Origin of the sequence: Streptomyces sp. SID14515 (assembly GCF_010548505.1) — a bacterium.
In the GTDB taxonomy this organism is placed as follows: domain Bacteria; phylum Actinomycetota; class Actinomycetes; order Streptomycetales; family Streptomycetaceae; genus Streptomyces; species Streptomyces caviscabies.
Window position 1 is genome coordinate 1 of sequence record NZ_JAAGMH010000139.1, and the last position, 54,093, is coordinate 54,093.

At 71.1% G+C, this 54,093-nt stretch carries 60 protein-coding genes and 2 pseudogenes (1 of these 62 only partly in view); 30 read left to right on the forward strand and 32 right to left on the reverse strand.

Annotated elements, in window-relative coordinates; all coding sequences use genetic code 11:
- Positions 1-1,079 (reverse strand): serine/threonine-protein kinase (locus tag G3I54_RS33555; RefSeq protein WP_164620362.1); only part of this gene is annotated, 1,079 nt, incomplete at its 3' end.
- A 113-nt stretch (positions 1,080-1,192) separates the two neighbouring features.
- The gene (locus G3I54_RS33560; protein WP_164620364.1) at positions 1,193-1,993 is read right to left on the reverse strand and encodes an SDR family oxidoreductase; all 801 of its coding nucleotides are present in this window, start codon (positions 1,991-1,993) and stop codon (positions 1,193-1,195) included.
- A gap of 215 nt (positions 1,994-2,208) precedes the next feature.
- Here G3I54_RS33560 and G3I54_RS33565 point away from each other — a divergent pair, with 215 nt between their 5' ends.
- The 3 genes from G3I54_RS33565 (at position 2,209) to G3I54_RS33575 (ending at position 4,326) form a co-directional block, all read left to right on the forward strand.
- Entirely contained in the window at positions 2,209-2,964 is a 756-nt protein-coding gene (locus G3I54_RS33565; protein ID WP_164620366.1) for an SDR family oxidoreductase, read from the forward strand.
- Between the two features lie 37 nt (positions 2,965-3,001).
- Entirely contained in the window at positions 3,002-3,895 is an 894-nt protein-coding gene (locus tag G3I54_RS33570) for a LysR family transcriptional regulator (protein ID WP_164620368.1), read from the forward strand.
- A gap of 101 nt (positions 3,896-3,996) precedes the next feature.
- On the forward strand, positions 3,997-4,326 hold the full coding sequence (locus G3I54_RS33575) for a hypothetical protein (protein WP_030087430.1): 330 nt from the start codon (positions 3,997-3,999) through the stop codon (positions 4,324-4,326).
- Positions 4,327-4,340: 14 nt separating this feature from the next.
- Here the strand turns inward: G3I54_RS33575 and G3I54_RS33580 are convergent, their stop codons facing one another.
- The 3 genes from G3I54_RS33580 to G3I54_RS33590 all read right to left on the reverse strand — a co-directional run bounded on the left by G3I54_RS33580 (position 4,341) and on the right by G3I54_RS33590 (position 7,639).
- Positions 4,341-5,915, reverse strand: a complete 1,575-nt coding sequence (locus G3I54_RS33580) for a helix-turn-helix domain-containing protein (RefSeq protein WP_164620370.1) — start codon at positions 5,913-5,915, stop codon at positions 4,341-4,343.
- Between the two features lie 73 nt (positions 5,916-5,988).
- Positions 5,989-6,795 (reverse strand): SAM-dependent methyltransferase, encoded by an 807-nt coding sequence (locus G3I54_RS33585; RefSeq protein ID WP_164620372.1) that lies wholly within the window; start codon positions 6,793-6,795, stop codon positions 5,989-5,991.
- Entirely contained in the window at positions 6,770-7,639 is an 870-nt protein-coding gene (locus tag G3I54_RS33590; RefSeq protein WP_164620374.1) for a helix-turn-helix transcriptional regulator, read from the reverse strand. The genes G3I54_RS33585 and G3I54_RS33590 overlap by 26 nt, the downstream gene beginning before the upstream one ends.
- A 270-nt stretch (positions 7,640-7,909) precedes the next feature.
- Between G3I54_RS33590 and G3I54_RS33595 the strand changes: the two genes are divergently transcribed.
- From G3I54_RS33595 to G3I54_RS33610, 4 genes are all read left to right on the forward strand, one after another.
- Positions 7,910-8,305: a hypothetical protein gene (locus G3I54_RS33595; protein ID WP_164620377.1), complete on the forward strand. Its 396-nt coding sequence runs from the start codon at positions 7,910-7,912 to the stop codon at positions 8,303-8,305.
- 117 nt (positions 8,306-8,422) lie between these two features.
- Positions 8,423-8,668 carry a hypothetical protein gene (locus tag G3I54_RS33600; protein ID WP_343240494.1) on the forward strand — a complete coding sequence of 82 codons (246 nt, stop codon included), beginning with the start codon at positions 8,423-8,425 and terminating at the stop codon, positions 8,666-8,668.
- Between the two features lie 77 nt (positions 8,669-8,745).
- Positions 8,746-9,621: a class I SAM-dependent methyltransferase gene (locus G3I54_RS33605; protein WP_164620381.1), complete on the forward strand. Its 876-nt coding sequence runs from the start codon at positions 8,746-8,748 to the stop codon at positions 9,619-9,621.
- Positions 9,622-9,774: 153 nt separating this feature from the next.
- Positions 9,775-10,293 carry a proline dehydrogenase gene (locus tag G3I54_RS33610; protein WP_164620383.1) on the forward strand — a complete coding sequence of 173 codons (519 nt, stop codon included), beginning with the start codon at positions 9,775-9,777 and terminating at the stop codon, positions 10,291-10,293.
- Here the strand turns inward: G3I54_RS33610 and G3I54_RS33615 are convergent.
- Positions 10,281-10,979, reverse strand: a complete 699-nt coding sequence (locus G3I54_RS33615; RefSeq protein WP_164620385.1) for a class I SAM-dependent methyltransferase — start codon at positions 10,977-10,979, stop codon at positions 10,281-10,283. The two genes, G3I54_RS33610 and G3I54_RS33615, sit on opposite strands and share 13 nt — an antisense overlap.
- A gap of 75 nt (positions 10,980-11,054) precedes the next feature.
- Positions 11,055-11,555 (reverse strand): hypothetical protein, encoded by a 501-nt coding sequence (locus G3I54_RS33620; RefSeq protein ID WP_164620387.1) that lies wholly within the window; start codon positions 11,553-11,555, stop codon positions 11,055-11,057.
- A gap of 221 nt (positions 11,556-11,776) precedes the next feature.
- Between G3I54_RS33620 and G3I54_RS33625 the strand changes: the two genes are divergently transcribed.
- From G3I54_RS33625 to G3I54_RS33635, 4 genes are all read left to right on the forward strand, one after another.
- A complete protein-coding gene (locus G3I54_RS33625; protein ID WP_164620389.1) occupies positions 11,777-12,538 on the forward strand; it encodes a DUF6879 family protein in 762 nt (253 codons plus the stop codon).
- Positions 12,539-12,554: 16 nt separating this feature from the next.
- Positions 12,555-13,406 carry a helix-turn-helix transcriptional regulator gene (locus tag G3I54_RS33630; RefSeq protein WP_164620391.1) on the forward strand — a complete coding sequence of 284 codons (852 nt, stop codon included), beginning with the start codon at positions 12,555-12,557 and terminating at the stop codon, positions 13,404-13,406.
- A gap of 141 nt (positions 13,407-13,547) precedes the next feature.
- The gene (locus tag G3I54_RS39860) at positions 13,548-14,006 is read left to right on the forward strand and encodes a hypothetical protein (protein ID WP_239144707.1); all 459 of its coding nucleotides are present in this window, start codon (positions 13,548-13,550) and stop codon (positions 14,004-14,006) included.
- Positions 14,003-14,614, forward strand: coding sequence for a DUF1707 domain-containing protein (locus G3I54_RS33635; protein ID WP_164620393.1), 612 nt, complete (start codon positions 14,003-14,005; stop codon positions 14,612-14,614). Before G3I54_RS39860 ends, G3I54_RS33635 begins: the two co-directional genes overlap by 4 nt.
- A 57-nt stretch (positions 14,615-14,671) precedes the next feature.
- On the opposite strand, the gene G3I54_RS33640 is transcribed toward G3I54_RS33635, so the two are convergent.
- Positions 14,672-15,079: a DUF6336 family protein gene (locus tag G3I54_RS33640; RefSeq protein WP_164620395.1), complete on the reverse strand. Its 408-nt coding sequence runs from the start codon at positions 15,077-15,079 to the stop codon at positions 14,672-14,674.
- Positions 15,080-15,130: 51 nt separating this feature from the next.
- Positions 15,131-15,304 carry a DUF397 domain-containing protein gene (locus G3I54_RS33645; protein ID WP_164620519.1) on the reverse strand — a complete coding sequence of 58 codons (174 nt, stop codon included), beginning with the start codon at positions 15,302-15,304 and terminating at the stop codon, positions 15,131-15,133.
- Between G3I54_RS33645 and G3I54_RS33650 the strand changes: the two genes are divergently transcribed.
- Positions 15,286-15,561 (forward strand): hypothetical protein, encoded by a 276-nt coding sequence (locus tag G3I54_RS33650; protein ID WP_164620397.1) that lies wholly within the window; start codon positions 15,286-15,288, stop codon positions 15,559-15,561. The genes G3I54_RS33645 and G3I54_RS33650 overlap by 19 nt on opposite strands.
- A gap of 59 nt (positions 15,562-15,620) precedes the next feature.
- Complete coding sequence (locus G3I54_RS33655) at positions 15,621-16,379, forward strand: phosphotransferase (protein ID WP_164620399.1); 759 nt, start codon at positions 15,621-15,623, stop codon at positions 16,377-16,379.
- A gap of 100 nt (positions 16,380-16,479) precedes the next feature.
- On the opposite strand, the gene G3I54_RS33660 is transcribed toward G3I54_RS33655, so the two are convergent.
- Together G3I54_RS33660 and G3I54_RS33665 are read right to left on the reverse strand one after the other, a co-directional pair.
- A complete protein-coding gene (locus tag G3I54_RS33660) occupies positions 16,480-16,641 on the reverse strand; it encodes a hypothetical protein (RefSeq protein WP_239144708.1) in 162 nt (53 codons plus the stop codon).
- A gap of 241 nt (positions 16,642-16,882) precedes the next feature.
- Positions 16,883-17,338 (reverse strand): VOC family protein, encoded by a 456-nt coding sequence (locus G3I54_RS33665; protein WP_164620401.1) that lies wholly within the window; start codon positions 17,336-17,338, stop codon positions 16,883-16,885.
- Between the two features lie 233 nt (positions 17,339-17,571).
- Here G3I54_RS33665 and lysM point away from each other — a divergent pair, with 233 nt between their 5' ends.
- The gene (gene lysM, locus G3I54_RS33670) at positions 17,572-18,012 is read left to right on the forward strand and encodes a peptidoglycan-binding protein LysM (RefSeq protein ID WP_164620403.1); all 441 of its coding nucleotides are present in this window, start codon (positions 17,572-17,574) and stop codon (positions 18,010-18,012) included.
- 166 nt (positions 18,013-18,178) lie between these two features.
- Here lysM and G3I54_RS33675 read toward each other — a convergent pair whose 3' ends face one another.
- The 3 genes from G3I54_RS33675 to G3I54_RS33685 all read right to left on the reverse strand — a co-directional run bounded on the left by G3I54_RS33675 (position 18,179) and on the right by G3I54_RS33685 (position 20,447).
- On the reverse strand, positions 18,179-18,958 hold the full coding sequence (locus G3I54_RS33675) for a hypothetical protein (RefSeq protein WP_164620405.1): 780 nt from the start codon (positions 18,956-18,958) through the stop codon (positions 18,179-18,181).
- Positions 18,959-19,108: 150 nt separating this feature from the next.
- Positions 19,109-19,339: a hypothetical protein gene (locus G3I54_RS33680; RefSeq protein WP_164620407.1), complete on the reverse strand. Its 231-nt coding sequence runs from the start codon at positions 19,337-19,339 to the stop codon at positions 19,109-19,111.
- Positions 19,340-19,457: 118 nt separating this feature from the next.
- A complete protein-coding gene (locus tag G3I54_RS33685) occupies positions 19,458-20,447 on the reverse strand; it encodes an L-histidine N(alpha)-methyltransferase (protein ID WP_164620409.1) in 990 nt (329 codons plus the stop codon).
- A 60-nt stretch (positions 20,448-20,507) separates the two neighbouring features.
- Between G3I54_RS33685 and G3I54_RS33690 the strand changes: the two genes are divergently transcribed.
- The gene (locus tag G3I54_RS33690) at positions 20,508-21,329 is read left to right on the forward strand and encodes a class I SAM-dependent methyltransferase (RefSeq protein WP_164620411.1); all 822 of its coding nucleotides are present in this window, start codon (positions 20,508-20,510) and stop codon (positions 21,327-21,329) included.
- A gap of 81 nt (positions 21,330-21,410) precedes the next feature.
- Here G3I54_RS33690 and G3I54_RS33695 read toward each other — a convergent pair whose 3' ends face one another.
- Both G3I54_RS33695 and G3I54_RS33700 read right to left on the reverse strand, forming a co-directional pair.
- The gene (locus G3I54_RS33695) at positions 21,411-21,695 is read right to left on the reverse strand and encodes a hypothetical protein (protein ID WP_164620413.1); all 285 of its coding nucleotides are present in this window, start codon (positions 21,693-21,695) and stop codon (positions 21,411-21,413) included.
- 172 nt (positions 21,696-21,867) lie between these two features.
- Positions 21,868-22,653, reverse strand: a complete 786-nt coding sequence (locus tag G3I54_RS33700; protein WP_164620415.1) for an SAM-dependent methyltransferase — start codon at positions 22,651-22,653, stop codon at positions 21,868-21,870.
- Positions 22,654-23,107: 454 nt separating this feature from the next.
- Between G3I54_RS33700 and G3I54_RS33705 the strand changes: the two genes are divergently transcribed.
- A complete protein-coding gene (locus G3I54_RS33705; RefSeq protein WP_164620417.1) occupies positions 23,108-24,010 on the forward strand; it encodes a type II CAAX endopeptidase family protein in 903 nt (300 codons plus the stop codon).
- Between the two features lie 175 nt (positions 24,011-24,185).
- Here the strand turns inward: G3I54_RS33705 and G3I54_RS33710 are convergent, their stop codons facing one another.
- From G3I54_RS33710 to G3I54_RS33725, 4 genes and pseudogenes are all read right to left on the reverse strand, one after another.
- Positions 24,186-25,424: an ABC transporter permease gene (locus G3I54_RS33710; RefSeq protein WP_164620419.1), complete on the reverse strand. Its 1,239-nt coding sequence runs from the start codon at positions 25,422-25,424 to the stop codon at positions 24,186-24,188.
- Positions 25,421-26,148: pseudogene (locus G3I54_RS33715) on the reverse strand (ABC transporter ATP-binding protein). Before G3I54_RS33715 ends, G3I54_RS33710 begins: the two are co-directional and overlap by 4 nt.
- Positions 26,145-27,224 carry a peptidoglycan-binding protein gene (locus tag G3I54_RS33720; protein WP_164620421.1) on the reverse strand — a complete coding sequence of 360 codons (1,080 nt, stop codon included), beginning with the start codon at positions 27,222-27,224 and terminating at the stop codon, positions 26,145-26,147. Before G3I54_RS33720 ends, G3I54_RS33715 begins: the two are co-directional and overlap by 4 nt.
- The gene (locus G3I54_RS33725) at positions 27,221-27,859 is read right to left on the reverse strand and encodes a hypothetical protein (protein ID WP_164620423.1); all 639 of its coding nucleotides are present in this window, start codon (positions 27,857-27,859) and stop codon (positions 27,221-27,223) included. The genes G3I54_RS33720 and G3I54_RS33725 overlap by 4 nt, the downstream gene beginning before the upstream one ends.
- 134 nt (positions 27,860-27,993) lie before the next feature.
- Between G3I54_RS33725 and G3I54_RS33730 the strand changes: the two genes are divergently transcribed.
- The 7 genes from G3I54_RS33730 to G3I54_RS33760 all read left to right on the forward strand — a co-directional run bounded on the left by G3I54_RS33730 (position 27,994) and on the right by G3I54_RS33760 (position 34,952).
- Positions 27,994-28,704, forward strand: a complete 711-nt coding sequence (locus tag G3I54_RS33730) for a response regulator transcription factor (protein ID WP_164620425.1) — start codon at positions 27,994-27,996, stop codon at positions 28,702-28,704.
- 26 nt (positions 28,705-28,730) lie between these two features.
- Positions 28,731-30,275: a HAMP domain-containing sensor histidine kinase gene (locus G3I54_RS33735; RefSeq protein WP_343240495.1), complete on the forward strand. Its 1,545-nt coding sequence runs from the start codon at positions 28,731-28,733 to the stop codon at positions 30,273-30,275.
- Positions 30,272-30,769 carry a GerMN domain-containing protein gene (locus G3I54_RS33740; protein WP_164620427.1) on the forward strand — a complete coding sequence of 166 codons (498 nt, stop codon included), beginning with the start codon at positions 30,272-30,274 and terminating at the stop codon, positions 30,767-30,769. Before G3I54_RS33735 ends, G3I54_RS33740 begins: the two co-directional genes overlap by 4 nt.
- 220 nt (positions 30,770-30,989) lie before the next feature.
- Complete coding sequence (locus tag G3I54_RS33745) at positions 30,990-31,556, forward strand: hypothetical protein (RefSeq protein ID WP_164620428.1); 567 nt, start codon at positions 30,990-30,992, stop codon at positions 31,554-31,556.
- Between the two features lie 123 nt (positions 31,557-31,679).
- The gene (locus G3I54_RS33750) at positions 31,680-33,881 is read left to right on the forward strand and encodes a glycoside hydrolase domain-containing protein (RefSeq protein WP_164620430.1); all 2,202 of its coding nucleotides are present in this window, start codon (positions 31,680-31,682) and stop codon (positions 33,879-33,881) included.
- A 14-nt stretch (positions 33,882-33,895) separates the two neighbouring features.
- The gene (locus tag G3I54_RS33755; RefSeq protein WP_164620432.1) at positions 33,896-34,234 is read left to right on the forward strand and encodes a hypothetical protein; all 339 of its coding nucleotides are present in this window, start codon (positions 33,896-33,898) and stop codon (positions 34,232-34,234) included.
- Between the two features lie 67 nt (positions 34,235-34,301).
- A complete protein-coding gene (locus G3I54_RS33760) occupies positions 34,302-34,952 on the forward strand; it encodes a hypothetical protein (RefSeq protein ID WP_164620434.1) in 651 nt (216 codons plus the stop codon).
- A gap of 140 nt (positions 34,953-35,092) precedes the next feature.
- On the opposite strand, the gene G3I54_RS33765 is transcribed toward G3I54_RS33760, so the two are convergent.
- From G3I54_RS33765 to G3I54_RS33780, 4 genes are all read right to left on the reverse strand, one after another.
- Complete coding sequence (locus G3I54_RS33765) at positions 35,093-35,782, reverse strand: hypothetical protein (protein ID WP_164620436.1); 690 nt, start codon at positions 35,780-35,782, stop codon at positions 35,093-35,095.
- Positions 35,779-36,210 carry a hypothetical protein gene (locus G3I54_RS33770; RefSeq protein WP_164620439.1) on the reverse strand — a complete coding sequence of 144 codons (432 nt, stop codon included), beginning with the start codon at positions 36,208-36,210 and terminating at the stop codon, positions 35,779-35,781. The genes G3I54_RS33765 and G3I54_RS33770 overlap by 4 nt, the downstream gene beginning before the upstream one ends.
- A 20-nt stretch (positions 36,211-36,230) precedes the next feature.
- Positions 36,231-38,567 carry a glycoside hydrolase domain-containing protein gene (locus G3I54_RS33775; RefSeq protein WP_164620446.1) on the reverse strand — a complete coding sequence of 779 codons (2,337 nt, stop codon included), beginning with the start codon at positions 38,565-38,567 and terminating at the stop codon, positions 36,231-36,233.
- Positions 38,568-39,019: 452 nt separating this feature from the next.
- Positions 39,020-39,619, reverse strand: coding sequence for a TetR/AcrR family transcriptional regulator (locus tag G3I54_RS33780; RefSeq protein WP_164620448.1), 600 nt, complete (start codon positions 39,617-39,619; stop codon positions 39,020-39,022).
- Between the two features lie 176 nt (positions 39,620-39,795).
- Between G3I54_RS33780 and G3I54_RS33785 the strand changes: the two genes are divergently transcribed.
- Positions 39,796-42,078 carry a glycoside hydrolase family 3 N-terminal domain-containing protein gene (locus G3I54_RS33785; RefSeq protein WP_164620450.1) on the forward strand — a complete coding sequence of 761 codons (2,283 nt, stop codon included), beginning with the start codon at positions 39,796-39,798 and terminating at the stop codon, positions 42,076-42,078.
- A 94-nt stretch (positions 42,079-42,172) separates the two neighbouring features.
- Here the strand turns inward: G3I54_RS33785 and G3I54_RS33790 are convergent, their stop codons facing one another.
- The 5 genes and pseudogenes from G3I54_RS33790 to G3I54_RS33810 form a co-directional block, all read right to left on the reverse strand.
- Complete coding sequence (locus G3I54_RS33790) at positions 42,173-42,895, reverse strand: hypothetical protein (protein ID WP_164620452.1); 723 nt, start codon at positions 42,893-42,895, stop codon at positions 42,173-42,175.
- A gap of 330 nt (positions 42,896-43,225) precedes the next feature.
- A pseudogene (locus tag G3I54_RS33795) lies at positions 43,226-43,582 on the reverse strand (MerR family transcriptional regulator); the annotation flags it as partial.
- 23 nt (positions 43,583-43,605) lie between these two features.
- Positions 43,606-44,643, reverse strand: coding sequence for an NADP-dependent oxidoreductase (locus G3I54_RS33800; protein WP_164620454.1), 1,038 nt, complete (start codon positions 44,641-44,643; stop codon positions 43,606-43,608).
- Between the two features lie 112 nt (positions 44,644-44,755).
- The gene (locus G3I54_RS33805) at positions 44,756-45,703 is read right to left on the reverse strand and encodes a hypothetical protein (protein WP_164620456.1); all 948 of its coding nucleotides are present in this window, start codon (positions 45,701-45,703) and stop codon (positions 44,756-44,758) included.
- Positions 45,700-46,575 carry a hypothetical protein gene (locus G3I54_RS33810; protein WP_164620458.1) on the reverse strand — a complete coding sequence of 292 codons (876 nt, stop codon included), beginning with the start codon at positions 46,573-46,575 and terminating at the stop codon, positions 45,700-45,702. The genes G3I54_RS33805 and G3I54_RS33810 overlap by 4 nt, the downstream gene beginning before the upstream one ends.
- A gap of 369 nt (positions 46,576-46,944) precedes the next feature.
- Between G3I54_RS33810 and G3I54_RS33815 the strand changes: the two genes are divergently transcribed.
- The gene (locus G3I54_RS33815; protein ID WP_164620460.1) at positions 46,945-47,589 is read left to right on the forward strand and encodes a TetR/AcrR family transcriptional regulator; all 645 of its coding nucleotides are present in this window, start codon (positions 46,945-46,947) and stop codon (positions 47,587-47,589) included.
- A 12-nt stretch (positions 47,590-47,601) separates the two neighbouring features.
- Here the strand turns inward: G3I54_RS33815 and G3I54_RS33820 are convergent, their stop codons facing one another.
- The gene (locus tag G3I54_RS33820) at positions 47,602-48,372 is read right to left on the reverse strand and encodes a GDSL-type esterase/lipase family protein (protein WP_203687557.1); all 771 of its coding nucleotides are present in this window, start codon (positions 48,370-48,372) and stop codon (positions 47,602-47,604) included.
- On the opposite strand from G3I54_RS33820, the gene G3I54_RS33825 reads away from it, so the two are divergent.
- Positions 48,371-49,420 (forward strand): esterase-like activity of phytase family protein, encoded by a 1,050-nt coding sequence (locus tag G3I54_RS33825; RefSeq protein ID WP_164620463.1) that lies wholly within the window; start codon positions 48,371-48,373, stop codon positions 49,418-49,420. The genes G3I54_RS33820 and G3I54_RS33825 overlap by 2 nt on opposite strands.
- A gap of 272 nt (positions 49,421-49,692) precedes the next feature.
- On the forward strand, positions 49,693-50,133 hold the full coding sequence (locus tag G3I54_RS33830; protein ID WP_164620465.1) for a hypothetical protein: 441 nt from the start codon (positions 49,693-49,695) through the stop codon (positions 50,131-50,133).
- Between the two features lie 217 nt (positions 50,134-50,350).
- Here the strand turns inward: G3I54_RS33830 and G3I54_RS33835 are convergent, their stop codons facing one another.
- Together G3I54_RS33835 and G3I54_RS33840 are read right to left on the reverse strand one after the other, a co-directional pair.
- The gene (locus G3I54_RS33835) at positions 50,351-50,752 is read right to left on the reverse strand and encodes a PPOX class F420-dependent oxidoreductase (protein ID WP_030628202.1); all 402 of its coding nucleotides are present in this window, start codon (positions 50,750-50,752) and stop codon (positions 50,351-50,353) included.
- 49 nt (positions 50,753-50,801) lie between these two features.
- Positions 50,802-51,704, reverse strand: coding sequence for a TetR/AcrR family transcriptional regulator C-terminal domain-containing protein (locus G3I54_RS33840; RefSeq protein WP_164620467.1), 903 nt, complete (start codon positions 51,702-51,704; stop codon positions 50,802-50,804).
- A 127-nt stretch (positions 51,705-51,831) separates the two neighbouring features.
- On the opposite strand from G3I54_RS33840, the gene G3I54_RS33845 reads away from it, so the two are divergent.
- The 3 genes from G3I54_RS33845 to G3I54_RS33855 all read left to right on the forward strand — a co-directional run.
- Complete coding sequence (locus G3I54_RS33845) at positions 51,832-52,890, forward strand: ATP-binding cassette domain-containing protein (RefSeq protein ID WP_164620477.1); 1,059 nt, start codon at positions 51,832-51,834, stop codon at positions 52,888-52,890.
- Positions 52,887-53,726, forward strand: coding sequence for an ABC transporter permease (locus tag G3I54_RS33850; RefSeq protein ID WP_164620479.1), 840 nt, complete (start codon positions 52,887-52,889; stop codon positions 53,724-53,726). The genes G3I54_RS33845 and G3I54_RS33850 overlap by 4 nt, the downstream gene beginning before the upstream one ends.
- 74 nt (positions 53,727-53,800) lie before the next feature.
- A protein-coding gene (locus tag G3I54_RS33855; RefSeq protein WP_164620481.1) for a GNAT family N-acetyltransferase crosses the window boundary here: on the forward strand, positions 53,801-54,093 show its 5' portion. Its footprint extends 238 nt past the window's final position; only the first 293 of its 531 coding nucleotides appear in the window; the start codon lies at positions 53,801-53,803; its stop codon lies beyond the right edge, outside the window.

A 54,093-nucleotide genomic window follows, 5' to 3' on the forward strand; every position in this document is an offset into this window, starting at 1 on the left:
GCCGGAGGTACGGGCGTCGGCGCGGGCGCCGGCGGAGGCGGGAGGGCCGGAGCGGGCGCGGGCGTCGAGGGGTTCGGGGTCGAGGGGGTCGGCGTGGACACCGCGGTCGGCGGGTGCGTCGCCGAGGCGGCCCGGGCCGCGTTCGGCGCGGCGGGGTCGCCGAGCACCTCGCGGAGCATCGCCTCCGCCGTGGCCGCGTCCAGCCGCTCCCGGGGGTCCGTGATCAACAGCCCCTGGACGACCGGGGCGAGGGGCCCGGCGTACCGGAGCACCGGATCGGGCGACTGCCGGATGTTCTCCTGGACCTCCCAGACCTCGTGCCCGGCGAAGGGCACCCGGCCCTCGACCATCTCGTACAGCGTGACGCCCAGCGCCCACAGGTCGGAGGCCGCAGTGGGGCCCGGGGAGGCGGGGGCGAAGAGCTCCGGCGCGAGGTACGGCGGCGTGCCGATGACACTGCCGGAACGGGTCACCTGCGCCGCGCCCTCGAAGGTGGCGATGCCGAAGTCCACCAGGATCGCGAGGCCGTCGTCGCGGACGAGGACGTTGCCCGGTTTCACGTCGCGGTGGACGACCGACGCCGCGTGGACCGCCCGCAGGCCCTGGAGGATCTGGAGGCCGATGTTCGCGGCCCTCGGCACGGCGAGGACGTGTTCGCGGGTCAACAGGTCGCCCAGGGAAGGCGCTTCGAGCAGCTTCATCACGATCCAGACCTGGTCGTCGGTCTCGACCTGGTCGTGGACCGTCACCACGTTCTGGTGCTCGATCTTCGCGATGGCCTCCGCCTCGCGCCGGGCCCGTTGCAGTGCCGCCGTCCGGTTGGCCGCGGTCATGGCGTTCCGGTCGAGCAGGCCCTTCACAGCGACGAACCGGCGCAGCCGCCGGTCGTGGGCCTTCCAGACCTCGCCCATCCCGCCGCTGCCGATCGGCTCCAGCAGCTCGTAGCGGCCGTCGATCACGGTACGGGGGGAGGGCGGGGCGCCCGGCGCCTCCTGCGGGGCCCCCGCGTCCGGCCACCGGTCGGCGGGACGCCCGTCCTGCCCGTCGCCCGCTCTGCCGGCCCTGTCTTCGTTGTGCATACGACCCCCTGTGCACTACATGGACCACGCCAGATTAGACGCTCCGTCATGCCCGGACGCCCCGGCGTGACGTGCCGGTTCGCGCTCCGGCGACCGGTGGTGCGGGGCGGGCCCTACGAAGCCGCGCCGCCGTTGCTCTTCAGCAACTGGCCGTTGACCCACTGTCCTTCGGGCGAGCAGAGGAAGTCCACCAGGTGCGCGGTGTCCCGCGGTGTGCCGAGGCGGCCGAGCGGAGTGCCGCCGGCCAGGGCCTCGCGCAGCTCGTCGGTCATCCAGCCGGTGTCCACCGGGCCGGGGTTGACGACGTTCGCCGTCACCCCGAGGTGGGCCAGCTCGTGCGCGGCGGCCAGCGTGATGCGGTCCAGGGCGCCCTTGCTCGCGCCGTAGGGGAGGTTGCCCACGGTGTGGTCGCTGGTGAGCGCGACGATCCGGCCCGTCGCGGTGCCGGGCGCGCTGCGGAAGCGCAGCCCGTACTCGCGGATCAGCAGCCAGCCGGCCCGGGCGTTCACCGCGAAGTGCCGGTCGAACGCCTCCACGGTGGTGTCCAGCAGCCCCGAGTCCACCGACTCCGCGTGCGAGAGGACGAGCGCGGTCACCGGGCCGCCGAGGCGCTGCTCCGCCTCGTCGAAGATGCGGGTCGGCGCGTCGGGGTCGGACAGGTCCGCCTCGATCGCCGCCGTACGGGCCCCGGCCTCGGCCAGCTCCTTCGCGATGGACTCGGCGGCCCCCGGCTCGGCGCCCCAGTCCATACGGCGGTCGTACGGCGTCCAGTAGGTGAAGGCGACGTCCCAGCCGGAGGCCGCCAGCCGGCGCGCGATGCCCGCACCGATGCCGATGCTGCGGCCGACGCCGGTGATCAGGGCGATGGGTCGGGCCGGGCCGGACGTGGGCGAAGGGCGTTCGGTGGTCGTCACGCGGTGATCCTTCGTGACCCGTACGCGTACGTCAATGGCCTTTCCGGTCACCCGGACGGCACCCGTGCGCCCGCGCTGACCTGCGGCGACCCATCTTCCTGGTGGTCCGACGCGATCTTTGTGTTTCCCCGTGGCGGGGGCGCGCTCCTAGCGTGGACAACAGAAACTACGACGAACGCCGCATATCGGAATGCGGCCGATGGAGAGGAACCGTCATGAGTGAGCAGCAGCTGGCCGGCAGGACCGCCGTGGTCGCCGGTGGCGCGAAGAACCTCGGGGGCCTGATCAGCCGCACGCTCGGCGAGGCCGGTGCGAACGTCGTCGTCCACTACCACAGCGAGAACACCGCGGCCGATGCCGAGAAGACGGCGGAGGCCGTACGGGGCACGGGCGCGCAGGCCGTCGTCGTCCGCGAGGACCTGACCCGCGTCGAGGGGGTGCGGAGCCTCTTCGACCAGGCGCTGGACGCCTTCGGCGGAGTGGACGTCGCCGTGAACACCACGGGCATGGTGCTGCGGAAGCCGATCGGCGAGACGACCGAGGAGGAGTACGACCGCATGTTCGCGATCAACTCCAAGGCGGCGTACTTCTTCCTCCAGGAGGCCGGTGCGCGCCTCAACGACGGCGGTCGCATCGTCAGCCTGGTCACCTCGCTGCTCGCCGCGTTCACCGACGGGTACGCCACCTACGCGGGCGCGAAGGCCCCGCTGGAGCACTTCACCCGGGCGGCGGCCAAGGAGTTCGCCCCGCGCGGCATCGCCGTGAACAATGTGGCCCCGGGGCCGATGGACACGCCGTTCTTCTACCCGCAGGAGACGCCGGAGCGCGTGGAGTTCCACAAGTCGCAGGCCATGGGCGGCCGGCTGACGGAGATCGAGGACATCGCGCCGCTGGTGAAGTTCCTCGTCACCGAGGGCGGCTGGATCACCGGCCAGACGATCTTCGCCAACGGCGGCTACACGGTCCGCTGACCGGCGACCGTCGGCCGATGGCGTCCGGGAGGACCGCGTGAGTCTGGACCTGCGCAAGCTGGAGCATCTCGTCGCCGTCGCCGAGGAGGGCGGGTTCACCCGGGCGGCCGAACGGCTGCACCTGAGCCAGCAGGCGCTGAGCACCTCCATCCGCACCCTGGAGCGGCACGTCGGCGTCCAGCTCCTGGACCGGGGCCACCAGCACGTCACCCCGACCCCGGCCGGGCAGGCCCTCATCGACGACGCCCGGGCCCTCAGCGCCCAGGCGCTCGCCGCCCTGGACCGCGCCCGCCGGATCGGGCGCGGCCGGGCCGGGCACCTGCGCATCGGCCACACCCCGGCGGTCACCGCCGAGGAGGTCGTGGACCTGCTGACCCGGGCCCGTACGGAGGAGCAGGGCATACAGGCCCACGTCCGCCAGCTCTTCCCCGACGAACTGCGCGAGCAACTCCTCACGGGCGCCTGCGATCTGGGCCTGAGCCGGGTGATGCCCGCCGACACGGGCCTGACCCGGGCCCGGATCGCCGAACACCGCCTGCGGGTCGCCGTCCCGGCCGGGCACCCGCTCGCCGCCCGGTCCGCGGTGGCCCTGGCCGATCTGCGCGGCCAGCCGCTCACGGTGTGGGGCGAGCCGGGCTCGTCCGCGTACACGGATCTCCTGATCGGCCTGTGCCGTCAGGCGGGCGTGGAGCCGGACACCCGGCGCAACCCGGTCCAGGGCACCCCGCCGATCACGGCCGTCACCGCGACCGGCCGCATCGCCTTCGTCACGACGCCCCCGGGCCCGGCGGCGGGCGGCGCGGCCCACGTGCTCGACCTGGACCCGCCCGTCCACGTCCCGGTCCACGCGCTGTGGCCCGCGCACACGACGTGCCCGGGGCGGGACCTCTTCCTCAGCCGGACCGGCGACGAACCGCATCCGGAGCGGTGAGGGACGGCATGCGGCGGTGAACCCGCCGACAGAGACTCGGGGCAAGGAAGAAGTCAAGGAAGAAACGAAGGAAGAAACGAAGGAAGAAAGGGAGCAGCACTATGACCACATCGATCAGCGACCCGGTGGTGGAGAAGTTCATCGCCACGGTGAACGCGGGCGACAAGGACGCCTTCTTCGCCGACGTCCTCACCGAGGACGCCACGATGTCCGACGACGGCAGCGAACGGGACCTGGCGGCCTGGACGGAGAAGGAGATCTTCTCCCCGAAGGCCAACGGCCGTATGCAGGTCGTGGAGGCCTCCGACGACGGCCGCACCCTCGTCGTCGACTACACGAACGACACCTGGGGCACGATGCGGACCCGCTGGGTCTTCACGGTGTCCGGCGACCGGGTCAGCCGCTTCGAGACGGGCCAGGCGCCGGCCTGAGGCACCGGAAGCCCTCACAGCCGGCGGTAGGTGCGGCCGCCGCGCCGGGGGAGGGACGCCGGGTCGTCGGGACCGTTCCGGGTGGCCCGCAGCGCGAGGTGGAGTTCGGCGCGCACGGTGGCGTCGGCGAGGTTCCGCGCGAGGTGTTCGGCGCACCGGCCGAGCCAGATGGCCAGGGTGGTGCGGTGGACGTGCAGTTCGGCCGCCGCCGGGGCGGTCTTGGCGTGGTGGCGCAGCCAGCAGGCGAGCGCGATCCGCAGATGCGGCTCCAGCCCGCCGACCAGCCCGCACGCCCAGGCCCGGACCGCGTCGGTGTCCAGGAGGCCGTCCGGCAGCGTCTCCAGCCGGGCCGTCCGGTCCGGCCCGGGCGGCCCGGGTGGCCCGGACGGCGGGGGAGCGCCCGCGTTGCCGTCGTCCGGGCAGGGCGCGCGCAGGGCGAGCAGCAGATGCGCCTGCACGGTGGCGTCCTCCAGGTCCGCGCCGAGCAGCCGGGCGAGGTCGCGTATCCGGGCCCGTACCGTGCCGGCGGACAGACCGAGCGCGGCGGCGGCGCGGGGTTTGCTGCCGGTGCGGAGCCACACCAGGAGCAGGTGCTGGTGGGCCGGGGCCAGCGGACGCAGCACGGATCCCGCCCACCGGGTGTACGGGACGGTGGGCAGCAGGGGCGCGAGCCGGGAGGTGCCGACGGCGTCGGCGGGGACGATACGGCGGTCGGGTGTGGCGCTGTGCCGGGCGGCGGCGGCTCCGCTGTGGGCGGTGGGCATCTCGGCCAGGGGCAGCGGTCCGGCCATGCCCGCGAGCAGGCGGTGCCGCTCGCTCACCCGGGAGACCAGCCGCAGGATCCTTCCGTCGTCGCCGCCGTGGTGGAGCTCGGCGACGACGAGTTCGCCGTCCAGCCGGCCCATCAGCGTGCAGGCGTCGGCGTACGGGTCGAGGGAGGGGCGGACGGCCCGCCAGAGGACCTGGTGGGCGGCGGGGATGTCGGCGCCGGTGAGCCGGTAGACCGTGACATGGGTGAGCCGGTTCCCGCCCGGGCCTTCGGTGGCGGTGGCGGTGTCTCGGCCGAGGCCCTCGGTGACGGCGGTGTCGCGGCCCAGGCTCTCGGTGGCGGCGGCGTCGCGGCCCAGGGTCTCGGTGACGACGGAGGTGTGGCCGGCCAGCAGCAGCCGGATGAGGGTGGTGTGCAGCCGCATCTGCTCGCCCCGCAGCTCCGCCGCCCGCTGCCCGCGCACCTCCAGGAGGGCCGCGGTGGTCGTGGCGACATGGCCGGTGTGCTCCGGGGGCGCGGTGGGCGCCGGGGCCAGGACGAGGACGGCTCCGGCCGCCGGGAGCTGGACGCAGTGCGGGTGTTCCTGCGGGGCGGCGGCCGCGTGCACGCCGTCGGCGGCGGCCGAGGCGGGCGTGCTGTAGACGGCCCCGGCGATCGGGTCGGCGAGGACCGCCCACCCCTGGACCAGGGCCGCGGCCTCGGCGATCAGATGCGCACCGGAGCGGGTCGCCGCCCGCAGCAGCCGGGCCGCCGTCTCCCGACCGCCCCGGGGCCCCCACGGGCCGGCGGCCTCGCGGTCGGTGGTGCCTGTGGTGCTCATGCGCAAGCCTCTGCGGGCCGTGCGCACCGCGCACGGGGAAGGCCCGTGCGCGGCGCGGCAGGTGCGGACGTCGTCAGGGGATACGGGCGACCGCGCCCCACCCGGCCCGGGCCGTGGTGGTGCCGGTGTTCGCGTCGGGCCGCCAGTTCGGCCAGGACACCATGCCCGGCTCCACCATCTCCAGCCCGTCGAAGAACGCGATCGTGGTCTCCGGCTCCCGGAAGATGTACGGGATCGCGCCGCTCGCGTTGTACTCGTCCTGCACGGCGCGGTGGGCGTCGTCGGACGCGGTGGAGTGGCTGAGCGAGAGGTAGCTGCCGGAGGGCAGACGCTCCACCAGCCGCCGCACCAGGGACAGGGCGTCGTCCCAGTCCACGATGTGCCCGAGGACGTCGCTGATCACGAGGGCGACGGGCTGCGTGAGGTCCAGGGTCTTGGCCGCCCCGGTGAGCACGGTCTCGGTGTCGCGCATGTCCGCCTCGACGTAGGCGGTCGCGCCCTCGGGGGTGCTGGTCAGCAGCGCGTGGACGTGCAGCAGCACCAGCGGGTCGTGGTCGACGTAGACGACGCGGGACTCCGGGGCTATCCGCTGGGCGACCTCGTGCGTGTTGTTCGCGGTCGGCAGCCCCGCGCCGACGTCCAGGAACTGCCGGATTCCGGCGTCGCGGGCGAGGTGGGTGACGGTCCGGCGCAGGAAGTCCCGGGACTCCTTCGCGAACGTCTCGATCAGCGGGTACTTCCCCCGGTAGGCGTCGCCCGCCGCCCGGTCCGCCGGGAAGTTGTCCTTGCCGCCGAGCCAGTAGTTCCAGACACGTGCGGAGTGCGCGACGCTCGTGTCGATCTGCGCGGGCAGTTCAGGCCCATTTCCGGTCGTACTCATGCTGCAACACCTCTTCTGTTCGGGCCGGCCGCATCGCCATCACGCACGACACGTCCAGCATTCCCTGATACGTCTGTACGGGGTGGGGGCTGTCCCACACCTCCGCGGTGCCGGGCAGGCCGCCCTCCCGCACCACATGGTCCGCGATCTCCCGGATCTCCACCCGGTAGAGCGTCAGCGCCGGAACGCCGGTCAGCGGGTGGGGCGGTGCGTACTCGTCGTGCAGTTGCATCGTCACATCACCGCGCTCCGCGATCTGTTGGAGCGTCCTGAGCTGCTCGCGCATCACCTCGTCGCTGCCGACCCGGCAGCGCAGCGCGGTGACGGGCAGCACCGCCCAGAGCCGGGTCTGCTGTTCCTGGAGCCGCTTCTGACGCTCGACCAGGAAGTCCGCCCGCCGTCGCCGCCCGGCCGCGTCCCGGTCGGGGGACATGATCTCGTCCACGGCCATCGCGTACGCCGGGGTCCGCAGCAGCAGCGGCACCAGCGCCGGATGCCAGGTGCGTACGACGCCGGCCGCGGACTCCACGCTCATCAGGTCCATCAGCCAGGGCGCCATCGCGTCCCGCCACGGATGCCACCAGCCGGGCATGTTCGCGGCGTTCAGCCGGCCCATGATGTCGTCGGCCTCCGCCGCGCCCGCCCCGTACACATCGAGGAGGGCGGACACCTGCCCCACGTCGAGCGAGGTCTGCGCCTGCTCCAGTCGTCGCAGCGTGGAGGGGTGCCAGCCCAACTGCGTGGCGGCCTGCGGGACGGACAGGCCGACGCCCTCGCGCAGGCGCCGCAGGCGGGCCACCAGGACCAGGTGCTGGGCCGTCCGCCCCGACCTCTCGCGCGCCACGCCGCCCCCTCCCCGTGTCCGGCCCTGTTCCGGCTCGATCTATCCGACATTCCGCGCAGTCTGCGCACAGTGCACACAGCGCACCTTGCGACGCTCGCACGGCGCTCTCAAGGTAAGCATGTCCGACCCCGCCGTACGTCAACTAGGTAAGACCGGGCCGATCTTGCCCCTTCCCTTCTTTGTAGCCGCCCCTGTCCCCGCCCCAGCCGTTCCGTGCACTGCCGTTCCACGCACCGTCGTTCCGGCGGCCCGTTCTCTGGAGCCCACCCCATGAACCACGTGACCCACCCGACCCGCCCGAACCTCCGGTCCGTCGTCGCAGCCCCGAGGCCCGCCCCGGCCCCGGCCCGCCCTCTCGACCTGCGTGTCCGCGCCCAGCGGATCCAGATCGACGAACTCATCGTCGACGACCCCCGCAAGGTGCTCGCCCACGCCGGACAGGCCGTGCTCGACGACCCCGACGCGGCGGCCCTGCTCGGCCTCGTCCCGGCCGGCCCGCTGCCGCTCCCGGCGGCGGCCGCACTGCTGTGCGCGCTCTACGACACCGACGTACTCACGGCCATGGGGCTGCGCCTCACCCGCCACACCACCCGCGTCTCCGCCTCCGACCAGCAGACGGAGCCCGTTTCGCTGGTGCGGTCCACCACCCCCGACCAGGAGGACTGATCGCTCAGGCCGGTGGGCAACGCCTCCGCCGGTCTCTCGCGTACGCCATATCGCCTGGGCCGTGTTCGGGAAGTGGTGCACGATGGAGTCGACCGCGTACCCGTGGAAGGAAGCCCGGTGGTCGACCCCGCGCTCCAGCAGGCCCTGCGCCTTCTGCGTTCGGTGAAGGCGCGGAAGCCTTCCGACGGGGATGCCGTCGCGTTCGCCGACTGGCGAGAGAGGGTCGCCGGGGCCTTGGAGGCGTTGGCCCGTGTGCTGGAATTCGAGGCGGACCGGGACAGGGCCGCAGCGGAGGCTGCGGCAGCGAGGGAACAGGCAGCGGATGTCCGACGCCGCGGCGAGATCGGGGTCAGCGAGCGCTGACACTGCGGGCGGCCGTCCGGATCGTGAGGTCGCTGCCGGATCGTGAGGACGTCGGCGACCGGCCTAGTCTGCTCCCCATGCCCGACACCACCGCGCACGCGCGACGCGACGACCGTCCCGAGGAGACCCGGCGGGTGCTTCTGAGCCGCACCTTCGACGAGGACGCGGAACTGTACGACCGGGCCAGGCCCGGATACCCGCCGGAGCTGTACGACGACCTCGCGGACCTCGCGGGGGCCCGCGACGGCAGCCGCGTACTGGAGATCGGCTGCGGGACCGGCCAGGCCACGGTCCCCCTGGCCGCGCTGGGCTGCCGGATCACGGCCGTCGAGGCCGGACCGCACATGGCCGAGATCGCTCGCCGCAATCTGGCGGAGGCGGAGGCGGAGGCCGAGGTCGGGGCTGGGGTCGGGGCCTGGTCGGCGGAGGTGGTGACGGCGGAGTTCGAGAACTGGCCGCTGCCGGTGGAGCCGTTCGACGTGGTTCTCGCGGCGACCGCGTTCCACTGGATCGACCCGGCGGTACGCGTGCCCAGGGCCGCCGACGCCCTGCGTCCCGGCGGGGCGCTCGCCGTGGTGCGCAGCCAGCATGTGATGGGCGGTACCGAGGAGTTCTTCGTCGAGGTCCAGCGCTGCTACGAGCGCTTCGACCCGGCGACGCCGCCCGGGCTGCGGCCTCCGGCGACCGGCGAGGTCGACAACTCCGACCATGCGGAGGAGGTCGCCCGGAGCGGCCGGTTCGGCGACACGGTCTTCCGCCGCTATGAGCGCGACCTCACGTACACCACGGCGGAGTACCTGGACGTGCTGCGGACCTACTCCGGCCACCGAGCGCTTCCGGAGGCTGCCAGGAGCGGGCTGCTGGCATGCGTGGCGGGCCTGATCGACGGGCGCTACGGCGGCCGGGTGAGCAAGCGCTACCTGATCGAACTGGCCGTCTCGCACCGGCACTGACCACCGGCCGACCGGCTCACCGGCTCACCGGCTCACCGGCTCACCGGCCCACCGGCCCACCGGCCGACCGGCCCACCGGCCCGGGGCCCGCGGGAATGGTCGGACGGGTCCCGGCCCCGACGGGTGGGCGCGCCGGGCGGCAGACTGGCCCGCATGGACTCAGGACTCGCCGCACTGCTGGGCGCCGCCATCGGTTCCGCAGCGACGCTGGGGGCGGCGATGGCCAACGGCCGTTCCCAGGCACGCTCCCAGCACGCCCAGCAGAGCCGCCAGCACCGCCGTGACGCGTACGCCCGTTACCTCGGCGCCCTCCACGACCGCGACCTCGCCATCGACGCCGTCCTGGCCGCGCTGCGTGCGGACCACCCTGACCCGGCCGGTATCGACGAGCTGACGAACCGCTTCGTCACCCTGGCCCGTGAGGTCCACCGCTGCTGCGAGGTTGTCATACTCGAAGGCCCGGCATCCGTCGCGGCCGTAGCGGAACGCGTCACCAACGCCTCCGCCGATCTCTCGTACGTGATGCGCCGCATGGCCGAGAACGCCCGCGCGGGCGACACGACCCGCAAGGCCGAGGACGCGGCCCTGGCCACGGAACGGGAGCGGGCCCTCTACGACACGGTCAAGGAATTCCGCCTGGCGGCCCGCACCGCGCTCGGTCAGGCGGTCTGACCGGGGCCGGAGGGAGTCCCGGGCGCGACGGCGCGGACGAGGAGCGTCCCGATATGGCCCGGGTGGGGCGCGTCCAGGACCTCGGCCGTGGCCGTGGCGAACCCGGCCCGGGTCAACAGCCGTTCCCACACCGCGGGCCGGTAGCTGTAGCGGTACGTGAACATCGCCCTGCCCGCGAAGCCGCCCTTGTACATGCCCTGCGGCCCGTACGCGCCCGGGATGGCCGGCGGGTGCGAGAAGACGAAGACACCGCCGGGGGCCAGCCGTTGGCGTACGAGAGGGAGCAGGCGGCCGGGGTCGGTGAACCAGGCCGCGCCGAAGACCGAGTAGACGGCGTCGTACGTCTCCTGAGCCTCCCGCTGTTCACGGCGCAGATGCTCCAGGACCTCGGCACAGACGAACTCCGCCCCGGTGCCGCTCCACTTCGCGGTGGTCTTCTTGACCATGACGGGCGACAGGTCGACACCCCGGGCGGCCACGCCCCGCCGGGCCAGATGCGCGAGAGCGCGACCGGTGCCGCAGCCGATCTCCAGCACGGAACGCGGATCGCCCAACAGCTCCGGGCCGGGCCCGTGACCGGCGTACTGCGTCCAGCAGAAGGCCGGATCCGCGTCGTCCTTGAAGGCGGACGCGGCATAGGCGTCCCACAGCTCGGTTTCGGCGGCGATGTCGTGGTCTACGGGCAAGGCGGCTCCTCCGGGGACGGCCTGGCTTCCCTGGCCCCCTTCGTGGGAAAGGAAGCCAGGCCGCCGCAGGGCGATTCAGTGGCTGTCGGGGACCTTGTTGTCGCACGGCGAGCAGTCCGTGCCGTCGATCGCCCACAGTTCCTCATCGACATCGAAGCCGAAGGACTTCAGGTAGTCCGCCGTACGCAGGCACAGGCCGTCACGACGCCGCTCGACGAACGGAGCATGGTGTTTGTAGCGGCCCTCGTTGTAGACCTCGCACAGTGCCCACCACACAGGCGTGTCGAGGATGAGCTGGTGAACACCGATGTCGACGAGCTTGCCCACCCCGAGGTGCACCTCCGGGTGTTCCATGCAGCCGACGGTGTACATGACGGCGTTGCCGAGGACTCGTTCGGCCATGTCCCGGACCATGGTGTGATCGCGCAGTAGCAGGGCGACCTCCCGGTCCCAGAGAGGCATGCCGTTGTCCAGGACGTTGATCGTCAGGTGCTGGATGTGGGGCTGGACCGCGTTGAGGAGTTCCTCCGGGTTTCGGGTGCGGACGTTCGCCGGTCGGTCGAGCGCAACGGTCATGAACCGCTCCTTCGTCGTCTTCGGCATTTGCGCGTGCTGCTCTTGAGCTACCGACACGAAGTTAGTGAGGCGGCTTTGAGGGGGCCAGGCAGGTTGCGCAAGGTTGTCGCCCTCGACTGGGGAGTTGCGGGAAGTTGCCGATTCAGGTCGCCGGAACACGGGACACCGGGTGGTCGGCTCGCAGAAGCTGGGGGCTCAGGCCCCTTGGGAAGGACGTGATCGTGTCTCGACGTCTGCGCTTCAACGGCACGGGCAGCGGTGTGAACGGGTGCCCGTCACTGCACGAAGATCTCGACACCGGCGAGGTCGTCGTACACGGGCTGCCCCTCACCGACCCCGATGACATCGCCCAGCTCCGGCACCTGAACGATGGCGAGGTACCCGTCGTGGTGCCGCGCGAACTGCTCGTCGACTTCGGGCCGAAGGAGGTGGCCCGCGTGCCGGACATCATCGGACTGGACGAGTTCGACCGGCTCTTCACCCAGTTCGAGCACACCGCATGGCGTTTGGAGACGCGCCGCCGGTACGCCTCGGACGAGCAGACCGGTACCTACGCCCAGTTCACCCGGGGCGAGCCGGTGACCTGGGAAGGCGTCGACGCACAGTGGTGTGACGAGCGCCGTGGGCAGGTGGCGCTCGGCAAGCGGTTCGAGCGTGCCCGGATCGTCGACGCTCCTCCTACGTCCGGCCAGCTCTATCTGCTCGACAACGCGCGACGCAACAGCGCGGTCGGTGAGAGGATCCACACGTTGGCGCGCGCGGATGCCGACCGCCTGGGTCTGCCCGCAGAGGACTTCTGGCTCTTCGACTCCAGACTGGTCGCATTGCTCAACTTCGACGACACTGACAACCTGGTCGACGTGGAGCTGATCACTCAGCCTGCCGAGGTGCTGCGGTACGCCACCGCCCGGGACGCGGCGGAACATCACGCCCTGCCGTACACGGAGTTGGCCGCACGGCTCGCGGTGGCGAAGGAGAACTGAGGCAGGCACGTTTCCGGTGAGCACGGATTACCAGCAGGCGCGAGAAGCACTCGGAGTACGCCTGCGCGAACTTCGGCTTTCCGCGGTCGGCGGACGGCTCACCGGTACGGATCTGGCCGAGCGGAACGGGTGGAACAAGTCCAAGGTCAGCAGATTGGAGAACGGTCGACAGACCCCCTCGCCCGACGATCTGCGCGCGTGGGCAGCGGCAACCGGCCGGCCGGACGCGTACGGCGAGCTGCTCGGGCGACTGCGGGGCTTCGAGTCACACATTCGCTCGTGGCGGCGGCAGTTGGCCTCAGGACACAAGGCCGTTCAGGACATCCATCTGAGCGCTCACGCCGACACGTCGGTCTTTCGAGGCTGGGAGCCCTCCATGGTCTTCGGGATTCTCCAGACGCCTGACTACGCGCGGTCGATCTTCACTGGATACGCGGAGCTGCAGCGGTCCCCGCGTGACACGGAGGAAGCGGTGCGCTCCCGTATGAGGCGGCAGCAGGCGCTGTACGACCCATCGAAGCGATTTCACCTCATCATGTGGGAAGCCGCGCTCCGTGCCCTGGTCTGCCCGCCCACGGTGCTCCGGGCACAACTCGACCGCCTTGCGGGAGCCGTCGGGATGGACACGGTCGAGTTGGGGATCATTCCGTTGTCCGCCTCGCTCAAGATTCCTCCGGCCACCGCATTCTGGATCTACGGCGACCGCCAGGTGATCGTGGAGAACTGGCACGCGGAGCTGTGGATCGATGACGGAAGCAGCGTGGAAACCTATCTGCGTACGTGGCGAACGCTTCGGGAGTCCGCCGTGTACGGCGTCGACGCGCAGGCGCTCATCGCGACAGCGCGCACGGAGCTGAGCGCAGGTTGAGCGCGGCGGCCACTCGGTGCTCCGGAGCAGGTGGGGCGTCGTCGAGGGCCACCACGGTGGCCCGCATGACCGACGCCGAACACTGGACTTCCGCACCGGACCGGACCCTGCGCGGCTCCATTCGAGGGCGTCGAGGAGGTCTTGGAGGACCTCGGGTCGCGTTCGGTTCTGACGCCTTTGCCGTCGTCCGTGCGCGCCGATCTGGACGTCGTCCACGCTGCCGCGTGGGGCGGCATGCTGAGCATCGTGAATCCGGGCGTGCGTACATGCACGGGGGGCCTGGCGTGCCGCCCTCGACCCCTCAGGGCCCCGCACAAGAGGGAAGACGCAGCCTTGAACCACTCGCTCCGAATACCGTCCAGGAGCAGTAACCGGACGGGCAAGCGGTACGCACCATGGGCGAAGGGCTCCACTCGCACCTCGGATGGAGCCCTTCGCCCTGTCGAGCGCCGGGTGACCCGGGTGACCACAGCCCTCCTCGGCCAGGCCGCCGTGACTCCACGAGGGCGCTCAGGTCTCGGGAGAGACGGCGAGCGCGGAGCTGGCGGACGGCCACCTCTACGCGGTCACCGCCCCGGCTGCTTATCCTTGCGGCCATGACGCCCCAGCTCCCGGAGCCCTTTCCGCGCCCCGTCCCCTCAGGAGAGCTTCGTGCCTCTCACGACGACCGGGAAGCAGTGGTGGAGCTGCTGCGGGACGCGGCAGCCGAGGGGCGGATCGACTTCGACGAGCTGGACTCGCGCCTGGAGCAGGCGCTGAAGGCCAGGACGCACGCCGAACTGGCCGTTCTGACCACCGACTTGCCGAAACCGCAGCCCTCGGAGAGCGGGCCGCCGCTGGTCCTGAAGGGCGGCGTGTTCGGCGCGTCCCGAGGCCCCGGGCGCTGGGAGGTTCCCGGGCACGTGATCGCTCACGGAGGCATGGGCGGGGTGAACGTTGACTTCACCCGGGTCGAGTGCCGCCTCACGGAGGTCACGGTGGAGGCGTACGGGGAGACGTCCGGCGTCACGATCGTCATCCCCGACGGCTGGGCCGCGGACACCGGAGGCATGGACCCCGGCGCCGGCGGCCTGACGGACGGGACCACCTCCGACCGGCTCCCGGGAACCCCGCTGATCCGCCTCACCGGCTCCGGCGGCATGGGCGGAGTGGTCATCCGCCACCCCAACGACAGGGAACGACGCAAGCTGCGCAGCAACCCGGCGTAGGGCTGAGGGCTGAGGGGCGCGGCGGCACGGGGGCGGAACGTGCGGCTGCCGGGTGCCTCAGACGCCCCACAGCCACGATCCGTACGCCGCCGACGCGACGAGCTCGCCCAGACCGAAGGCGAACGGAACCGGCAGGAGGAGGAAGACTCCGGCGCGGACCAGGGCCGGTCCGGCGATGGAGACCACGTCATGCGGACCGCTGGTCGCGAAGAAGTCACGCCGGCGCAGGACCTCCCCGGAGCTGCACGCCCAGAAGAACAGCCCGGTCAGCAGGAGGACCGTGCCGGTCAGGAGGCCCAGGTAGGTGGCCGCTTCCAGCAGGTCGACACGGTCGCCGTGTTCCCGCAGGACGAGCGCGGTGACGACCAGGCAGAGCGCGGCGATCACGCCGTACGCCGCGCCGCGCGCCACGACGCCGCCCAGTCGCAGCCGCGGTTCGAGCACCCCGTCCGGGCCTCTGCTCATACGGACCAAGTGTGCGCACCCCCTGTGGTTACGGCGCCGTCGCGCCTGTCGCTACGACCCGGCGAAGTCTACGAAGAACGTCCAGGTGGTGGGGGAGACGGCGAGCGGGGGGACGGTGAGGTCCTTGGAGCCGCGGATGTGGACGGTGTGTGTGGGCAGATGGCGACCTCGATGCAGTTGCCCCGGCGGTTCAGCACACTGGTCGCATGCGGTACGAGACGAGATCCGAAAGAGCCGGGATCAGGGCTGTGCAGGTCCTGATCTGGCCGGCCGTCCTCGTCGCCTCACCCGTGCTGCTGATCGTGGGAGCGCCGATCCGCCGCCGCTACCTCCGGTACGTCTACCGCGACGGCGCCCCGCTCCTCCTCGACAAGCAGCGGGGCCACGTCAGCGCCCACTATTTCGTCGCCACCCACCCTCTTTTCGCATGGCTCTGCCTGCCCACGGAGGCACTCGCCCGCCGCATGGGTTTCCAGGACTGAACCAGAAGTACCTCTGAATCCGGCGACGTCGGCGATCATCCCCGGGATACTGGTCGTCCATGGATGAGGTCGAAGTGGTCGTCGCCCATGGCGAGCGTGCGACTCTGCGTGTCGGTGACGTGTTCCTGAAGGTGGACGCCGATCAGGCGCGTATCGATGCCGAGGTCGAGGCGATGTCCCTCGCCCCGGTCCCGACCCCGGAGGTCCTGTGGCGCAAGCCGCCCGTGCTCGCGATCGCCGCGGTTCCGGGGGCGACGCTTGGGCGCCTCGGCGGGGCGTCGGCCGGGTCACAGGCGGCGTGGGCCGCGGCGGGCGCCGCCATCCGGAAGCTGCACGACGCGCCGCTGCCGCCCCGGACCGGCCGGGCAGGCCGAAGCAGCGTCGCGCTGGCGGCGGAACTCGACGACGAGTGCGCGTCGCTCGTGACGAACGGCCTCCTGCCCGCCGACCTGGTCACCCGCAACCGGCAGGTCGCCGAGGCCGCGCTCCGGCCGTGGACCCCGGCGTTCACGCACGGCGACCTGCAGATCGCACACGTCTTCGTCGACGGCGACGAGGTGACGGGCATCATCGACTGGTCCGAGGCGGGCCGGGGCGACGCCCTGTACGACCTCGCCACCTTCACGCTCGGACACGAGGAGCACCTCGACGACGTCCTCGCCGGCTACGGCTACGGCACCGACGCCGATGTCGACCTCGACGTTATCCACGCCTGGTGGTCGCTGCGCAGCCTGCTGGCGGTTCGCTGGCTGGCGGAGCACGGCTTCGACCCGTTCGCTCCGGGCTGTGAGGTCGACGTGCTGAGATCCCGGATGTGAGCTGCGCGGGCCTGATGACACGCATGCGTTCTGACCGCGTGCTGATCCGACCGGTGCGGTCGAAGCACAGGATCAGACGCACAAGAGCACACGCACAGGATCAGAGAGGCGCCATCTCCAGCTCACCGATGACCTCCAGGCCGACCTGCGCTGCCAGCCATCCGGCTCGCCGGGCTTCGACCTGGTTCACGTGGACGTACACCGTGTGGTCCGCAGCGGGCTCTTCAAGGCAGAGGTCGCGGGCGTTGACACAGACCGTCACATAGGCGCCTCGGGAACCCCCGGGGGGACGGAGAGTCGCCGTTTCGTGAGGAGCCGTGCGGGTCGTCCGCAAAGGACCACCAGTCGGCATCCGGCATTGCTCCGTTCAACCGCTCCAGCTCATTAGGCGTGGAGACTCGTGCTTCGAATCGGAGGGGGCGACTGTGCCGGTCGCAGCCGTGAGCGAGCAGCTGTGACCGACACTGACACCGACACCCGCACCGACACCGTCGCATCGGCCCTCAGATCACGTCGAATTCGTTGCCCTCGGGATCCTGCAGGGCGGCGGCGTAGAAGCCCGCGTCCGGCTCATCCTTGATCCGCAGCACCGTGGCGCCGGCTTCGACCAGCCGTTCCACCGTGGCCTTGACCCGCTGGGCGCGGACCTCCAGCGGGACGTCACGGCCCCCGCCGACCTTCAGGTCGAAGTGCCAGCGGTTCTTGGCGGCCTTCGGCTCCGGAACCTCCTGGAACCACACCCTCGGGCCGCGCCCCGCAGGATCGATGATCGACTCCGGTACGTCCCCGGCACCGGGCGGCAGCTCTTCCGCGGGCACCCCCATCGACGCCCAGTAAGCACGCCACGTGGCATGCCCGTCCGGCGCGGGCTCGGGTACGTAACCCAGGGCCTCGGACCAGAAGGCCACCATGCTCTGCGGATCGGAGCAGTCGATCGTCAGCTGCAGCGTCATCTCCATGCCCCGAGCGTCCCAGACGGGTCCGACAGTCAATACGCCTTCACAACAGGACCGGGATGCATGGCCGTCGGCCTGACGAGCAGGGTGCTCGGGGTCCGCGCCGTGTTGGCCAATTCGAAGGTCGTCGTCCATGCTCCGACGTCGTTGTCCTGATCATCCGGCGTTCAGTGCCGGGACGGGGCGGCGTCGATCGCTGACCTCGGGTATCGACTACCTCACAGGAGCGTTTGCGCATGGCACTGCACTCATTCGTCAAGGACGCGGGCGAGCGACTGATCGACTTCACCACCCCGGGGAACGCCAGGGCCGAAGAGCAGTTGAAGGAGCACATCGAGTCGGTGGGACTCGGGGCGCCGAACATCTCGGCATCCGTCGAAGGCGACACGGTCGTCCTGCGGGGGGAGGCTGCCTCGCAGGCGGAAGCAGAGAAGCTTGTACTCGCCACGGGCAACATCAACGGTGTCGCGAGCGTGGATGACCAGCTGACGGTCACAGGGCCTGCCGCTGCGGCGTCCCGCTTCGTGGCTGTTCGGGAGGGCGACATTCTTTCCGCCATCGCGAAGGCCGAGTACGGGGACGAAGGCCGCTACCCAGTGATCTTCGAGGCCAACAGGCCCATGCTGAGCCACCCGGACAAGATCTACCCCGGGCTGGTCCTTCGGCTCCCCGCCTGACCCGGGCGCATCACCCGTACCGCCGGTGTGCTCACGAGGCACACCGGCGGGCCTGTTCGGGTGGGCTGTGGGCGGCACCTGGGAACACGTCCCGGCAGCACTGCTGGGCTCACCGGTATTCCGCCGGCCCGTACGCCCGTACGCCCGTACGCCCGTCGGGACGGCCCTACCGCACCTCCACTCGGTCCCCGGTCGACGACTTCGCGCCGGAGGTGGTGTTGCCGAAGTACGTCCAACGCCACGTCCCGGACGTGGTGGCCTTGACCGTGGTCTTGAGCGCACCGGTGCTGTTCGACTTCACCTTCTTGACCGTCTTGTACGAGGAGGCGCCCGCCGCCTTGAACTGCAGGCTCACCGTGCGACCCCCGTAGCCCTGGTACGTGTGGGTGTTCCAGTTCGCCCGGGTGACCTTGCCGGTCACGGTGATCGTCCCGCCCTTCTTGACCGGCTCCGGGGAGGCGTTGACCGTGACGCGGGTGGCTCGCTTGACCTGCAGCGGGAGCTTCTTGTCGTCGACGTCCTCGGCGCCCTTGGGGAGGTGCACCTTGGCCGCGGTCTTCCAGGTGCCCGCGTCCTCGTTGCCGAAGTCGTAGTGGCGCGGGTCGATGGTCAGCCACTCCTCGAAGTCGCAGATGCCCTTGGCCTTGTCCACGACCCTGCAGTCGCTGGTGATGATGGAATTCCAGAGCGTTTCGCTGGAGCCCACCTTGCCCCGGTAGGGGTACACGATCGGCCCGGACTCGTACTTCAGTTTGGTCGTCATCCGGAAGGTCACGTACACCTCGACCTCCTCCTTGACCCCGAGCACGATCGGCTTCCCGCCGTTCACCGTGACCCGGCTGAAGGCGACGCCGCCCTCCGCCGCCCCGGCCGGTACCGCCGCCACCCCGGTGAACACGGCCGCCGCCCCAGCGGCCACCGTCGCTCTCCACACCGTCTTCCGCATCGTCGTGTCCCCGCCCCTGCTTCTCGTCTGCCGGAGGTCCGGTCCTCGCGGCTGACTGTGGGACCGGGGAGGGGCGTGCGGGGTTGTACGCGGGGCGGCAACGATTCGATCACCGGGGCGTCGCCCACAGGCTCCGGTCCTGGGCGTCTCCTACTGGAAGAGGGCCCAGTTGCCGCGGATGGGGAGGGGGTAGCCGGAGTCGGCGCGGACGTACTGGTCGTCCTTGAACAGGTAGCCGACGGCGGGCTGGTCCCTGCGGTTGAGCGCCGCGTCGATGCCGCGGGTGAAGGAGTCCGGCAGCCCGGACCAGTTGCCCGCGATCGACTTCCCGCCACTCCGCGTCCGCCGCGGACCGCGGCTGCGCAACGGCGAGCGGAGCACCCGCCCGGAACCCCGGCCCGGCGAACTCGTCCTGAAAGGCTCCCTCGTGAGTGAGCGGCGGGGCGCGGTCCCGGGGCGGCGGGGCGGCAGTGCGTCACCCGCTGGTTCGACCGCTGGTTCAACCGCCGTTTCGACGGGCGAGCAGGAGCATGTAACGGTCGGTGGGATCCGGCAGGCGTCGCTCCGTGTCGAACCCGTGAGCCGCCAGTTCGCCGTCGAGATGCGCCGGGGTGAAGCGGGCGGCGACCGCCGCGCGCAGCACCTGGTCCGGGGCGAAGGCGAGCCGGTGCGGGTCCGGGCTGCCCGGGAGGGTGACGTATTGGCGGGTGAAGGCGCGCAGGCCGATCTCCACCCGCCTCTTGTCGGCGTTCCAACCGACTTGGTGGGCCCAGGCGTTGAGGTCGAAGTCGGCGCCGAAGTCGCGGTTGAGGATACGCAGGCAGTGCAGGTAGAAGGTCTCCATGAGGCCCGCTGCGTCGCGGTAGGCGGCCGTCATGGCAGCGGGCTCCTCCAGGAGCAGAGGTACGCCCAGGAGCAGGGCGTCGCCCGGGTGCAGGCCGTGGGCGAGCCGTGCGAACAGGCCGTGGCGCTCGTCGGGCAGGAGGTTGCCCAGGGTGCTGCCGAGGAAGGTGGCCAGCACCGGTCCGGGGCCGGGGGCGAGGAGCTGCGGGGGCCAGGGACGGGTGAAATCGGCGGCCACCGGGCGGACGTCGGTGCCGGGCGAGGCGCGCAGAAGCCGGTCGGCCAGGCTGTCCAGGGCGCCGCTGCTGAGGTCGACCGGCCGGTAGGCGGCCGGGGCGGGCATGTGCCGCAGCAGCGGCAGCGCCTTCTCCCCGCTGCCCGCGCCGAGTTCGATGAGTGTGCGGGCCCCGGTGGCGGCGGCGATGGCGGGCGCGTGGGCGCGGAGCAGGCTCATCTCCGCGCGGTCGAGGTAGTACTCGGGCTGTTCGCGGATCCGGTCGTAGAGGGCGCTGTTGTGCCTGTCCCACAGCAGCCGGTACGGCAGGTGCGGCGGGTCCGACGTCAGGCCCTCCGCCAGGTCGGCCGGTGACTGCGCTGCCCTGTCCCGCCTCAGGGCGGGAGGGGTCGGCACGAAAGAAGCAGGCATCACAGACCCCATGCGGAACGTGTCTAGGTGGTTACCGAGCGTCAGTATAGGGTGCGGTTCGTGAGCACAGACGTGACGACGGAGATGTACGGAAGCCGCCTGTACGGCTTCGATCAGCCCTTGGAGCGCGAGCGCATCGGCCTGATCGGCGAGGTCTTCGACCCCTTCACCCGGCGGCGCCTTGCCGACCTCGGCCCGCTGAGCGGTCTCCGCTGCCTGGACGTGGGCGCGGGCCCCGGCACCGTCGCCGCCTGGCTGGCGGACCAGGTCGGTTCCTTCGGCGAGGTCGTCGCCCTCGATCGCGACACAAGCCTGCTCCGCGAGGCCGCCCACCCCGGAGTGCGGGCCTGGCAGGCCGACATCCACGCCGCTCCGGACGCCGAACTCCCTGCCCCCGGCTTCGATCTCATCCACGCCAGACTGACGCTCTGTCACCTCCCCGGGCGCGAGGAGGTGCTGCCCCGCCTCGTGTCCATGCTCGCCCCCGGTGGCCTCCTCCTTGTCAGCGACGTCATCAACACCATGGCCTGCGCCTCTCCCCACCCCGCGGTGCGTGCCCTCACCCGCGCCTACGACCAGGCCCTCGTCACCACCCTCGACAGCGACCTCAACTACGCCCGCTCCTACCCCGCGCCGTTGGCCGCCGCCGGACTCACCGGCATCGGCATGGCTGCCGACGTCCCCCTGGTCCGCGCCGACCACCCCACTGTCCGCTTCTGGACACTCACCTTCAGCGCCATGCGCACCGAGATCCTCGCCACCGGCCTCATCGACGCCGACGGCTTCGACGCCGCCATCGGCCACCTCCAGGCACCCGCAACCCATGAGCTCGGCTACACCCTCGTCACCGCCTGGGGCCGCGCCCGCGCCGTCGCCCCGTAGCCGTCCGGCCGATCATGTGCCCATCGGCCGCCGACCTGTGACGAGGTCGTACGGCTCCGCACATGACCGGCCGGACAGGCCCTAGCCGGCGGTGCTGGCCGCCGTGCAGTCCGTCGACTTCGGGCCCGTGGGCAGATCAGCGCCCAGGACGGCTGGGGAGATGTCGCAGACATTGGCGTTGACGTGTTCGGCGGGGCTGACGGCCCCGGCGTCGGTCTCGCCGGCCTCCGGGGGTGCGAGGACGGGGCCCACGAGTGACGCCAGGCCGTTGCCCGTCGGGGCGTCGTCGGCGACGGCGGCCGTGGTGGACGCCATCGCCATGGAGAGGGCGAGGAATGAGGTGGTCAGGACGCTCTTGGTGTTCATGGGAGGTCCAACGCCCCACCCGGAGAACGGTCACGAGGCGGCGTTCGCGCGGCTGTCGTGATCCATGCGGCGGGGGTACGGGGTCGGCCCGCGCCGAGGCCGACCCCGTACCCTCGCCGCCGTCCTGGCGGGAGCGCGTGGCCGCCGAAGCCCGTGCCGAAGGGGCTTCCGGTTACGGGACCCGGGCCACGGCCACGTAGATGCCGCTGTGCTCCTGCTTGGGCGCGGGGGTGCCGTTGAACCACTCCGGGGCCTTCACCAGGCCGGGGGCGGCGATCTCCAGGCCCTCGAAGAATCGCGTGAACTCCTCGCGGGTCCGCAGGGCCAGCTGGATGCCGCCCTTCTTGTACTCGTCCTCGCTCTGCTGTCCGATCTCCTCGTTCACATCGGACGCGCCGTGGGACAGCACGACGTAACTGCCGGGGGCCATGGCGTCCGTGAACGTACGGACGATGCCGATCGGGTCCTCGGCGTCCGGCAGGAAGTGGAGGAGGCCGAGGAGCGACAGGGCTATCGGGCGGTCGAAGTCCAGGGTCTCGCGGGCCGCGTCCAGGATGATCGCGGGCTCGCGGACATCGGCGTGGACGTAGTTCGTCACGCCCTCCGGCCGGCTGATCAGCAGCGCCTCCGCGTGGCGCAGGACGATGGGGTCGTTGTCGCAGTAGACGACCCGGGCGGTGGGGCGGATCTCCTGGGCCACCTGGTGCAGGTTCGGCGCGGTGGGAATGCCCGTACCGATGTCCAGGAACTGCGTCACGCCCTCGCCAGCCAGCCAGGCCGTCGCGCGGTTCATGAAGGCGCGCTGCTGGTGCGCGCCGATCTTCGCCTCGATGGGCAGGAGTTCGGCCACTTCCTGGTCCACGGGGTAGTTGTCCTTGCCGCCGAGCAGCGCGTCGTAGACCCGGGCCGAGTGGGGCTTGCTGGTGTCGATCGGGGGGTGAGGCGCCTGTGCCGTCATACCGAACTCCAGATACACGTGGTGTGGACCAGTCAGTCGACGCAGTCTGCCACAGCAACCCCGTTGAGACGGATGGGTGTTCGGTTGTCCGGTCGTCGCGTGTGGCCAGGAGGGGAAGACCCGGCTGCGGGTTCCCCTGTGCGCCGCTTCTCGATCCACTCGTGACCGTGGCGTTGCGGTGGCCGTGAATATGCTCACCCCGCCGCTCATCGCTTTGACCTCGTACGCGTGCGCGCCCAGGATCGGCGGTGTGAACCCTGACGTGCCCCCGCCCCCGCCCCCGCCCCCGTCCCAGCCGCAGCCGCAGCCCGAGCCTTCGTCGCCCTGGGCTCCGCCGTCGTCCTCGGCCGAGCCACCGCGCCCGCCCGAACCCGGCCGACAGCAGGACTGGCCGCAGGGGTGGCAGCAGGGGTGGGACAAGCCTCCGGAGTGGAGTCGTCCGCCTTCCGGGCCGGTGCGCGCGCCCTCGGGCTCGCGCTACGACGAGCAGGGGCGCAACGGGCAGGGCGGACGGTTCGGCTGGCTGGGCGAGCTGTCCGTCGTCGTGGCGCTGGTCGTGGCGGGCGTCCTGGTCGTCAGCATCGTCGGGTTCGTCGTCGCGGAGCTGCTGGACGCGGGGCCCGCGTCGGCGGACAGCGACCTCTTCTTCGAGGACCCCGTCGCGGATCTGGTCGTCCAGCTCCTCGGCATCGCGATCGCCATACCCATCGTCCTCGGGGCCGTCCGTCTGCTGGGCCGGCGGCCCGCCGGGACCGTCTCCTCCGTCCTCGGGCGGCTGCGCTGGGGCTGGCTCTGGCGGTGCGCCGCCGTGGCCCTTCCGCTGATGGTCGTGCAGATCGGCCTGCTGATCCTGTGGACCTGGAACGACGAGCCGCTCGGGGAGTCGGGCACCGGCTTCCCGGGGTGGCCCGTCTTTCTGCTGAGCCTGGCCGTGGTGCTGGCGCTCGTCCCGTTCCAGGCCGCCGCCGAGGAGTACGTCTTCCGGGGCTGGCTGGTCCAGGTGATCGGGCGGGTCGTGCGTACGCCGTGGCCCGCGATCGTGATCGCCTCCCTGCTGTTCGCCCTGGCCCACGGGTTCGGTGAACTCTCCGGGTTCCTCTTGCTGTTGTACTCGGCGCTGTGGTGGGGCTGGCTGGTGATCCGTACCGGCGGTCTCGAAGCCGTGATCGTCATGCACGTCGCGAACAACCTGCTGGCCTTCGGCCTGGCGGCCGGCTTCGGCGAGCTGGCCAGCACGGAGACGGCGGCCGACGCGCCCTGGCAGGCCATGGTGATCGAGCTCGTCTTCGCCCCGCTGTACTGCCTGACCATGGCCCGGATCGCCGGCCGCCGCGGGGTCGAGCGGGTGGGCCCCTGACCCGGCCGCCGCGGGGGCGAGCGAGTGAGCCCCTGACCCCGGCCGCTTCCGGGGCCAGGGGCTGCGCCCGCACGTCGCGTGACCCGTGGCCCGTGACCCGTGGCCCGTGCGGGCCGCACCCTCATGTCCCGTGACCCCGTGACCCCGTGTCCCGTGGCCCGTGCGGGCCGCGCCCTCACGTCGCGTTCAGTGCCGCCGTCGGGTGCAGGCGGGAGGCGCGGATCGCCGGGTAGAGGCCCGCGACCACGCCGATCAGCAGGGTCGCGGCCAGGCCGCCCGCCAGCGACCAGGGCGGGACCACCGCCGTCCACCCCTGCACCTGCGCGAACCCGTACGTCGCCGCCGCGCCCAGCAACGCGCCCGTGACGCCGCCCAGGGCCGACAGCAGCAGCGACTCGGTCAGGAACTGGAGACGGATCGCGTTGCGCGTCGCCCCCAGCGAGCGGCGCAGGCCGATCTCCTGGCGGCGCTCCAGCACGGAGATGACCATCGTGTTGGCCACACCCACCCCGCCGACCAGCAGCGCCACCGCGCCGAGCCCGAGCATCAGCGTCGTCAGCCCCTTGTCGGCGGCCGCCCGCGCGGCCAGCGCGTCCGAGGGGCGCGAGACCCGGACACTCGCCTCGTTGCCGGGGCTGACCGTGCGGGCCAGCACCGCCCGTACGTCCTCGACCGAGGCGTCCGTGGAGCGCTCGAAGATCGTGGTGGGGTGGCCGTCGAAGCCGAAGTAGCGTTCGGCGGCCGGGAATCCGATCAGGGCCACCCGGTCCAAGGTGGGCACCAGCTCGATCGGTTCGAGGATCCCGACGACGGCCACCCGGGTGTCGTTCAGCATGATCGTCTCGCCGGGGCGGGTGATGCCGAGGCGGTCCGCCGCCACCGCGCCCAGCACGGCGGTGGGCAGCCGCTCGCCGGCCGGGGTCAGCCAGGTGCCCCGGGCGACCTCGCCGCCCAGCGTGGAGAGCAGGTCGGTGCGGGCCGCCTGGGTGGTGACCCCGGCGGTGCGCTCCTCGGGCACGACGTCGCTGCGGCGGATACGGGCGTCGACGTCGGCGGTGGCCGTGGCGTGCCGCACCGGGCCGATCCGCTCGACCATCGCCACCGCGTTCCTGGGCAGCTCGACCGTGCCGCCGAGAGGGTCCTCGCCCGCCTCGGCGGTGAGGAGGTTGGTGCCGAGGCGGTCCAGGCGGGACATCAGGTCCGCGCGGCTCGACTCGGACAGGCCGACGACCGCGACCATCGTCGCGATGCCGATGGCGATGCCGAGCGCCGAGAGCACCACCCGGGCCCGGCGCGCCCGCAGGCCGACCGCACCGACGCGCAGGACGTCCCGGGGGGAGAGGCGGGCGGGCTCGAGGACATGGGTCGTGCTCCGGCTTCCCTGGGTGTGGGCGTGGGTGTGGGTGTGGGTCATGAGCCCGCCTCCGTACGTGCCGTGGAGCGGTCGTCCGCGACGATCTCGCCGTCCCGGAAACGGACCCGGCGCGGCAGCGAGGCCGCGATCTGCTGGTCGTGGGTGATCACGCAGACCGTCGTGCCGGACGCGTTCAGCTCGTGCAGCAGCTCCATGACGATCACGCCGGACGCGGTGTCCAGCGCCCCGTCGGCTCGTCCGCCAGCAGCAGCCGGGGCTCGCCCACCAGGGCGCGGGCGATGGCCACGCGCTGCTTCTCGCCGCCGGACAGCTCGTTCGGGGTGTGCGAGGTCCGGTGGTCCAGGCGTACGCGGGCCAGCGCCGCGCGCGCCCGGTCGCGCCGTTCCCGGTTGCCGACGCCCGTGTACAGCAGGCCGTCGGCGACGTTGTCCACCGCGCTCCGGCCCGCCGCCAGGTGGAAGTGCTGGAAGACGAAGCCGATGTGGCGGGCCCGTAGTGCGGAGAGGCGGGCGTCGGAGAGCGCGGACACGTCGTACCCGGCGACCCGGGCCGTACCCGTGGTGGGCCGGTCGAGGGTCCCCATGACGTTCAGCATCGTGGACTTGCCGGAGCCGGACGGGCCGACCACCGCGAGGAGTTCGCCCTCGTGGACGGTGAGGTTCACGGCGCGCAGGGCGTGGACCCCGCCGGGGTAGGACTTGGCGGCGTCGCGGAGTTCGACCACCACCGGTTGCGGCCGGGCTCGCGGGTTCTGGAGGCTCATGGCTTCGCCACTCCCACCTTCACGCCCTCGCGCAGCTCCGCGCCGCTGACCTCGATCTGTCCGTCCGCCGTCATGCCCGTCTCCACCCGGACCGTCGTGGACGTCGTGCCCCGGACGATCTGGAGCCCGTAGCCCCCACTCTCGCCGCGCAGGGCGACGACCGCCTCGACGGGCACCGCGAGGACGCCCTTGCGGGCCTCGCTGACGAACGTGACGCTCGCCGTCGCCTCGGCGTCCTCGCCGGACACGGCACCGGAACCGCCGTCGAGGACCACCTCGACGGTGATGCCCTCCTGGGCGTCGCCCTCCGCCCCGTCCTCCTCCGGGCGCACCGTCCCGGCGACCTTCCCGGCCACGGTCTTCCCGCTCGGCAGGGCCACCTCCACCTTCGTGCCGCGTGCGGTGAGCGCGCCGTCGGTCTGGTCCAGGAGGGCCCGGACGACCGGCTTGGTGGAGGCGATCGTCAGGACAGGCCCGTCCGGGCCGACCTGGTCGGCGAGGGCCGCGTCGGCGGAGACCACCTTGACCGGGCCGGGCTGGAAGACCACATCGCCCCGGCCGACCCTTCCGGTGGTCTCGCGGTTGAGGTCCTTCTGCCACCGCTCGACGGCCGCCTCGGTGTCCTTGCCGTACTCCGTGTCGACGTACAGCCCGGTCCCGACTCCGTAACCCAAGTCCCGCAGGTTGCGCTCCAGTTGGAGGACATCGCTGCCCCGGTCGCCGACCTTCATCTCGCGGAACGCCGGGACCGGCCCGTAGAGGAGCGTGACCGGTTTGTCGTTCAGCTCGTACAGGGCCTGCCCTCGCCGTACGGTCGCCCCCTCGGCGGCCGCCACCGTGACGGTGCCCTCCACGGCGGCCTTGACGACGCGGCGCCGGGCGAAGTCGATCCTGCCGTCGACGGTCTTCGACAGGACGAGGTCGGTGCGGACGACGGCGGCCGTGGCGGGCGGCAGGCCGTCGCCGTCCTCACCCGGGCTGCCCGCCCCGTCGCCCGCGCCGAGGAACAGGACGCCCCCGGCGACGGCGGCGGTCACCGCGCCCAGTGCGAGGAGTGCGGTGGTGGAGCGCCTCACTGCATGCCGTCCAGACCGTCGAGCAGCTTCGTACCGCACGCCTCGCGGGCCTTCTTGTACGCGGGGGAGTCCGGGTCGTAGACGGGGGAGCCCGGGTTCGGGTCGCCGCCCGGTATCGCGTTGCCGCCGGACATCACCGGGTTGGTGAACCGGCTGATGCCGTTGTCCCGCATGCACTGGGCGTGCGCGAGCATCGACTCGTAGGACTTCTGCTGGTCGCGCTTGGGCTCGACCGCCATGGCCGCCTTGAGCTCGTCCACGCAGACGTTGTTCTTCCCGGCCTTGATGCCGTCGTTGCGGCCGGGCCGGGAGCCGATCTCGCTGATCTTCGTCCAGTCGAGATGGCCGCTGAGCTTGGGGTCGGGGTAGTCCTTGTAGCCGCCCTTGGCGCGCATGCACCGGACGAACGCGACCTGGGCGTCGTAGAAGGCGCTCCTGCCCGCGGGCTGTGTGCTGGGAGAGGCGCTTCCGGACGCGGACGGCTCGTCCTTCGCGGTCGGTACGTCGGCGATCGCGTCGTGGCTCTTCGTCCCGTCGGCGGCGTCGCCGCCGCCGCAGGAGACGGTGAGGGCGAGTACGGGCACGGCCACGAAGGCGGCCAGGCGGAGCCCGGCGGTGGTGGTGGGGAAGGTCATGGGCCTCACGCTGGCCGCCGCGCGTGATGGCCTGTCCATGGCCACATGATGAGAACGTAACAATGCCTTCGACCTGCGCTTCCGCCCCTGGGGGAGGAGGCGTGGACGGCCGGGGCGTGCGCATAATCGGGCCCATGCCGCATGTGCTGCTCATCGAGGACGACGCGTCCGTACGGGACGGGATGGAGCTTGTGCTGCGCCGGCACGGGTACGGCGTGGAGACGGCCGCCACCGGCGAGGAGGCCCTCGCGCTGCTGGCCGGGGAGCGGGGCGAGCGGGTCGAACTGGCCGTGCTGGACCTGATGCTGCCCGGCATGGACGGCTTCGAGGTGTGCCGTCGCATCCGGGCCCGTACGGCGACGCTGCCCGTCATCATGCTGACCGCGCGCGGCGACGACCGGGACATCGTGACCGGGCTGGAGGCGGGGGCCGACGACTATGTGGTCAAGCCGGTCACCGCGCCCGTCCTGGAGGCCCGCATTCGGGCCGCCCTGCGCCGCGCGGAACCGGCCCCGGGGCAGGGCGCGGACGCCGACCACGCCGACCGCTCCGACCATGCCGGTCTGGTCATCGACCGGGCAGGGCTGACCGTCGCCAAGCACGGCACGGCCATCGCCCTCCCGCCCACCGAACTGCGGGTCCTGCTGGAGCTGTCGGCCGCTCCCGGCCGCGTCCTCACCCGGGAGCAGCTCCTCGCCTCGGTGTGGGACCACACGTTCCTGGGCGACTCACGGCTGGTCGACGCGGCGGTGGGCCGGCTGCGGGCCAAGATCGAGGACGTACCGGCCAGGCCCCGGTACGTCCAGACCGTGCGCGGCTTCGGCTACCGCTTCGGGCCGCTGTGAGACGGGGAGCGGTGAGACGGGCCGCTGTGCGACAGGGCGCTGTGCGGCGGGGCGCGGTCCGGCGCGGCTCCCGGCGGCTCGTCGGCGGGCTGCGGGTGCGGCTCGTCGTCACGTTCGTCCTCGTCGCCCTGGTCAGCGCGGTGACCGCGACCGCCCTCGCCTACCGGGACGCCCGCACCGCCGTCCTCCAGCGCACCCAGAACACCGCCGTGGACGACCTCAGGGAGCGGGTCGCGGCGGTCGCGGCGGGGTTCGACCTGCCGCCCGACCAGCAGTCGCTGTCCCGGTTCGCGGCGAAGGTCTCCGAGGGCCTGGGCGCGCGGATCGTGGTCGCCCGGCACCAGGACCTGTCCGCCGTCTCCGACGCGTACGCCGACACGGAGGGCCGGATCACCGCCGAACTGCGGGCCGCCGTACGGGCCGGGGACGGGGCCCGGTTCCAGCGGGTCCAGTGGCGCGGCGAGCCGTATCTGGTCGTCGGCACGCCCGTGACGTACGCCGACGGGGACCGGCGCACCTCGGGCCTGGAGGTCTTCGCCATCACCGACCTGCGGGCCGAGCGCGACGACACCGCCGCCCTGCTGGACTCCGTACGGACGGGGACCGTGCCCGTGGTGGTGCTGGCCGCGCTGCTGGCGCTGCTGGCCGCCGGAACGGTCCTGCGGCCGGTGCGGAAGCTGGGGCGGGCCACCCGCGAGCTCGCCGCCGGCGACCTCGGCAGCCGGGTGGCGGTCCGCGGCCACGACGAACTGGCCGACCTGGCGCGGACGTTCAACGAGACCGCCGACGCACTCCAGGTGTCCGACGCGGAGTTGCGGGCCCAGGAGGCGAAGGCGCGGCGGTTCGTGGCGGACGTGTCGCACGAACTGCGCACGCCGCTGGCGGCGATGACCATGGTGGCGACCGTCCTGGAGGAGGACGCCGACCAGCTGCCGCCGGACGCCGCCCACGCGGCGCGCACCGTCGGCGCGGAGACGGCCCGGCTGTCCCGGCTGGTCGAGGACCTGATGGAGATCTCCCGCTTCGACGCCGGGGCGGTCCGGCTCGACGCGTCCGCGACGGACCTCGCCGACACCGTACGGGCGTCGCTGGCGCTGCGCGGGTGGACGGACCGGGTGACGCTCCGACTCCGCGAGGACGTAACGGCCGTGGTCGACCGGCGGCGCATCGACGTGATCGTGGCGAACCTGGTCGGCAACGCGCTGCGGCACGGGGCCCCGCCGGTCACGGTCACGCTGGCCGCGCCCGAGGACGACCGGGTGACGCTGGAGGTCGCCGACCGCGGTCCGGGGCTGCCGCCGGAGGCCCGGGAGCGGGTCTTCGACCGGTTCTACAAGGCGGACGCGGCGCGCACCCGGGACACGGCCGAGGGCAACGGGCGGGGAACCGCCGACGGAGGTCAGGGCAGCGGTCTCGGCATGGCCATCGCGCTGGAGAACGCCCGGCTGCACGGCGGCACGATCGAGGTGGCCCAACGGCCGGAGGGCGGCGCGGTGTTCACGCTGATCCTGCCCCTGCCCCTGCTCCGGCGGCGTGCGGAGGAGGAGCGGGAGGGGGAGGGGACCGGATGAGGCGTCGGCAAGGAGTGGTTCTCACGGTGCTGGGGGCCGCGCTCGTCGGGTGCGGGGTCCAGCCGACCGGGGTGATAGACGCGGGCGAGCCCGCGTCCGGGCTGACGCGCGGGATGCGGCTGTACTTCGCCTCCGACACCGGGCTGCGGGCGGTGCCGCTGCTCGACCGGGACATCAGGGAGCTCGGCGCGGCGCTGAAGCTGCTCGCCCAGGGGCCGACGGCCGCCGAACGGCGCGAGGGTCTGACCACGCTGGTCCACGCCCCCGGAGGCTATTCCGTGACCGGTGACGGCACCCGCGTCACCGTGGAGCTGGACGGCCCGTACTGGTCGGAGGCCGGCGACCGGGCCACCGGCCAGCTCGTGTGCACGCTGGCCGGCTTCCAGTCCGTACGGGAGGCGGATGTCCGGGCGGACGATGTTGAGGTGACGATCCGTCCGGGGGAGGGGCCGGTGCTGGGGCCGCTGGGCTGTGCGGAGTTTCTCGACCGCTGAGGGGCCGAAGGAGGATCGCCGACGAGCAGGCGGTCAAAAGGTTGTATGGCCCGAATTCCCTTTGATTAACGCTTGCGTTGCAACAAGGCCTACTCCTCGGCGCATGTGTCAGAAGTCCGACACCTCCCCTTGCCGAAGCCGATGATCTTCGTGAAAAGTTGATCATGTTCGGATCAATCGATTCGTGAAACTCGGACGGGACACAACCATGATTTTCTCCATGAAAATGCGGCGTATCGCCGTCGCCGCTCTCACCTCTCTCGCCCTGCTGGGCTGGGGCTCGCAGGCGACCGCGACCGCTGTCGAGCAGAACAGCGACCCGGTATGGAACCTCAGCGAGACGATGCCGCAGGACATGCGGGACTTCGTGACCACGTACTACCCGGACGGTCCGCCCCAGGACATCAGAGCCAGAGGGTCCATCGGTGAGGCGTGCACCGGCAAGCTGTACCAGGGGATCCCGCTGCCGATCGGCGTGAACCCCTCGGTGCGCAAGGCCACGCTCTTCACCTACTGGAACGCGAGCACCGGCACGTCCTGCGCCCTCATGGACAACAACACCGGCGGCGCCAAGTACATGGTGCTGCAGCTGTGCGCGAACAGCTTCCCGTCCGGCACCAACCAGCCGTGCATCACCGACGCCGGGAACTTCAGCCAGTACGCGGGCCAGGTCAAGCTCTATGCCACGGACCACGCCGGCATCTGCGACCCGGTCTGGGCCTACATGCGGGATTCCGCCGGAAAGGTCCTCGTCAATTACTCGACGAACGTCGGCGGCTGTCACTGACCGCAGATCCGGTCCAGCACACCTCCTGGCGGTCGCTGACGACCGCTCCACGGTGGCCGCTCCCGCGCTTTCCCGCGGGGGCGGCCGCTCATTCGCGCGTTCCTTCGGAAGAGAGGAATTCTCATGGCCGACGAGATGGTGCTCCGCGCCCAGAGATTCGTGAACACCACGTACAACAACGGCGCCACCCTCGGCATATCCAAGCTGACCGAGAACGGCCAGACGGGCTGGCCCGTCATGTACGCCCTGACCCGGGCGCTCCAGTACGAAATGGGCATCACCGCACTCTCCGACTCCTTCGGTCCGACCACTCTCGGAAAGATCGGTGAGCTGTACGGCAAGATCGACGAGAACACCGCCCCGTCCGCGAACTTCTGCCGCATCATCCAGTCCGCCCTCTACTGCAAGGGCTACGACGGCGGCGAGATCGACGGCGTCTACAACGACAGGGTCAAGGCCTCGGTCGCCAAGCTCCACCAGAACATGGGCGTCGAGGCCGTCTACCCGGGCGGCGCCCTGTGGCCGAAGACGACCAAGGGCCTGTTCAACATGGACGCCTACGTCACCGTCAGCAACGGCTCGGACAGCATCCGCTCCATCCAGCAGTGGCTGAACGGCCGCTATCTGCTGCGCAAGGACTTCTACGTCATCCCCTGCGACGGCCACCACTCCAGGGACGTCGCCAGGTCCATGCTCTTCGCGATCCAGTACGAGCTGGGCATGGCGGACGGCACCGCGAACGGAGTCTTCGGCCCCGGCACCCAGTCCGGCCTGAAATCCCACACGGTCTCCGTCGGCGCCACCGGAGTCTGGGCGCAGCTCTTCACCGCTGCCATGATCCTCAACAAGCGCAACGTCTCCTTCGGCGGCTTCACCGCCGCCGTGAAGACCGGTGTGGAGAGCTTCCAGTCCTTCTCCAAGCTGCCGGTCACCGGCCAGGGCGACTTCCAGACCTGGGCCTCGCTGCTCGTCTCCTACGGCGACCAGTCCCGCAAGGGCACCGCCTGCGACGGCGTCACCATGGTGACACCGGCCCGTGCACAGGCTCTGAAGTCCGCCGGCTACCAGTACATCGGCCGCTACCTCTTCAACCCCTCCAGCACCTCCCTGCCGGAGAAGCAGATACAGCCCGGCGAGCTGGCCACCATCAAGGAGTACGGCCTCCGCTGCTTCCCGATCTACCAGACCTGGAGCCGCTCGGCCGACTACTTCCGCTACTCCCAGGGCTGCATCGACGCCACCAACGCCATCGAGTGGGCCAGGATGCACGGCTTCAAGCCGGGCACGCTCATCTACTTCGCGGTCGACTACGACGCCATGGACGGCGAGGTCACCGACTACGTCATCCCGTACTTTCGCGGCGTGGCGCGGACGATCGGCGAGAACTCGGGCTACCGGGTCGGCGCCTACGGCCCCCGCAACGTCTGCCAGCGCGTCGCCGACGCCGGTCACGCCGAGGTCAGCTTCGTCTCCGACATGTCCTCGGGCTTCTCCGGGAACCTCGGCTACCCGCTGCCCAGCAACTGGGCGTTCGACCAGATCTCCACGATCACGGTCGGATCGGGCAGCGGAGCGATCGAGATCGACAACAACATCGCCTCCGGACGCGACACCGGCCAGGGCGACTTCGACCCCGGCATACCGGTGGAGAACGATCTCGACGTCGACTTCGACAAGAGCGGCTACCGGTCGGCGCTGCTGAACGACGTGCGGACGTACCTGACTTCGATCGGCGTCCCGGAGACCGGCGGCGAGGGCTGGACGGTGGACGGCGACTGGGTCACGTACAACGTGGTGAGCACGACGGAGGCCTTCGACAGGATCATGGACGCCGACTGGCTGTTCACGAACCTGGCGCGCACGCTCAAGCTGCGCAAGGCCCTCATCCAGGCCCCGGTCCTGTGGGAGCTGCGCAAGCTGAACGCGCTCGACGCGCTGGCCGACGAAGGCGTCAAGCTGGGGGTGCTGGACGACTGCAGCACCGGGTGGGGGCAGATCTTCGCCAAGTTCGCCATCGAGGCCCGCAACTACTGCATGCAGCAGGGCATCATCAACGGCACTCCGCTGACCGCCGAAGACACGAGGGACGTCTGGAACAAGCTCCAGGAACCCGAGTACAACCTCCCGTCCATCGCCTACCTGACGATCTACAACGCCCACCAGATCAACAGGCCCCGGCCGAACCTGACCACCAGCCAGGCCGACTCCCAGGCGATCCTCGCCCGCTACAACGGCACCGGGGACGACGCGGCGAAGTACGGCCGCGAACTGATCGGCCTGTACAACGTGCTGGAGAACTACAACCGGCTCAGTCGAGCCAGCTGAGCCCGGGAGGTCCGGTGAAGAACGCGCGGCTCTGGAAGTCCTTCGTTCCGGTGGTGGTGAACCTGCTGTTCGGGATTCCGGCGGTGGTTCCGATCTTCCTGATCTGGTACGTCCTGTCCAACGGGCCGCTGGCGGAGCTCGGTTGGACACAGCGTGACCCGAACGAGGACGACGGGATGCTGCTGTGGCTGGTCATCGTCGTGCCGGTGGTGGCGTGCTTCGGAGGGGTCTGGACCCTGATCAACCTGTGGATACGGCGCAGGCTGATCACCGGAGCGGCGCCCTACCCGTACTGGTCGGTCTCGGTGGCGCTGACCCTTGCCCCGTTCTTCCTGGGCATCGGATTCGGCTGAGCGAACCCTGCCGACGAACTCTGCCGACGAACTGTGCTGAACGAGATCCGAGAAGAGGAAAAGAATCATGAGCGACGGAATATCGCGACGGACCGTGGTGCGGACCGCGGCCGTGCTGGGCGCGATGGCGGCCGCCGGCCTGGCATCGGGGCCGACCGCGGCATCGGCGGCCGACGGTACGAAGACCTGGAAGAAGCCCGCCGCCAAGCGTCCGGAGACGACTCCGAACGGCTGGCCGGTGCAGGCGAACACCGACCGCGACACCCAGGTGTGGACCCGCGCGGTGGCCGGCGCCGGACTCACCGTGCCGGTGTGGATCGGCGATCCGGAGGCCATCCTGCTGCACGTGGTGCGGCGGTATCACTACGAGGTGGCGGAGATCCGGTCCGGTGAGCTGGCCGGCTGGCGGCGGGCGGGCAGGGCCGAAGCCGGGACGCCCGAGGCGAACCTGGCCTCCGGCACCGCCGTCCGCATCCGCCCGGGGGCGTCCGCGCCGGGGAGTCTCTTCCCGCTGGAGAGGACGACGGTGCGGGACATCCTCGCCGACTGCGCGGGCGTGGTCCGCTGGGGCGGTGACGACGCCCGGGCGGACGAGTCGCTGTTCTATCTGGACGCCGGACCGCAGGACCCGCGCGTGCGCGAGCTCGCCGACCGGCTGCGGCGGAGCGAGGCGGTTCCGGGCCGGGGCGCGGGCCACCCGGTGGCCCTGGCGCGCTGACGGCGCGTCGAGCACGGCGAAGGCCGCACTCCCCTCGGGGGTGCGGCCTTCATCCGCTGCCTACGGGCGGCGGGGTGGGCGTCAGAACGTGTGCCGGGTGATCATGGCGTTGCCGCCGAGAGATCGCGCGGCACGCCGGGTCAGGCCTGCTGGCTCTTCGCCAGCGCCTTCGACGCCTTGACGCGCCGGGGGTCCTCGACGTTCTGCGTCCCGGCGCCCTTGCCCGGAGTGATCTGCCACTCCCCGAGCTTCGCCGCGACCCGTTCGAGCTGCCGCGACCCGGGCGGAACGTCGATGAAGAACGTGGATTCCCTGGCCGGTGTCATGTCACCGCCCCACTTCACCACGCCTTCGAGTTCCGCCAGGATGTCCCGGATCGCCGTGACCTGGTACGGGAAGAAGTTCCCCGTGACCCCGAGCGGGTAGTTCTCCGGATACAGCGCCAGGGCGGTCCCCGACAGGTGGTTGGACTCGAAGTCCGCACCGACGCCGCGATCGGCGTGCCGGCCGACGATCTCGCCGCGCTCGCGCTCCAGCCGGGCGACGTCGTAGTGGAACCGCTGGGCCACATAGGCCAGGACCGTCGCCGTGTCCCCTTCGCGCAGGACGACGGTCAGGCCTGTGCCCTGGATGTCGTGGGCGGCGGTGAGCGAGGAGCGGGCGTCCGGGATGCTCCAGCCGTTCGCCGAGGTCGATCCGCGCCAGGTGGTGTCCGCGGCGACGGCGGTCGCCGGAGCCAGCAGCGCGCCCGCGCCGGAGACCATCGCGGCTCCGGCGGCGACGCCGGAGAGCTGCTTGAGGACGGTGCGACGCGAGAATTCGGTGGTCATGAGGTCCCTTCGGGAAGGTGTCGTGCCCGCAGGCGCAGGAACGCGGCGGCACAGATCAGGACGACGGCAAGACCGGCAAGCACGTGGACGAGCACATTGACCGACGCGGAGAGGTGCTCCACCGTCGAGCCGTCGGAGTAGACGCAGGCGTTGCGGAGCGGCCAGAAGTCCTGCCGCAGGCTCGCCAGGGGGGCGCCGGAGGCGGCCCTGTCCTCGCACAGCTCCGGGAACGGCCCGCCGAGGGTGACGGCGAACCAGCCGTAGCAGTACACGGCCATGGCCGCGGAGCCGCAGAGCAGGGCGAGGACTCCGCAGATCCTGGCCCGCGGACGGGGCGGGTTCCTCAGCAGAAGAACGACCACCAGGACGCATGCCGGCACAGCGGCCACACCGAGGAGCAGAAGCAGGCCCATCAACGGTGCCGGCATGACATCCCTTCCTTCATGATTCAGCGGGTGACTTCCTGGTCGATGAGCTTCTGCAGAACCTCCGCGAACCCCCGGTAGAACTCGTCCATCACGGAGTCGGACTCGTTCCAGGGCTCCTTGAAGAGCGGGCAGTTCCGCTGGACCAGCAGGGCACGCGTCTTGGACAGCAGAGTGTCGTCGATCTGGTCCTCGATGAACGCCTTCGACGTCTTCTTGACGCCGTCGGTGGTGTTGCCGAACCTGGCCGCCAGGAAGTCGCTGAATCGCGTCAGATGACCACCGCCGAGCAGGATGCTCCTGAGTTCGGCGACGACGTTCGTACTGCCGGCCTTCAGCTTCGTCGCGACCGTGAACCCGTCGATGTCCTCGATCAGGTCGCTGAGCGAGAACGTGGACGCGACATCGGGCCTGGCCAGGTTCTTGCGGCAGAAGTCCAGCGGAGAGGCGTTGTCGGAGCGGCTCCACTCGCCGTAGAACGTGAGCAGGTCCCCGCCCCAGCTCGCGAGCTCGGCGCGATTCGCCTTGCCGACACCGGCGTTCCCCTTGAGGTAGTAGCCCGCGGCACTGGCGATCAGATGGTCGGGGCTGATCTCGACCCCCATCGACGGGTCGATGTACGACTGGTCCCGCGCCCGGCCGAGTCCCCGGTCACGCGCGAACTGGATGAACGCGGCGTCCACATCACCGAACAGCGATCCCCAGCGGGAGTCGGTGTACTTGTCCCAGCGCATGAACTGCAGCGTCAGTTCGTTCGCGTTGCCCTTTCCGTACGCGACGGCGGCGTCGTACACCTTCTGCGCGTACGCGATGAACGCGTCGACCGTCGAACTTCCGGGCTGATTCACCGAGTTCTGACCGAAGTCCGAGCCGGGGCGGTGCGCGACCCGGTCCAGTGCGAACGAGTCCGAACCCGCGGAGAACTCGAACTCCTTGATCTGGTTGAACGTCCAGTTCTGCGGCAGCGGGAATCCGAGGTTGCCGGAGAATCCGTAGGACATGCCCGAGACGAAGGCGTACGGAACATACGCGTCGGCGGAGACGCTCGCGCACACGTTCCGCGAACCGTACACGCCGGTGATGTACTTGCTGCCGTTCCCCTTGAGGGCGTCGTTCACGCCGAGGAAGTAGTCGACGATCTTGCTCATGTCCGCCTGCGTGGCGTCGTAGTCGACCGCGAAGTAGATCACCGTGCTCCGGTTGAATCCATAGCCTTCGGCCCGTTCGTGCGCCCTGCGGCCGTGGTAGTAGCCGTTGGCGTACGAGAAGTCCGCGAGGCTCCGGGCGTCGTACTGCCAGATCGGGAAGACGCGCAGACCGGCGGAGAAGATCGCGTCCAGCTCTCCGGGCTGGATCTCCTTGTTCAGGGTGCTGTTGGCCGGCTCGTCCAGGTAGCGGCCCACGGCGCGGTAGCCGGCGCTGTAGAGCGCCTTCGCCCGGGAGGCGGTGATGGTGAACCGGGTGTCGCAGCAGTTCACGTCCCGGTCGGGATTGCCGTAGGAGACCAGCAGCTGCGCCCAGGTGTCGAAGTCGGCCCTGCCCGTCGTGCCGATCGCGGAGAAGCTCTGGAACTTCTCCACCCAGCTCCGCAGCTTCGGGCCGAACTCGTAGCTGAAGCTGGCTATGTCACCACTGGTGTTGGACGGTCCGTTCGCCACACAGGCGGCCGAGAACAGCTGCACCCAGGTGCCGGTGTCGCCCTCGGCGAGCGTGTGGGACCGCAGGGCCGCCTCCGTGGCGGGACCGAAGACGCCGTTGGCCGAGCCCTCGGGAATTCCCGACTCGTACTGGATCCCCTTCATCAGGGCCTGCTGGACGTCACGGGAGAAGAATCCGTCGCACGGGCCGATGAAGAAGGTCGACTTCTTCCAGTAGCGGGCGTTGAGCCACTGCTGCATGAGGCGGATCTGCTCCAGCCCGCCGGACAGGAAGATGTAGGCGTCCATGGTGAGCAGGGCCTTGAAGACCTTGGCCGGCAGGGCATTGCCGATGTCCGTCGAAGGAAGACCCATATTGGTCATCATCGCCTTGAACCCGCCCAGGGTGGCCAACGACATGTCACCGTCGATGACCCCGGCGCTGTAGCCCTTGCACCACAGGCCGGACTGGATGATTTTGACGATGTTCTTGTTCGACTCACCGACGGTGATGGGCCCCTTGGCCTCCAGCATCGCCAGCGTGGTGGGGCCGAAGGAGTTGGAGAGAGCCGTGATCCCGAGCTCGTGCTGAAGTGCCCGGGTCAGGGAGTACATGGTGTTCCAACCGGTCTTCCCGTCCTCCGTCACGGGGTTGTATCCGGCGACGTTCTTGTACGTCGCGTTGACCCACTTCTGGGCCTGGAGAACCATCTCGTCAGCCATGGAGGCAGACCGCTCCTTCAACTCTTCGATGTGTGCGGGTAAGTGCCGGGCACGTGTTTCGGGTAGCTCTTCGGGCAGCACTGCGAGCGGCCCGTCGGGCCGGATGATGTGAACGGTGAGGGTCTCTGCGGCGGCATTCCCGCGAGAGCGATGAAGCAATTCCTTTCAGGTATGCCGAACCCCGTCGGCACTCCTATGGGCCTTCCGCATCGACTCCCGGCGCATCGACATGCGCTCCGGGTGCGCCTCTCGGACTTTAGCCCGAGTCGATCACCAGGTCTACACCTGCCGACCTCACTTATGACCATTCCGTGCGCATCGGCCGCACATCCCTGTTCTCGATTGCGGCAATTGCGGCAAGAGTTCCGACACGATGGGGCATCGGATGGGGCATCGGATAGGGAAACGGCCTTACACGGCAGAATCGGAGAAACAGGATCTGCGGTGAAAAGTCAGAAGGGCACGGTCAATTGCGCCCGGACGTGCGCCCGCAGCACTCCCGCCATGTCCGTCGCGCAGTCGCTGATCAGCCACTGGATCTGGAGGCCGTCCATCAGCGCGATGAGCTGCTGCGCGGCCGCCGACGGATCGACGTCGTCCCGGAGTTCGCCCGCCTCCCGGGCCTGGCGGTAGGCCCGCTCGGTGTTGGCGACCGAGGTGCGGTAGCGGGCCTCGAAATACGCGTGCGCCGGATGGTCGGGCGATGTGGCCTCCGCCGCGACCACCGAGAACAGCTCGACGATCCCGCGCCGCTTCGCGTTCAGCTCCGCGAGGTCGGTCAGCCGGCGCAGATGGTCGATGCCCCGCGTCACGCCCAGGGACAGCCACTCGTCGTCCACGTCGTCGCGGCGCTGGAGCACGGCGAGGAGCAGGGCCTCCTTCGTCGGGAAGTGGTGCAGGAGGCCCGGGTGGGAGATGCCGCAGCGGGTGGCGATCACCCGGAGCGAAGCGCCCCGGTAGCCGGCCTCGCCGAACAGGGCCATCGCCTGGTCGAGGATCTCGGTCCGCTTGGCCCGGCCCTTGGCGTAGCCGCGCCCCGGTCCGGAGGTCACGCGCCGTCACCCGCCGTCGTCCGCATCCTCGTGCGCATCGGACACCTCTCTCGCTCCACCGCTCCGGCCCAGATTCTCGCAGGACCGAATCCCGGTTCCCCCAATACTTACCAAGCGGTCGGGATTGAGCGTACGGTACTGCGAGTGCCGTCGTGGCCGTCGTGAAAGGAAGTCCTGTGGGTCCCAAGCCGCCGTATCTCGACCCCGAGCTGCCCGTCGCGGAGCGGGTCGCCGACCTCCTGGGGCGCATGACGCTGCCCGAGAAGGTCGGCCAGATGCTCCAGCTCAACGCCAAGGAGGGGGTGCGGCACCTCGTCGAGGACCTGCACGCCGGCTCGATCCTGCACGCCTCGCCGGAGCGGGTGCGCGAGGCCGCCGCGCTCACCGCGAAGACCCGGCTGCGCATCCCGCTGCTCGTCGCCGAGGACTGCATCCACGGCCACTCCTTCTGGGAGGGCGCCACGATCTACCCGACGCAGCTCGGGATGGCCGCCACCTGGGACCCGGAGCTGGTGGAGCGGATCGCGCGGGCGACGGCGGTCGAGGTCGCGGCGACCGGCGTGCACTGGACGTTCTCGCCGGTCCTCTGCATCACCCGGGACCTGCGCTGGGGCCGGGTGAGCGAGACCTTCGGCGAGGACCCGTTCCTGATCGGCGAGCTGGCCTCCGCGATGGTGCGCGGCTACCAGGGCGACGGCCTCGACGACCCGACCGCGATCCTGGCCTGCGCCAAGCACTTCGCCGGGTACTCCGAGACCCAGGGCGGCCGGGACGCCAGCGAGGCGGACATCTCGCGGCGCAAGCTGCGCTCCTGGTTCCTGCCGCCGTTCGAGCGGGTCGCCAAGGAGGGCTGCCGTACGTTCATGCTCGGCTACCAGTCGATGGACGGCGTGCCGATCACGGTGAACAACTGGCTGCTCAACGAGGTGCTGCGCGGCGAGTGGGGCTACACCGGGACGCTGGTCACCGACTGGGACAACGTCGGCCGGATGGTGTGGGAACAGAAGGTCTACGCCGACTACGCGCAGGCCTCGGCGGCGGCGGTCCGGGCGGGCAACGACATGGTGATGACCACGTCGAACTTCTTCGAGGGAGCCCAGGAGGCGGTGGCCCAGGGCGAGTTGTCGGAGGCGGAGATCGACGCCGCCGTACGCCGCATCCTGACGCTCAAGTTCGAGCTGGGCCTCTTCGAGAACCCCCGCCACCCCGACGCCGACCGGCAGGCCGCGTTCATCGGCAGCGCCGCGCACGCCGAGCTGAACCTGGAGGCGGCCCGCCGCTCGCTGGTCCTGCTGACGAACGACGGCACGCTGCCGTTCGCGGGCGGCCTGGAGGCCGAAGGGGAGGGCCGGGCCACCGGGCTCGGTCCCCGTACGGTGGCGGTCATCGGCCCCAACGCCGATGACGCACAGACCCAGTTGGGCGACTGGGCGGGCTCCTCCGGGCAGGCCGACTGGCTGCCGGACGGCCAGCCGCGCGCCATGATCCGTACGGTCCTCGACGGCTTCCGCGACCGGGTGCCCGCCGACTGGACCGTCTCGTACGCGCCCGGCGCCCGGATCCTGGATGTCGGGCCCGATCCGGAGGGGGAGTTCTTCCCGGACGGGCAGCCCCGCCCGGAGGTCGTCCACCCGGCCGCCCCCGACGCGGAGTTGATCGCCGAAGCCGTCGCCGCCGCCGAGGCCGCCGACCATGTGGTGGCCGTCGTCGGCGACCGGATCGAGCTGATCGGCGAGGGCAAGTCGACGGCCACCCTCGAACTCGTGGGCGACCAGGTCGCGTTGCTGGACGCGCTGGCCGCGACGGGCAAGCCGTTCGTCGTCGTGGTCATCAGCTCCAAGCCGCTGGTGCTGCCGCCGTCCGCGCTCGGTGCGGCGGCGATCGTGTACGCGGCCAACCCGGGCATGCTCGGCGGCCCGGCCGTCGCCGAACTGCTCCTCGGGCTGATCGAGCCGACCGGCCGGCTGCCGCTCTCCTTCGCCCGGCACGCGGGCCAGCAGCCGACGTACTACAACCAGGTGCGCGGCCAGCACGGTACGCGCTACGCGGACCTCACCCAGCGCCCGGCGTTCGCGTTCGGCGAGGGGCTGAGCTACTCGACGGTCGCCTACACGGACCTGGAGGTGCTGACGGCGGTGGTCGACGAGTCGGAGACCGTACGGGCCCGGGTCACGGTGACCAACACCGGTGCGCGGCCCGCGCTGGAGACGGTCCAGGTGTACGTGAGCGACACGGTGACCTCGGTGACCTGGGCGGAGAAGGAGCTGAAGGCCTACCGCCAGGTGGAGCTGGCCCCCGGGCAGTCGCGCGAGGTCCTCTTCGAGCTTCCGGCCGCGGACTGCACCCTCGTGGACGCGGCGGGCCGCCGCATCGTGGAGCCGGGCCGCTTCGAGCTGCTGGTGGGCCCGTCGTCCCGCGACGAAGCCCTGCTGCGGGGGGAGTTCACGGTCAAGGGCTGAGCCCCGGACCGTGACGGCGAAGCCGCCGATGGGACCGCCCCGCGCCTGACCGCGGGAGCGGTCCCATCGGTGATGTCCCCGTAGCCGTCGGACGTCAGCGGACCTCGAAGAAGTCCACGTTGTGCCGGTTGACCTTGATGCCGAGCTTCACGAAGCCGCCCTTGCCGTCCTCGCCGCCGTACTTGCCCCAGTACTGGCAGTGGAAGCCGGTCTCGGTCTCCTCGTCCACGGCCTTGGCCGCAGGCAGCTCCTCGCAGGAGAGCTTGCTGATGTCGGAACGGCCCTTGTTGGCGGTCCAGAACCGGTCGTAGGCGTTCTTGGCGACCAGCAGGCCCTTCTTCGGGGTGCTGTTGTAGAAGGTCAGGAAGCTGCCCGGCTTGTACTTCTCGCTGATCTCGATCTCGTACGGGACGGTCGCGCCCTCGTAGGTCACGTTGCAGATGCTGACGGCGCTGGCCTTCTGGGTCACCCCATCCGGGCAGTTCGCGCTGGTCTTCCCCGGCACCTTGAGGCGGCCGAGCAGGTCTTCCTGGAGCTTGTGCTCGACCTTCTCGGTGAACGACGCGCCGTTGTCGGGCTTCGGGGTGACCTTGAGCTTGGGGTCGGAGCTGGACGCGAGGACGTCCGGCTGCGGCCCGGTCACCGGAACCGCGAGGTCCGCGCCCGGCTCAGGAGCCTTGGCCTCCTCGCTGGGGGCCTGGCTGGCGGAGCCGGCCGATCCGGCGGAGCCGGCGGAGTCGTCGCTCGACGAGGAGCCGCAACCGGCCGCCAGAATGCCGACGGCGGCCAGCCCGATGAGGTTCTTGGAGATACGCATAAAGGGAGCCTAAGTTGCGCCTGTGACAACCCTGTGTGGCCGATGGGGCCGCTGGGGGCCGTGAGCAGGGCGGCCAAAAGGTACGGGAAGCGCTAGAACGGGGCGTTCCGGTTTGCGAACCGTACGTTCTGTGACCTTGATGGTGGCTCAGTCGAGAAGGACCCGTGGCCCGACTGTGACGGTCGGCTCCGTGACCGGGGCGGTGGCCGGGGCCGTCACCGGGGTCGAGGCCGGTTCGGGGGTCGGCTCCGCGTCCGGCTCCATGACCGGGTTCGTGACCGGCTCCGTTACCGGCTCCGGGGCGGGCTGTCGGGCGTCGTCGCCGAACACCCGGCGGGCCAGGTCCTCGCGGAGCCGGACGAGCCGGGCGATCTCGGCGTCGAGAGCGGCGAGCCGACGGCCGACGACACCGGACCCGGAACCCTCCGGAGCGTCGGCGGCGCCGCACCGCGGCGGTGGGTCCTCGGTGAGGAGATGCAGGCGGTCGGCGCAGGAGCGCAGGTCCTCGATGGTGAACCCCGAGCGCAGGAGCTCGCGGATCACGCGGAGCAGGGCGACCTCGGCGGGCCGGTAGTCGCGCTGGCCCGAGGCCGTGCGGCCGGGCGGCGGGAGCAGACCGCGTTCCTCGTACAACCGCAGCGCTCTCGGGGTGCAGCCCGCCGCCGCTGCCGCCTCACCGATCCGCATGACACCTCCGCGTTCGTCGCCCCCTAGGGCAACTCCACCACCACCGCGCCGAAGTGCCGGCCCCCGATCAACTCCTGCAACGCCTGCGGAGCGCGATCGATGCCCGCGATCCGGGTGTGGGGGAAGGCGATCTCGCCGGAGCGCAGCCACTGCCCGAACCGTTCGGTCCACTCCTGCTCGACGTCGGGGTGGTCCGCGCCGCTGTAGCCGCGCAGCGAGACGCCCCGGGTGATGACCCGGAACGAATCGATCTCCACCGGCGCGCTTCCGCCCGCCCGCCGCGCGGACAGCTGCCCGGACAGCGCGCCGACCAGGGCGAAGCGGGCGCCCTGGCGGGCCGCGTGGACGGCCGCCGCGAGCTGTTCACCGCCGACGTTGTCGAGCAGGACGTCGATGCCCTCGGGCGCGGCCGCGGCGAGCTGGGCGGCGAACGGGGTGTCGCTGTCGCGCAGGAGGACGGCGTCGTAACCGAGTTCGGCGACCAGCCGCTCGGCCTTCCCGGCGGACCGGGTGCTGCCGATCACCCGCCCCGCGCCCAGCAGCCGGGCGATCTGGCCCGCGAGCGTGCCCACGGCTCCGGCCGCGCCGGTGACCAGGACGGTGTCACCGGCGCGGACACCGGCCAGGCGGGTCAGGGCCCCGTAGGCGGACGAGCCCTGGGCCAGGTGGGCGACGGGATCCGGCAGGACGTCCCGGACGGGCGTGCAGTGGGCGGCGTCGACCACGGCGTGGTCCCGCCACCCCTGGAGGTGGGTGACGGTGTCGCCCGGCCGCAGCGGGCCGCCCTCCGCCGCCGCGACCACCTTGCCGACCGCGGGGCCGAACAGGGTGTCGCCGCCGCGCAGGGCCGGGAGCGGCACTCCGTCGACCTCGCCGCCGATCAGGGTGCGCAGCCCCGGGAAGACGAGGAAGGCGCGGTTCCGGACGAGCACCTGGCCGGCTCCGGGCGTCGGCAGCGGTGCTTCGACGACGGCGAAGTTCTCCGGCGCGGGCAGGCCTTCGGGTACGGAGGTCAGCCGGACCTCGCGCGCGGTACGGGGCGGGTGAGGGACGACGGGCATGGACGGGCTCCTCGGCTCTGGCCCTGACGGGGCTGGGGTTCGGGGTGCGGTGACGCTAACCCCTGCCCCGTACGTGAGGGTCAAGCCGAAGGGCCGCCGGAGCCCCGGGGCATTAGGAGCCGCCTGAGTGCCGCGTCAGTTTGTACAGGTCCCAGGAGTCCGGGTCGCCGATGTACTGGTAGAGGGTGGGCCGGCTCTTCGTGCCGCCGATGTTCCAGGTGGCGTACGAGCACGCTTCGAAGCTCACGTCCACGCCCTGCGACCAGCGGTCCACGCCGGGCTCGAAAGTCCAGCTGCCCTGCCCCGTACAGCTCTTGTGGCCGTCCTGCGGGCCCGACGACTCCTGGTCCGTCGCGTCGTACTCGCCCCAGACGTCGAGCGCTTCCTCGTCGACGTCGACGGCGGTCACCCGGCCGTCCGCCGTGAAGGTGAGCGTTCCGCCCTTCCCGTCGGACCAGGTGCCGACGATGTCCGCCGAGGTGACCGCCGGCGGACGGTACTCCCGGAGCAGCCCCGTCGACAGACCGACGCCGCCGAGGACGCCGGTGAGGACCACGGCGACCGCGCCCCACAGCAGCACGGGCCCGAAGATGCGCTTCCGCCGCGACCGCCAGAGCAGGGCCGGAACGGTCAGCGCGGCCGTGGTCAGCAGCCAGCCCAGAGCGACGGCGACGGGCCCCGCGCCACCGGACAGAGCGACAACGGCTCCGACCACCAGGAGCGAGGCGACCGCCGCCACGGCCGGAACCCACCACCACGCCTCGCGCCCGGTGAACCGGCGGCCCAGTACGTCGCTGAGCCAGGCGGTCGGGAGGACGAGGGCCATGGACAGTGCGGCCGCGGCGATGGTCGTGAACACGGCGATCACGGGCAGAAGCAGCACGAACATCGCCGAACCGCCGACGCCCGTGTTCGGCGACTCCTGCGTGACGCCGTACACGATGCTCACGACGAGCGCGATCGCCCCTTCCAGGTGCAGAACCAGGATCGACAGCAGCAGGGACAGCCCCCAGAGGCGCTTCTTCCCGTGAGGCCGGGTCTTCTCCGCCGTCTTCTTCATCGCGCTGCCGCTCTCGTCAGCTCGTACCGGTCCGCGTCGTCCCGTTCGACGGATCGCAGGACGTTCCGGTACAGGACGGGCCGGTTCTCGGTGCCGCCGACGTTCCAGACCTCCCGGCCGCACGTGGGCACGTCCACGCCGACGCCGCGGTACTGGCGGCTCGTTCCCGTGCCGTACCCCCAAGTGCCCTCGCTCGTACAGCCCTTGAGGTCGTCGCGGGGGCTGTCGTCGATGCCGGAGGTCGTGGCCCGGCCGTCGGTCGACAGGGTCAGCGTGCCGCCTCTCCCGTCGGACCAGGTTCCCACGAGCTCGGCCCGGGCCGGCCTCGGCGGCTCGTACATCGTCAGGACGCCCGTGGAGAGGGAGACGCCGCCGAGAACGGCGGTGAGGGCCACGGCGACCACACCCCACAGCGTCACCGGCCCGAAGACCCGCTTCCGGCGCGACCGGCAGACCAGTGCCGGAACAGTGAGCGCGGCCGTGGTCAGCAGCCAGCCCGTGGCGACGGCGACGGGCCCCGCGCCCCCGGACAGAGCGACAACGGTCCCGACCATCAGGAGCGAGACGACCGCCGCCACCACCGGAACCCACCACCACACCTCGCGCCCGCCGGACCGGCGTCCCAGCACATTGCTCAGCCAGGCGGTCGGGAGGACGAGGGCCACCGACAGTGCGGCGGCGATCGTGGCCGCCCACAGCACGAACAGAGGCAGCAGCACCACGGAGAGCGGGGAGCCGCCGGTCGGGGCCATGGCCCAGGACTCCTGCGTGAAGCCGTACAGGACGGCCACGACGAGTGCGAGTGTCGCCTCCACCGACAGGATCACTGTCGAGAGCAGCAACGACAGCCCGTAAGGCCGCTTCTTCTCCACCGTTTCCACTGTTTCAGTCCCCCTCGCGCACGGTGATGTACGCGGCACGCCCGGCTGGGGCGGCAGCTGCGGCCATCGTGTCAGAGTCGTTTGAACGCGTTCAACGCGGGGTTCTCCGCGCGATGCGGCGCACGCGCAGGTCGAGTTCGGGCCGAGTTCGGGCCGAGTTCGGGCCGAGCGCGGGCCGGGGGCGGAGCGAGTGTGGGGCGCATCCGGGGCGTGCAAAGAAGAAGCGTTTCCGCGTGCGGGTATTCGCCCGTACGGGTGTGGCGCGGCCGTCCGGACGGCGGTGGGGCGAGCACAATGGGGCGGCGGTTCGTGCAGAGGCGCGCAGGCCCCTCTCCCGCACCTTGCGCTCAAGGAGGACCGGTGGCGGAGAGCTGGACGGTTCAGCGGACCGGGCCCGGGGATGTCGCGCGCACCCAGGCGCGGGAACAACTTCTGGAAGCAGCCAGGGAGTTGTACGGCGTCAACGGATACCGGGAGACCGCCGAGCACGATGTGTGCGAGGCGGCCGGCGTGCCGGTCGAGGTGCTGCGTCAGGAGTACGGCTCCCGGGAGGGGCTGCTCATCGCCCTCCACAACCGGGTCACGACGACCGGGCTGCGGGCGGCGGAGAGCGCCCTGCTGACCGAGGGCATCGAGGAGTGCTCGATCGCGGAGCGGGTCCGGCGGCTCTTCGACGCCTATGTGGAGGCCGTCACCAGCGATCCGCGCGAGGCCCGCGTGACGTTCGTCGAAGTGCTGGGCGTGAGCGCCGTGGTGGACGAGCACTGCAAGCTCTGGCGGGCGCTGTGGACGGAGTTCCTGACCGGCGAGGCCGAGCGGGCGGTGGAGCGCGGCGAGGCGGAGGACCGGGACCACCGGGTCGATGTGATGGTGATGGTCGGCACGGTCCACGAACTGATGGCCCACCACGCCCGCCGCTGCCGCCGGGCCCGCCCCGGCGAGGTCTCGGGCGAGCTGACCCAGCTGGCGCTGTCGATGCTGGGGTCGCAGCGGACGGAGGAGTGAGCCGGAAGGGCGTCAGGCGGGCAGGGGCTGTGCCGGAACCTGTCGCTCGGCGTACGGTCCGCCCAGCCCCCACGCCTGGTGCATCGCGTCGGCGAAGGCGGCGGCGAGCTTGTGCTCGCCCGTCGGGCCCGGGTGCGTGCCGTCGTAGGTGTCCGTGTGGATGTCGTACGCCGGTGGGTGCGAGGCCAGCAGGAGCGGGGAGGACGGGGTGTCGAGGTCGGCGACGGCCTTGGCGAGCAGTTCGTTGAAGTGCGCGCAGGAGGCGGCGAAGGGGGCGTCCGTCTCGGCCCGGACGTTCGGTATCACCGGGAGCAGCACCATGCGGATGCGCGGGTTCGCCGTGCGCGCCGCCGTGACGAACGCGCGGGCGTTGGCGGCCGTCTGCTCGGCGTCCGTGTAGAACCCGAGGTCTATCAGTCCGAGCGAGACCAGCAGGACGTCCGCTTCCGTCTCGCGCACCGCGTCCGCGATCACCGGGGCCATGTGCAGCCAGCCCTCGCCCCAGCCGGACAGGTGCCGGCGGGCGGCGGGCGGGAAGGACGGGTCGGCGTACGCGTGGGAGAGCGGGGCGTTCGCTCCGGTGTCGTACAGCGTCGAGCGCGGGCCGACGATCTCGTACGGGAGGCCGGGGGACGCCTCCAGGTGCTGCCACATCCGGTAGCGCCAGGTGACGTCGCCGGCGCTCCCGATGGTCATGGAATCGCCGACGAAGAGGAAACGCATGGCGTCATCATGGCCGATCACGGCTCCGGCCTGCGACGTGACGATGGACACTTGGGCCATGCGTTCGTATCCGACCGGCCCGGCTGGCCGCGCCGCCGCCCCGCTCGCCGCCGCCCTCGCCGTGGCTCTGCCGCTGTTCGCCGGGGCCGGTCCGGCCGTGGCCGACGACGGGCGGCCCGACCGTGACTTCACGATCGAGGACCCCCGCATCACCGAGTCCAGCGGCCTCGCCGCCAGCCGTGCGCACCCCGGCGTCTACTGGACGCACAACGACAGCGACGACGGCCCCTACGTCTTCGCCGTCGACTCCCGCACCGGGAAGACCCTCGCCACCATCACCATGCGCGGCGTGGGGGAGCCGCGGGACGTCGAGGGCATCTCCATCGGCCCGGACGGCGACATCTACGTCGGTGACATCGGGGACAACCTGGACGGCAGCTGGGACCACGTCTGGATCTACCGGTTCCCCGAGCCGAAGCAGTTGCGCGACGCGACCGTCACGGCCGTCCAGTACGACGTGAAGTACGCCGACGGGGCCCGCAACGCCGAGGCGCTGATGGTCCACCCGAAGACCGGCCGGGTCTACATCGCCTCCAAGAACGAGGACGGCGGCGGCCTCTACGAAGGGCCCGCGAAGCTGACCGCCGGTTCCACGAACGTGTTCCGGCGGGTGGGCGAGGTGCCGTGGGTGACGGACGGTGCCTTCTCGCCCGACGGGAAACGGCTGGCGCTGCGCTCGTACTTCAGCGCCCGCGAGTACGCCTTCGAGAACGGCCGCCTCGGTGCGGACCGGCCAGTCGCCGCACCGTTCCAGCGGCAGGCGGAGTCGGTGACGTACACGGCGGACGGCTCGGCCCTGATGTTCGGCTCGGAGGGCGCGCGCAGCGGTGTCGTCCGGGTGGAGGCGGAGGGCGGCGGCTCCGGAGACGGTCAGGAGCGGGGGAAGCCCTCGGGGGGCACCGGCGCCGCCGGCGAAGCCGGTGACCAGGGCAATGGCGAGGGCGGCGGTGGCAAGGAGGGTGACGGCAAGGGCGGTGCCGGGCTCGGTGCGGCGATCGTTGTCGGGGTGGGCGTCCTATGGTTCGCGCTCCGGCGGAAGCGGGGGTAGGAGCAGGGATTAGCCCCGGCTGGTACCCGCTCTGGCCGGGCTGCGCGACCCCATCTGGGATGAGAACTCTGAATCCATGAGAAATATGGCGCTGATCGTGAACGGTGAATATCCGATGAGGGGGCGGAAGCGGAGTGAAAACTGGGCAGCTGCTCTGCCTGATCGTCAGTATTTCTTTCCTTGCGGCTGGCTGTTTTGCAAGTGGCGACGATTCAACAGGGCGCAGTGAATCGAGTGGTTCTGCTGCTCGGGGTGGAGGCAGAGGAATGGACATGAACCAGGCGGAGAGAACGGCTGAGGCGCTGATTCGCGAAGCCATTCATGGGGTGACTCCCGAGCCGACCCTTGAGTCGTTCGGGGGAGGTGTGAAGTCCTGCAAGGAACCCAGTGATGGCGGATCCGAGGAGCGTGTCACCCTGACGCGGAATTACTGGCTGAAAGGCATTCCTCGAGAATCAGGGGAGGATGTCGTCCGCAAGGTTTTCGGGAACTGGAAGCAAGCTGGTCACGTTGTTGATGCTGAGCCGGATTACGGGCGCCGCGTGGTAGCAGCCAATCTGAGGAGCAAGCCCGACGATTTTCTCATGCAAGTAGCGATGGGGATGGGCGGCCAGCTGAGTGTCGGCGTCACCTCTCCCTGCTTCTGGGACAGCGAACCGGTGCCGTCGGCCCTTGGCCACCCGGCTCCACGGATCGATGCCGAACTGCAGTAACGCCAGGAAGCAATGAATGGAGTGCGAGCCGTTTCCAGTCAGATTCCCATCCGCATTTCCGCCGCGCGGGAACGCGAGTGGCCCTCTCCCTACATGCGCGAGAGGGGAAGGCCCGTTCGCAGTGGTCGCAGGTCTGGAACGGCGTGACGGTGATACGGCGGGCGGGCACAGCGAGGTTGTGTGCGCCCCGTCCTCTTCGGCAGCTCCCGCACGCCTCTCAGGTGTCGTCCGTCACCGGCCACACCTCGTAGTGCAGCGTCCGGTCCCGCTTCAGGCGGTGCGCGAGCGGGACGAGCACGCCCTGCACGATCGGGTATTTGCGCGACATCATCCGGGCGGCGTGCGTGTTTTCCTTCGTGCCCGGCCGCAGCAGCCGCGCATGCGCCCTGATCTGCGGTCCGGTGGGTCTGCCCCGGACTGTGCAGGGGGCGAGCTCCACCTGCGGGTGGTTGCGCATCCGCTCGACCTTCCAGGCGGAGGAGAACGTGCGGATGAACGCGTGATCGCCCTCGACGGCGATGTTGACGGGTGTGCCGACGGGGGTTCCGTCCTGCCGGTGGGTGCTCAGCAGGACGGCGTACTGCTTGACGAAAGGAGCGAGCTCCCGGCTGGCGTCCATATATCCATTGGGGCACGGGCCGGGAGCGTTGTCATGTCCGGGCTGCTGTTCAGCCCGAGGTCTCCGACGTACTCTCCGATGCCCGCTCCGCCGTCCGCTCCGCGACCAGGGCCTCGAAACCGGCGATCAGCCGTTGCAGCCCGAACTCGAAGTGGTCGAACTCGGGGCTGAAGGTCTCCTCCGACATGCCCGCCATCATCGGGTACGCGCCACTGAGCATGGCCCGTTCCAGGTAGGGGCGCTGGTTGTCCCAGAACTCCTCGTCGCTCAGCCCGGTCTGCGCCATCGCCTCCGCCTCACCGGCCTCGGAGCGGGCGAGGCCCTCCACGAAGCTGTTCACCGTGATGATCACGCCGATCAGCTCCGGGTCGCGCAGCTCCATGGACCGTAGCGAGGAGAGCGAGAGCTCCAGCCCGCGGAGGGCGCTGGGGCCGAGCACCGTACGGGCCTGGTTGATCTTCAGCAGCCAGGGGTGGCGGCGCAGGGTGTCCAGATGGGTGCGGGCCATGGTGTCGACCGCCGCCCGCCAGTCGGCGGGTGCTCCGGACGTGTCGGCGGGCAGGTCCGTGCCGGGGTCCGTATCGGCGGGCAGGTTCGCATCGGCGGGCGGGTCCGTATCGGCATCGGCCGGGGCCGTACCCGAGGGCAGGGGCTCGCCCAGTACCCGGTCGAGCATCAGGTCCAGCAGTTCGGCCTTGCCGGGGACATACCGGTAGAGCGACATCGTGCCCGTGCCGAGCTCGGTGGAGAGCCGGCGCATGGAGACCGCGTCCAGCCCTTCCGCGTCCGCGACGGCGACCGCGGCCGTGACGATCCGGTCGAGCGTGAGGCCCGGTTTGGGGCCGCGGCTGGGGCGCTCCCCGGTGCCCCACAGGAGCTCCAGGCTGCGCGCGATGTCGCCGCTCGCGGTGGCCGTGCTGTCCGTCGCCGCTGTCGATCCGTCTTTCGCCATGGGGCCAGCGTAATGCTCCGGAACAGATTTGGGTACGCCGTACTCGTATCGGAGTACGCTGTACCCAATCAAGGGTACGGTGTACCCAGTTGGCTTCCGTGAGGTTCGAGAGACAGGGGGTTGCGCCATGCCCATGCCCAAGATCGGCTCGGGGTCCGCGTCCGGGTACGCGGTGCTCACCGAGGGCGTAGTGAAGCGGTACCGAGGGAAGGGCGGGACGGAGAAGCGGGCGCTCGACGGCTTCGACCTCGCCGTCCGCCCCGGCACCGTCCACGGACTGCTCGGCCCGAACGGGGCCGGCAAGACCACCGCCGTACGGGTCCTCGCCACGCTCCTGCGGTACGACGCGGGCCGGGCCGAGGTCGCCGGGCTCGACGTGGCCCGCGAACCCCGCCGCGTACGGAGCCGGATCGGGCTCACCGGCCAGTACGCGGCCGTCGACGAAGGCCTCACCGGGCGGCAGAACCTGGAGATGTTCGGGCGGCTCTTCCACCTGGGCAACCGCCGGGCCCGGCAGCGCGCCGGGGAACTGCTGGAACGGTTCGACCTGGTCGAGGCGGCCGACAAGAGCGCCGACGCGTACAGCGGGGGCATGCGGCGACGGCTCGACCTCGCCTCCTCGATGATCCTTTCGCCCGATGTGCTCTTCCTGGACGAGCCGACGACCGGGCTCGACCCGCGCGGCCGGGGCGAGGTCTGGGACGCGGTCCGGGCCCTGGTGGCGGGCGGTACGACGGTGCTGCTGACCACGCAGTACCTGGACGAGGCGGACCGGCTCGCCTCGCACATCACCGTCATCGACCGCGGGCGGACCATCGCCGACGACACCCCGGACGCGCTGAAGAACCGGGTCGGCGGCGACCGGATCGAGGTCGTGGCCGCCGAAGCGGGAGACCTCGGCGCGGTGGCGAGGGTGGTGGACCGGGTGGCCGGCGGCGGGCTCGTCGTCACCGACGCCACCACCCGCCGGGTGTACGCCCAGGTCGCCGACCGGGTGGCCGCGCTCACCGAGGTGGTCCGGAGCCTCCAGGACGACGGAATCGCGGTGGAGGACATCGGGCTGCGCCGGCCGAGCCTGGACGACGTGTTCCTGCGCCTGACGGGCCACGGCGCGACCGACGGCACGGAACACGACACGGCCCACGGCACCGGGAAGCACGACGCGCGAGAGGTGGCGGCGGCATGACCACGCTCGAACAGAACCCCGCGGCGACCGGCGGGGCCCGCGAACACGGCCTCGCCTACTGGGCGGCCTCCGACTGCTGGAACATCACCCGCCGCACGCTCACCCACTACCAGCGCTACCCCTCCGCCGTCGTCTGGCAGCTCGGCTTCCCGATCCTCTCCGTCCTGCTGTACGGGTACGTCTTCGGCGGCGCGATGAAGGTGCCCGGGGGCGGGGACTACCGGGAGTTCCTGATGCCCGGCATGTTCGCCATGACCATGGCCATGGGCTTCATGAACACCGCCGTGGCCGTCGTCACCGACGCCTCGAAGGGGGTCGTCGACCGCTTCCGCTCCATGCCGATGGCCCCCTCCGCCTTCGCCTCCGGACGCGGGGTGGCCGACCTGGTGGTGGCCGCCGCCGAGCTGACCATCCTGGCCGTCACGGCGCTGCTGATCGGCTGGCGCGCGGACAGCGGGGTGATGGCGGCGCTCGGAGCGTTCGGACTGCTCCTGCTGCTGCGGTTCAGCCTGATCTGGGTCGGCGTCTGGCTCGGCATGCTGGTGCCCACCGCGGAGGCGGCGGGCGGGCTGTACGCGGTCGCTTTCCCCCTCACGATGATCTCCAGCACCTTCGTCGCCCCGTCCCTGATGCCCGGCTGGCTGGGCGCGGTCGCGGCCTGGAACCCGATCTCCTCGACCGCGACGGCGACCCGTGAACTGTTCGGCAACCCGGTGGCGGGCGGCGGCACCTGGGTGGAGGAGCACGCGTTGCTGATGGCGGTGGTGTGGCCGCTGGCGATCACGCTGGTGTTCCTGCCGCTGGCGGTCCGCCGGTTCCAGCGCCTGAGCCGGTGAGGGGCCGCCCGCACCGTCCGTGAGCTGCCGAAACCAGGTGCTCGGTGCGGGCGGTCGGCGTAGGGTCGGGGGCCGTGCCGACCACCACCGGGCCCCGGCCCTTCACCACACCTCGTCTCGACGCGCTCCCCCTCGATCCGGCGTACGCCGAGGAGATGGCGGCGGTCCTCGCGGATCCGGCGCTGTACGTGTTCACCGGGGGCGGCCCGCCGGAACCGGCCGCGCTGCGGGCGCGGTACGAGCGGCAGTGCGCCGGTTCGCCGGACCCCGCGGAGCTGTGGTGGAACTGGGTGCTCCGGGTCCGTACGGACGGTCGCCTCGCCGGATACGTCCAGGCGACCGTACGGGGTCCGCGTGCGGAGATCGC

What these genes read in the sequence shown, in the direction of transcription:
- G3I54_RS33665 (WP_164620401.1), bottom strand. Translation starts at nt 17,338, where the DNA reads ATGGAGATGACGCTGCAGCTGACGATCGACTGCTCCGATCCGCAGAGC.
- G3I54_RS33700 (WP_164620415.1), bottom strand. Translation starts at nt 22,653, where the DNA reads ATGACGGCACAGGCGCCTCACCCCCCGATCGACACCAGCAAGCCCCAC.
- G3I54_RS33835 (WP_030628202.1), bottom strand. Translation starts at nt 50,752, where the DNA reads ATGGACGCCAGCCGGGAGCTCGCTCCTTTCGTCAAGCAGTACGCCGTC.
- lysM (WP_164620403.1), top strand. Translation starts at nt 17,572, where the DNA reads ATGGCACTGCACTCATTCGTCAAGGACGCGGGCGAGCGACTGATCGAC.
- G3I54_RS33710 (WP_164620419.1), bottom strand. Translation starts at nt 25,424, where the DNA reads ATGACCCACACCCACACCCACGCCCACACCCAGGGAAGCCGGAGCACG.
- G3I54_RS33825 (WP_164620463.1), top strand. Translation starts at nt 48,371, where the DNA reads ATGCGTTCGTATCCGACCGGCCCGGCTGGCCGCGCCGCCGCCCCGCTC.
- G3I54_RS33845 (WP_164620477.1), top strand. Translation starts at nt 51,832, where the DNA reads ATGCCCATGCCCAAGATCGGCTCGGGGTCCGCGTCCGGGTACGCGGTG.
- G3I54_RS33685 (WP_164620409.1), bottom strand. Translation starts at nt 20,447, where the DNA reads ATGCCTGCTTCTTTCGTGCCGACCCCTCCCGCCCTGAGGCGGGACAGG.
- G3I54_RS33585 (WP_164620372.1), bottom strand. Translation starts at nt 6,795, where the DNA reads ATGAGTACGACCGGAAATGGGCCTGAACTGCCCGCGCAGATCGACACG.
- G3I54_RS33740 (WP_164620427.1), top strand. Translation starts at nt 30,272, where the DNA reads ATGAGGCGTCGGCAAGGAGTGGTTCTCACGGTGCTGGGGGCCGCGCTC.
- G3I54_RS33565 (WP_164620366.1), top strand. Translation starts at nt 2,209, where the DNA reads ATGAGTGAGCAGCAGCTGGCCGGCAGGACCGCCGTGGTCGCCGGTGGC.
- G3I54_RS33620 (WP_164620387.1), bottom strand. Translation starts at nt 11,555, where the DNA reads ATGACCGTTGCGCTCGACCGACCGGCGAACGTCCGCACCCGAAACCCG.
- G3I54_RS33800 (WP_164620454.1), bottom strand. Translation starts at nt 44,643, where the DNA reads ATGCCCGTCGTCCCTCACCCGCCCCGTACCGCGCGCGAGGTCCGGCTG.
- G3I54_RS33605 (WP_164620381.1), top strand. Translation starts at nt 8,746, where the DNA reads ATGCCCGACACCACCGCGCACGCGCGACGCGACGACCGTCCCGAGGAG.
- G3I54_RS33580 (WP_164620370.1), bottom strand. Translation starts at nt 5,915, where the DNA reads ATGAGCACCACAGGCACCACCGACCGCGAGGCCGCCGGCCCGTGGGGG.
- G3I54_RS33775 (WP_164620446.1), bottom strand. Translation starts at nt 38,567, where the DNA reads ATGGCTGACGAGATGGTTCTCCAGGCCCAGAAGTGGGTCAACGCGACG.
- G3I54_RS33610 (WP_164620383.1), top strand. Translation starts at nt 9,775, where the DNA reads ATGGACTCAGGACTCGCCGCACTGCTGGGCGCCGCCATCGGTTCCGCA.
- G3I54_RS33805 (WP_164620456.1), bottom strand. Translation starts at nt 45,703, where the DNA reads ATGAAGAAGACGGCGGAGAAGACCCGGCCTCACGGGAAGAAGCGCCTC.
- G3I54_RS33595 (WP_164620377.1), top strand. Translation starts at nt 7,910, where the DNA reads ATGAACCACGTGACCCACCCGACCCGCCCGAACCTCCGGTCCGTCGTC.
- G3I54_RS33790 (WP_164620452.1), bottom strand. Translation starts at nt 42,895, where the DNA reads ATGCGTATCTCCAAGAACCTCATCGGGCTGGCCGCCGTCGGCATTCTG.
- G3I54_RS33850 (WP_164620479.1), top strand. Translation starts at nt 52,887, where the DNA reads ATGACCACGCTCGAACAGAACCCCGCGGCGACCGGCGGGGCCCGCGAA.
- G3I54_RS33760 (WP_164620434.1), top strand. Translation starts at nt 34,302, where the DNA reads ATGAGCGACGGAATATCGCGACGGACCGTGGTGCGGACCGCGGCCGTG.
- G3I54_RS33840 (WP_164620467.1), bottom strand. Translation starts at nt 51,704, where the DNA reads ATGGCGAAAGACGGATCGACAGCGGCGACGGACAGCACGGCCACCGCG.
- G3I54_RS33765 (WP_164620436.1), bottom strand. Translation starts at nt 35,782, where the DNA reads ATGACCACCGAATTCTCGCGTCGCACCGTCCTCAAGCAGCTCTCCGGC.
- G3I54_RS33650 (WP_164620397.1), top strand. Translation starts at nt 15,286, where the DNA reads ATGCGGTACGAGACGAGATCCGAAAGAGCCGGGATCAGGGCTGTGCAG.
- G3I54_RS33745 (WP_164620428.1), top strand. Translation starts at nt 30,990, where the DNA reads ATGAAAATGCGGCGTATCGCCGTCGCCGCTCTCACCTCTCTCGCCCTG.
- G3I54_RS33725 (WP_164620423.1), bottom strand. Translation starts at nt 27,859, where the DNA reads ATGACCTTCCCCACCACCACCGCCGGGCTCCGCCTGGCCGCCTTCGTG.
- G3I54_RS33640 (WP_164620395.1), bottom strand. Translation starts at nt 15,079, where the DNA reads ATGAGCAGAGGCCCGGACGGGGTGCTCGAACCGCGGCTGCGACTGGGC.
- G3I54_RS33575 (WP_030087430.1), top strand. Translation starts at nt 3,997, where the DNA reads ATGACCACATCGATCAGCGACCCGGTGGTGGAGAAGTTCATCGCCACG.
- G3I54_RS33675 (WP_164620405.1), bottom strand. Translation starts at nt 18,958, where the DNA reads ATGCGGAAGACGGTGTGGAGAGCGACGGTGGCCGCTGGGGCGGCGGCC.
- G3I54_RS33820 (WP_203687557.1), bottom strand. Translation starts at nt 48,372, where the DNA reads ATGGCCCAAGTGTCCATCGTCACGTCGCAGGCCGGAGCCGTGATCGGC.
- G3I54_RS33635 (WP_164620393.1), top strand. Translation starts at nt 14,003, where the DNA reads ATGACGCCCCAGCTCCCGGAGCCCTTTCCGCGCCCCGTCCCCTCAGGA.
- G3I54_RS33655 (WP_164620399.1), top strand. Translation starts at nt 15,621, where the DNA reads ATGGATGAGGTCGAAGTGGTCGTCGCCCATGGCGAGCGTGCGACTCTG.
- G3I54_RS33695 (WP_164620413.1), bottom strand. Translation starts at nt 21,695, where the DNA reads ATGAACACCAAGAGCGTCCTGACCACCTCATTCCTCGCCCTCTCCATG.
- G3I54_RS33730 (WP_164620425.1), top strand. Translation starts at nt 27,994, where the DNA reads ATGCCGCATGTGCTGCTCATCGAGGACGACGCGTCCGTACGGGACGGG.
- G3I54_RS33830 (WP_164620465.1), top strand. Translation starts at nt 49,693, where the DNA reads ATGAACCAGGCGGAGAGAACGGCTGAGGCGCTGATTCGCGAAGCCATT.
- G3I54_RS33750 (WP_164620430.1), top strand. Translation starts at nt 31,680, where the DNA reads ATGGCCGACGAGATGGTGCTCCGCGCCCAGAGATTCGTGAACACCACG.
- G3I54_RS33770 (WP_164620439.1), bottom strand. Translation starts at nt 36,210, where the DNA reads ATGCCGGCACCGTTGATGGGCCTGCTTCTGCTCCTCGGTGTGGCCGCT.